Origin of the sequence: Brucella sp. IR068 (assembly GCF_049065885.1) — a bacterium.
Taxonomy (GTDB): Bacteria; Pseudomonadota; Alphaproteobacteria; order Rhizobiales; family Rhizobiaceae; genus Brucella; species Brucella intermedia.
The window spans coordinates 1-57,671 of record NZ_JBAKHE010000006.1 but is presented as its reverse complement, the minus strand read 5'-3'; the positions used below and the strand labels follow the sequence as shown (position 1 = coordinate 57,671).

The following is a 57,671-nucleotide window of genomic DNA, read 5'->3' as shown; positions in this document are numbered from 1 at the left end:
GGTCGCATCTACGGTCGTGGAGCAGACTATCCTCATATGGATGTCTCGTTTCCCGAACCCGGCAAACTCGATTGGAAAGGTCAGGAGTGGCTGAAAGCCGATAGCCTTCCTACAGAGCAAGTTCCAACGGAAATAGCCTCTCATCTGGGCAGATACGGGCCAGACTTTAACATCACATACCTGACTTATAGCCACGGCCAACTCAAATGCCTGATCGAGTATTTCTGCACGCATACTTGCGAACCTGTCGATGGCAACCGGTACCGCATGCGCGGGTTGCTTTATGAAGAAGAAATACTGGAGCTGGGCGCAACTGACGAGGCCGGGCGAACCGGTATACGGGTCGGACCGATGTTTCTGGAACGTCGGGAAGCCGGAAAGGCCGCCTGAAAGAGGGCTCGCGGCCAGCCAAGTTAGTCTCAGAATATTAACGCACCTTCGGGCGCACGTATGCGGATAAGGAGCGAAGTCATGAAAATATTCATAAGCGCGGATATCGAAGGTACGGCTGGTATCACCAACTGGGACGAGGCGCGAAAAGGGCATGCTGACTACGAAGAGTTTCGCGAATATATGACAGACGAACTGGTCGCCGCCTGCGAGGGTGCACGGGCAGCAGGTGCGAAGGAGATCGTGGTAAAAGATGCACACTCTACCGCGCGTAATCTGATCCTCTCGAAACTTCCCGACTATGTTCGCATCGTCCGGGGCTGGAGCGGGCACCCCGACGCCATGATGTTTGGTATTGACCGCAGTTTCAGTGCGGCGCTGTACACCGGTTATCACAACAAGGCTGGCACCGATACCAATCCGCTAGCTCACACGTTGACTGGCACTGTTTCGCGAATGCTGATCAACGGCGAAGTTGCTTCTGAATTCACGCTGAACGCCCTCTGTGCGGCACGCTATGGCGTACCTTCGACGTTTCTTTCGGGGGATTCGGGAATGTGTAGCGAAGCGCATGAATTCGTGTCTGGTATTCGCACGGTCGCCACCAGCGAAGGACATGGCCCCGCAACCTCCTCTTTGTCACCGCAGGCTGCCGTTAAAGCAATTCGCGACGGCGTTGAGCGGTCGTTATCGCGCGACCTGTCCAAATGCCTTCCAAAACTCGCAAACACGTTCGAGCTCATTGTGGAATACACAAACCCAATCGAAGCCTATCGAGGCAGTTGGTATCCGGGGATCGAACATCCGGCCCCCCGCACACTGCTTTTCAGAGCTAATGACTTTTTCGATATTCAGCGTGCAATTCGATTTGTCGTCTGATTATGCTGAAATTTTGCAACTGTGTCTGAGTTGGGCTTTGATGCGTCGATTTATTGAGGTTCGTGTTGAGATTGTAACGAGCGTCGCACATGGTCTTGACTGTAAAGAAGTATGGTACTCGCAATCGAGCGCCATAATTCGATCTATCAGGACCAACAGGGAAGGCGAACGACACAGTGACTGCCACATTGTGTGATCTTGCCCGCTGAAAAATGCCAAGCTGAAGCGTTTCGCTGCGATTTTACGAGAAGCCATTAAAACTCATTATACCAGATTGAGGCTTTTCATCACTTTGCGCAGGGTTGAAACGCTTTGATAGCCCGCTTCCACGCTCGCCATGGCCAATGGGACACCTTCAGCCTGACGACGCATGACATGGGAAGCACGCAGGCGCTGACGCCATTCAATAAAGCTCATCCCAGTTTCCTGGCGAAACTTGCGCGTCATCGTCCGGCGGCTCATGCCCACCTCTTCAGCCCAGTCATCGATGGTAAGGTCCAGACCCGGATTTCCAAGAAGATTCCTGCACAGCTTTCGGAGCTGCTTTTCTGTCGGAAGCGGTACCGTCAAAGGCTGCCTGCCCGCGCAGCGGATTTCGTCCAAGATGAGAGCGGAAAGATGCCTGCCACGTCCGTTTTCGTCATAGAGCAGGGGCTCCTTGGCAAGCGCCTGTATGCTGGCGTCGAGCAAGGCGGAAACTTTGAGGACCCGCGTCTCCTCCCATAAGTCGCGTGAAATGTTCTCTTCAACATAGACCGAATACATTTCCGTTTCGCCGAACGTTTCCACCGCATGCGGCAGATCTGGTCTCAATAACACCGCGTAACCGCTTGGAAGCATGAACGCGCCCTCTTCGGTCAGCGCCGTCATGTAACCGGTATTCCCGTAGAGCAATTGACCGCGCCGATGACTGTGCCAGCCAAAATTCATGCCGGTTTTATATTCACGCCGCATGACCGCCAGAGGCCGCGGTAAATTCTGATAGTCGATGGCGTGTTTCGGTCGCATGCAGATTTCCGTTTGGCCCAATTTGACTGAAATTGTCATATTTAGCGGAAATTGCAGAATTTTGACCCAATTGCAACGGAGTTTGGCCTGACTCCATCAAGGTTGCTGAAATATATTCAGCTGCGTAACGCGTTCATTGATAAGCACAAATTAGAATTATTCTGAAATTCGAGTTTGCGCAACGCCAAAATCATCGCATAACCCGCAGCCACGATCAGCTAGCGGGAGAAAGTGCCGTCGGCTGGCCGGGCGGCAAGGAGAGCCGAATTGAATACGAGTGGTGCTGCGCGCAAACAGGGCACAACGAACCCACGCCGGACGAGCGTCAAGTCTCTGCTGGAAACCGTAATTTTGGGTGGTGCGGCTTCCATCGCAATCGCATCGCCATCCGCAGCGCAGGAGACCGGAATCCTCAAGCTCGACACGATCGAGATACAGACGTCGGATGGGAAAGGTCCGCGTGCTCCTGTAGAAGGTTATGTTGCCGAGCATAGCCGTGCCGCAACCAAAAGTGACGTGCCGATCCGGGAAGTCCCCCAGTCTATTTCGGTTGTGACCCGTGACAACATGAACGACCGCGCGGTGCAGTCGGTCAGCGAAGCTATGCTCTATAGCGCCAATGTGAACGCACAGCGTTATGGTGCCGATGTTCGTTCGGACTATTTTACGGTGCGCGGCTTTCCGGCCGATCTTTATCTGGATGGCCTGCGCATTCCCCAGATTGCCAGCCAATCTGGCGGCTATTCCGGCTTCGTCGTCGAACCTTATTCTTTGGAAAGCGTGGAAATCCTGCGCGGCCCGAGTTCCGCCCTGTTCGGTCAGAGCAATGTGGGCGGCATCGTCAATATGGTCAGCAAGCAGCCGCAGGCCGAAGCTTCGCGCGAGATTTATCTGCGCGGTGGAAGCTTTGAACGTAAGGAATTCGGTGCCGATATTACAGGGCCTATCAACAACGATCCGCGCTTCACCTATCGTCTGAACGGAATTTTCCGCGATAGCAACACATCCTATGATCTGGGCAAGAATGATCGTATTGCAATCAACCCCAGTTTCGCCTGGCGGCCGGATGCTGATACCAGTCTCGTGGTTTCCGGCGGCTATCTGAAGGATGATATGGGACAGGCCGGCGTCATAATCCCGGCCTATGGCAGCGTGTTGCCAAACCCGACCCGACAGACGATCTCACGCGACTTTTCCGATGGAGATCCGCGCAATGCGATCTACAAGAAAGAGATCGGTTATGCGGGCTACGATTTCGAGCACCGTTTCAACGACACGTTCACTCTGCGCCAGAATTTTCGCTACTCGCATATGAAGACGGATTATCGCAATCTGTTCACAGGCGTCATCCCGACAAAGGGCTGGGACGGGCATACGATTCCCCGCACCAACTATCTGGCCCAGCCCGAACTGGATGCGATTGCCTTCGATACGCAACTGGAGTCGCGTTTCGATACGGGACTGGTGGCTCATACGCTTCTTGTGGGCTTCGATCAGCAATGGCAACGTCTCGACAATTATACTGCCTCGGCAAGCGGCCCCACGCAGGATCTTTTCAATCCGACCTATGGCCAGCCTCTCGCGGAGCTGTCGCCGACAACGCGGCTTTTGCAGAAGCAGTACCAGACCGGCATTTATGTTCAGGACCAGATCGAAGTCGGCAAATTGCGTGTCACGCTGGGCGGCCGCAAGGATTTCGTCAGCATCCGTTCCGAACAGACCGCACTCGCATCAGGGAAGACCACGGATTACGAACAGGATCCGGACAAGTTCACAGGCCGCGTGGGGGTGGCTTACCTGTTCGATTCAGGCCTCGTTCCATATGCCTTGTACTCGACTTCGTTCCTCCCGACATTGACACTCGCCGACACGCCGCTCAAACCTACTACCGGCACCTTGAAGGAAGTGGGCGTGAAATATGCACCGGAGGGAGAGGATTACACCGTCACACTTTCGGCTTTCGAGGCTGAGCAGCAGAATGTCGTGAACCGCATCTCCGGGGTTTATTACCAGACGGACGAAGTGCGGGTTCGCGGGATCGAGCTTGAAGGAACTGCACGTCTCTGGGACAGGCTGAACCTCACCGCTGCATTGAGCTTCCAGGACCCCGAAGTCAGCGAAAGCCAGAATCCTGACCAGATCGGCAAATTGCCTTATACCGTGCCGAAGAACCAGCAATCCTTGTTCCTGAGCTACGACATGCCGTTGCCGGGCAATATCGAAGGCAACCTTGTCGTCGGTGGCGGTGTGCGTCGCATCGGAAAGACGGCGGGCGACACGCTCAACACCTTCTATGTGCCGTCCTATACACTGGTGGACGCGTTTCTGCGTTACGACATCGGCAATTATCGTTTGCAGGTCAATGCTTTCAATCTCGGCGACAAGAAATATGTTGCCGGCTGCAATTCCACCAGCCAGTGCTATTATGGTCAGGGTCGTTCCATCGTCGCGACGACGAGCGTTCGATGGTAACAGTTTTTTCTCGGCGTGATATTCTTGTAGGGGCGGCCTTGGCTGCCCTTACATCTGTCGCCCGCGCAGAGTCCTCGAAAGTTGTAACGCTGGAATGGGCTGCAACTGAAACTCTCCTTTCGCTCGGCATTGTTCCTGTCGGGGCTGCCGATCTGGCTGGGTATCGCCAGTGGGTGAACATTGGGAACGATAAGCTTTCCAGTGCGGTCGATGTCGGCGGGCGTCAGCAGCCAAGCCTTGAGGCCTTGATGCGTCTCAAGCCCGATCTCATTGTCACATCCGCATTGCGCCATGGCGCCATTGCAGATCGCCTGAACGAAATTTCGCCAACCTTGCTGCTCGACGAAGGTTCCGAAAAGTCCGACTTCTACGACAACATCAAAGCCGGGCTTGTGGCTTCGGGCAAAGCGGTGGGGCGAGAGCCGGAAGCACGTGAGGAATGGGTCTCTTTTGAAGAGCGTCTTTCCTCAGCGCGGTCGAAGCGCTTGCCGCAGGAAACCAGGATTGTCATTGCGCAGCCACTGCCGGGCGTCGCCCGTCTGCGCATCTTTACATCCAATTCCGCCGCGATGACGACGCTGTCAAAAGCCGGATTTTCCACGGCTGTCGATCTTGGCAGCCAGTCCTTCGGTTTCACCACGCTGGGGCTGGAAGATCTCGCCGTGCTCGATGCTGACACGCATCTCTGTCTTCTTGGCGATGAGCCTTCGCGGGAACTGACGGAAAGCGCCCTTTGGCCGGTCCTGCCAATGGTGGCGAGCAATCAGGTGCACGCAATAGGTCCTGATATCTGGCCTTTCGGGTCCACACGGTCGATGTTGCGTCTGCTGGATCGCGTGGAAAGCGCGCTCCCCGCCTGACCCAAACGCGATGAGCATTATCTTACGCAAAACCATTCTTGCGGGCGATGGTCCGGCATTCCGGGCCGGATACAAGCAGAGGTTATCGCGATTCACGGCGCATCAGCAGAATGAATAACGGCGCTCCGATGAAGGCGGTGACAATCCCTGCGGGAATTTCCTGCGGCGCTATCAGGGTTCTTCCAAACATATCCGCGAAGGCGGTGAGGATTGCTCCGATAAGCGCCGTAACAGGCACGAGCTGGCGATAGCGGGCGCCGCTGCACAACCGCGCGGCATGCGGAGCGATCAATCCCACGAAGCCTATTGCGCCAACCGTCGCCACAGCACCCGCCACCGCGAGCGAGGCCAAAAGCATCGTCCATATTCGGGCGGACATTGTGTTGAGACCAATGGATTCCGCTTCGTCCCGCCCCATTGCCAGAATATCGAACCACCGTGCGAGTATCATCATCAAGGGGATGAGGACGAGCCAGGGAGCAAGTGCCGTGACATCCTGCCAGTTGCGGCCGTGCGTGGACCCCGCCAGCCAGGAAAGCGCCTCGGCGACCTGCAATTTGGCTTCAATGACGATGATTGTGCTGACCGCCGCGAGACTGGCGGCGACCGCAATGCCGGTCAGCGCGGTGCGCTCGGGCGACATCCGGATCGAAAGAAGCGAAATGCACAGGACGACCAGGCCTGCACCGAGCAAGGCGAGAAGCGCGAATAACGGGCTGCCGGGCACGACCCCGATCAAAAGTCCGGCAAGACCGGCAAGCGCAGTCCCTTGCGACAGGCCCAAGGTTTCCGGACCCGAAAGCGGATTGCGGGTGACGAGTTGAAGCAGCAGGCCAGCGCATGCAAGCAATGCTCCCGCCCCCATGGCGATCAACACGCGCGGCATGCGCAGGGCGTAGACGGTATTCCAATCGGTTTGCCAACCGGCCACTCCGTCACCGAAGAGCAGGCCGAGCAGGAAAGCCGCCACCATCAATCCGGCGAGAACGGGATAGAGCACTGTTTTCCGCTGAAACAAAACCTTATGCGAAACGACGTTTGCGCGCGTACGCGTCTCCCCTTTGATCCTGCGAAGAACCAGAATCAGGACGGGGGCAGCGAAACAGGCGACGAAAACTCCAGCGGGGATGATCGTGCCATGGCTGCTCAACAGCTGTGCCGCAACATCGGCAGCCAGAAGTGCGACAGCCCCCAAAAGCGCGGCTGCCGGCAGAAGAAGACCGTGTTTGTGAAAACCAACAGCCCGCAGGAAATTCGGGACGGCGAGGCCAATGAAGCCAATCGGTCCCGCGATGGAAACCGCCGCGCCGGAAAGGACGACCGTAGCCAGCAAACCGATGATGGCCGGCGCTTTCCCAAGGCCGAGACCCGAGGCCATGTCGTTACCGAGCGCCATAACATCGAATTGTCGCCCCAGGAGTGCAAGCAGCAATATTCCGGCTAGTATTGCTGGCGCCAGCGAAGCAACCCTGGTCCAGCCGGATTGCTCCAGAAGACCGGAAGACCACAAAAGAATGCCCGATGCCCGATCGTCGGCCATAAGCACAATCGCTGATGAAAGAGCCGAGAAGGCGAGGGAGATTGCCACCCCTGCAAGCGCAAGCCGAACCGGCTGCGCGCGCAATCCGCCTCCCACCAGAAGACAGAGACCTCCGCCGATAGCTCCGCCGAGGATCGTTGCGAGAAAGCCCGGAAATGCGAATGGAAGCAATAGACTGGCAATAATGAGGGCCAGCTGGGCACCGCTGGTGACAGCCAGTATGTCGGGTGCGGCCAAGGGGTTGCGCAGCACCGTCTGCATGATCACGCCCGTGGCTGCAAGGGCGGCCCCGACAAGAACAGCGGCAAGAGCCCGGGGCAGGCGGATGGTTTCAATGATGATCTGCGCCAGCGACTGGGGCCGCGACGGCGCTTGCAAAACGTCGGACAGCGTGACGTTACCACTGCCGACAAGGAGTTCGGCGATAATCAGCCCCAGCAGTAGCACCGACGCCAGTAAAAACAGGCCGAACACATGGGTTCGGGGCTTGGCAGCTTCCGCGACGGCGTCCCGTGACCTCATCTCGCGGCCTGATTTTGATCATCGACAATCCAGCGCGGCAGACAGAAGGAGATCGGCAGCACAGGGTGGGCGATAACGTCCATGTCGAATTCAAAGGCTTCCTTGAGATGCTGTCTCGTCAGGACGCTTTGCGGGTCGCCGGAAGCCATAAGCCGCCCCTTGCGCATTAGAATGACATCGTCAGCCAGCTCAATTACCTGATTGAGATCGTGAAGTACGGCTATGATGGTGAGATTACGCTCTCGGTTGAGCTTTTTCAGAAGAGTTAGAAGCTCGGACTGATGCCGTATATCGAGAAAGTTCGTCGGCTCATCAAGGAAGAGTACGGAAGGGTTCTGCGCAAGAGCAAGGGCAACCCAGGCCCGTTGCCGTTCGCCGCCCGACAATGAAGCGACCTGCCGGTGCCGAAGGTTTTCCAGTCCGACCTGTGTGATCGATTGTGCGATGATGGCCCGGTCGGCCTGCCCCAGGCGCGAGAGCAGCCCCCGATGAGGATGGCGACCATTTTCAACGAGTTCCTCGACCGTAAGGCCTGCCGGAACTTCAGGCATCTGCCCAAGTACTGCGACCTTTCTGGCAAGTTCGTGGCGGCGCATGCCACTGATGTTCCGTCCTTCGAAAAGCACGGTGCCCTGCGAGGCTTTTTGCAAGCGTGCCATGCAACGCAACAATGTGCTTTTGCCGGAACCATTGGCGCCGCATATCGCAGTTATCCGACCGGCGCTGACAGAGACATTAACGGATGTCAGCGCAGGCGAACCGTCATAGTCGACGGATAAATCGTTGACCTGAATGACTGCCGGCTTCGTCTCCATTCTCGAATTCTGTTCCGGCAAGGTTCACGCGGCTTTCATTGAAACTAGGACGATCTGAAATAATAACTTTTCTCAACAGAGGCAAGCGGGTTCCTGATCGCGCAGAAATGGTCAAGTCAAGCTATTAAACAATATCTCCTCGCAACCGCGCCTGGGCGAACGAACCCGCCGCGTAGAGACGGTTGCTAGGGCGGTTCCTGTTCTGACAGAATCGCCGGAACCGCTCTAACTATTTGTTTTATCGCATTATCCAACGCAAAACCGTTTCACACTTTTGCTGGAAATGCTCTATGGAAAGCGGTAGATTGTAGCCGCTAATTGGCCCAGCAATAGCCGAAAGCGCAGCCGGAAATGGTTACTTTCTGGGATACTGCGAAGGGGTTTTCATTCTCAAGCGCGATGCGGATCAACCGAGACCGGTCACGTGGACGGAACATGTTCTGGAACTCCGCGGGCAGGGCATCGGCAACGGTCAATATAGTTTCGATTTTACCCTTGGCAGACTGTGCTCCACCGGAAACATTCACCGTCATGCCTTTGCGGACATTGAACAGATATTCATCCGGCAGGTATGCGAGAATATAGGATTCTCCGCCATTGATCTGCATAAGCTCGTCACTGAACTTCACCACCTGGCCCGGGAGAGGCACCTTGGCGCCCACGGTTCCTGCCATGCTGGCACGCAGGAAACCCTGATCATAAATCCCATTCAGTTTGTCCATCGCCTGACGATAGATGGCACGCGATTGCTGAAGGAGCTTCAGTTCGTTTTCCGTAGCTGCCTTTTCGCTTTGCAGTTGGGCAACACGTTCAGCGGCTTGCAGGCTGTTGCGAAGCGCGTCGTCCTTGGCAAGCGAAGACACGATGCCTTTCCCTGAAACAGTATCGAACTGGCTCGAAGTGCCTTTCGTTTCGCGTGCGGTGCGCTCTGCCAGAGGAAATACAGCAGTGATGGAGCCGAGTTTGCCTTGAAGCTGCCCCTCACGGATAGCGAGATCGCTGTCCCGGAAGGCGATATTGGCGAGTTCCTGAATCATCTCGAATGACTCAATGCGCGCAAGCTGCGTACCGGCTTGCACTTCATCACCTTCCTTGACAAAAACCTCTGTCACCTTGCCTGGATAGTTGGCGCTAACCAGATAGCGCTCTTTCAGGACAGTGCCATCGATAGACAGGACGAACATGTTGCCGATGAGGTAATAAGCGAGCGAACCTAGAAAAACGAAGACCAGGCCGAGATAGATCATACGCCCGAGTTTTCCGGAGGACGAGCGCTTCTGAGCATCGAGAACATCGATGCGAGTTTGTTTGCGTAGACGTTTCACTTGATTTTCCGTTTTTACCAGGGACGTTGCATGCGGACTTTCACCGGTGTGTAATTGTCACGGTGAGAGCCGGAGAACACCCATTCGTCAATATAGGCAATGAGTCTGACGGGGCGCATGACATAAGTCATGAACAGGGAATAACCCGGCAGGAACAAGAGGTTGCGCAGGAAAACATGCCGACCCGTACACCAGGCGGAAGCAGCCAGAATGAGCACATCGATTGCCAGCAGACCGATCTGCATTGCGATCAGGATTGCTGGTGTGAAGGCTCCATACTGGATGAACAGCCAGACCAGATAGACCGGGAAGATAAAAGCTCCCACGACGTTGAAGAGCAGGAAATCCCACTGATGGACGGCCTCGGTGATCCGGAATGCGGGCGATAGCGGGTTCATCAGCTGAACGTGCTTGCGATAGCGAATCCAGATCGCGTCGCGTTCCCACCGCAGGCGTTGCCGTATGTACTGATAAACAGTCGTAGGCACATCGGTATAACACACCGCCTCGGGGGCGTATTCGATCCGCCAGCCCTTCAGGCGAAGTCTGATTGTCGTATCCAGGTCTTCCCCGCCGCCAACATCAAAGCCACGGATGTCGTCCAGAGCCTTGCGCCGGAAAGCACTGAAGGCGCCTGACGCGCAGACGACCTGATTGACCGCGCTGGCAATGCGCTTGCCGACTGCAATAGATTGCAGGTATTCGATTTCCTGAAACTGGCTGATAACACTCGCATCGCTGTTGCGAGGAGCGATATCCCCACAGACGGCGCCCACTGCAGGATCGGAAAACGGCCTCAGCAGATATTCGAATGCGTATCGGTCGAACGAACAGTCACAGTCGACATTGATTATGATATCGCCCGAAGCGTAGGCGCATGCTAGATTGATGCCGCTGGACTTGCCGCCGCGCAGACTGGTGGATAGCACTTTCGTTGCCAGTCCCTGTTTGACGAGGGATTGAGCGACCTCGACCATGCGGTCAGTAGAACCGTCGCTGACGATGACGATCTCAAAGTTCTGTATAGACTGCTCGTGCAGAGAGCGGACGCAAGCCTCAAGCGCATCTTCCTCGTTATGCCCCACGAGAATGACACTGACGCTGGGATGCTCGCTGGCCGTGCCGTCTTCTTCGATCAGCGCCTCGGCATCCGGCGAACGCATGACCATTCCCGCCACGAGAAATGGCAGGATGTAGCGTGGAAATTCGAAGATCAACGTGTACCAGAAGACCGACATGATACTAAGGGTCGTCTGGCTCAGCAGAAATGCGAAGCCCAGTTCCAGCGTGTTCACGGTCAGCCTCTTCCGAGACGTTGTTTCACCGTCAACACGGGAGACAGCTTGACACGTAGGACTTCCTCGCTGCTTCGCACGGTGTCCTGCAACTCCCGCTCAAGGACCGCATCAAAGCGTTCTGCCAGAAGATAGGCCATATCACCATCTACAAAGAGCGAAGCGGCAACGCCCAAACGGTTACGCAGATTCTCGAAAAAGAGATCCCGGGACTTGTCGAATGTGGGGCGGCCATTGACCGAGATTACCTGTTCGCCATCGGCGAACCGAATTTCTGCCAGGGCTGCATTCGCACCCGCGGATGCATTGATGCGGTCGATCTCTCTTTGCAGCGGAACTGGTAGAGAAGAGTCGGTCACGGAAAGCCTGCCCTCCAGAAATGCCGCACCGGCGTCCGTCAGGAGATAGCTGTGGAGATCCACTTGCTGGATTGCTTCACCATCCGTACGGGCATTGCAATCCAGACAGACGAACCCGACTTCGACTTCCGACGATGTAGCTTCACATGTGTTGCAAGTATACGCTTCGCCCGGGCGATCGTAGTCTTTCCCGTAGTTGCGAAGCTGGCGCTGGCATTTGGGGCAGACCAGCGACATTCCCTGCCGGAATTGCTCTTGCGGCAATATGGTCGCACAATGGAAATGATGAATGAGCGGACTTTCGCGCAGATCGGCCGAGCGGCAGGATGGGCATTCCTCGCGGACGGACAGACGACGCGAGTGGCAGTTTGGACACTCGTGCAGCCGATCGAAGAAACGCCGTTTCAGGAACCCGCGCAACACAAGGCTTTCGGCAAGCGGGACGATCTTCCCGGCCGAGTAGAATCCCGGATAGCAGACGGCTTCCGGTGCCAGCGGATAGCGCATTGCTCGCAGCTCTTTGTTCGAAACGTACATGTGCGCCAGCAATTGGATCTCGGGATCCACCGACTGACGGAACTGCAGGGTCAGTGCGTCCCCCTGCTGACGAAACTTGAGGATGCGCCGGGCGGTTTCTGTCCACGTCCGGGGCTCTTGCAGGTCGAAATGCGCGTCAGCAAAATCGCCGGCACGCCCCTTGAGGTCTATGAGCGGGGACTGAAGTGAGCCGACAAAATCGCGAATGTTGTGCAGAGGCGACGAACGCCGCTCGTCGGCGAACAGAATGGCATCGACATGCCCGTCTGCGTCCGTGTCAAATAGCAGGCCGAATATCTCGTCCAGATGTGCAGGCATACGTGGAAACCAACGGGCGGTAGGTTTCCACGTCAGGCCATTGTCCTGCCAGACGGCGCGGATCTGGTTGGCAAGTTGCTCGGGGGTGGCGAACCCGCCATGTGCCAGACGTTCGTGGCCATTCGTAGGAAGAGTCATTCTGAGCTCGTAGTGATTAACGTGATGCGATTGACCGGGCCTCAGAGAGGCTCCAGTTCTGTGACGGCTATTGGGACATCCAAGATGAACCGAGCCTGAACATGTTCCTGAAATGCGTTGTTCCCCCCTTTTAGGGGGAGAAATCGCAGACCTCATATAAACAGCAATCGGAAAAAGCAATGGGGTGAATGTGGCGATTATGCAACTTTTAGTGGACCGCGTTTATCCACGGTAACGATCCGCTTCAGATAACGTCCAAATTGAATGAGAACGTGAGATGAGAACGTCTCGATAGACAATTCTCTAAAGTCCCCGGGACCAACCGTCACCGGATTGGAACGACCGCGAAAACCTCATTGCCTTCACTGAACTCCTGCTCTCCTCAGAAACCTAGCGCCTTGCGTTCGTAATAAGAGTGATTGAACGGGCTGCCGCCGTCACAAGAGGCGCATATTTCTCTTCTGCTTCCTCTGGCGTATAGCGGCTGCGAGATACAGCAATATTGATTGCGCCATAGGGATGGCCCCGAGCGTCCAGAATAGGCGATGCGAAGGAAAGATCGCCGTGGAAATATTCCTCAAATGCAGTTGCATAGCCCTTGGCTGCGGCTTGCTTGAGCTTTGCATTCAACTCGTCGCGATTCCATGTGGTGTGGGGTGTGTAGGGATGCAAATGAGAGCGATCCAGCACTGCGTTCGCTTCATCTTCCGACAGGGCCGAGAGGATAGCAATGCCGGGTGCCGTGCAGTAAGCCGGTAGACGCATGCCGGTGACGACATCGTTGTTCAATACATGGCGGCTCATGAATCGCTGGACGAAAACGATGTCGGTCTCGTCCAGAACGGTCAGGTTTACCGTCTCTTCCGTGATTTTGCTCAGGTGAAGAAGATAAGGCGTACCCCGTTCGACGAGCACACTGGCGCGGCTGTAATGGTAGCCGAAGTCCAGCGTCTTTACGCCCAGTTCAAAACGCTTCGTTTCGCTGCTCTTGGTCAGATAGCCCAGTTTGGTGAGTGTATAAGTGAACCGCTGCGCCGCTGAAATATCCAGCCCGGTCTCTTCCGCGATCTGAGACAGGCTGAGAGTTGGCCTGCTGCCATCAAAGGCCCGCAAAACACGAAATGCTTTTTCGACGGATTGCACGAGCAGTGGATCGCGATCACTGCCCACGCTTTCATTGACTGATTTCACTGACTTTTCCGCTTTGCGTACCATCAAAAACTCGCCTGAGATAATCGTCGTTTAATAGCAGAATTATCAAGAATCTGAAAAGATGCTTGACATTATAATACAATAAAATCACCATAACATAATAGTTATTGCAATGCAATAAAAGATTTGTAAGCGCATAACCCCAAAGGGAGAACACAATGGATCGCTTTATCCTGACTGAGCGTCGAGGCGAGGTCGGCATCATCACGCTCAACCGTCCCCACATCCTCAATGCGTGGCACAGCGCGATGCGCCGCCAGCTCATCGAGGCTTTCGATGTGTTTGAAGGCGACGCCGATATCCGTGCGATCATTCTGACCGGGGGCGGCGACCGTGCGTTCAGCGCAGGTCAGGATCTCAATGAAACCCGGACGTTCGATGCCGAGCGCGGCAAGGAATGGGTTGGCGAATGGGAGCGTCTTTATGATCGCATGCGTTCGCTCTCCAAACCACTGATCGCGGCGCTCAACGGTGTCGCTGCCGGGTCTGCCTTTCAGGTAGCGCTTCTCTGTGATTTCCGTATCGGCCATCCGGCCGTCCGCATGGGCCAACCGGAGATCAATTCCGGCATCGCCAGCACCACCGGCCCGTGGATCATGCGCGAGATCATCGGTCTTGCCCGCACCATCGACCTCACGCTGAGCGGGCGCCTGATGGATTCCGAGGAATGCCACGCCATCGGAATCATAAATCGCATTGTCGATCAGTCCAAGGTCCTGGATGAAGCTGTCGCGCTCGGACGGGAACTCGGCGCCAAGCCGCCGGTAGCCATGCGTCTCAACAAGCAGCGTTTCCGCGAAATGACGGAAGCAGGCTTCCGCGACTGTCTGGCTGCGGGATCGCGCATTCAGAAGGAAGCCTATGCATCGGGTGAACCGGCTCGCATGATGGAGCAGTTTCTCGCCGAGCGTGCGGCCCGCAAAGCTTCCTGACCAACCAATGTCCGTCCGTCCCAAAAAGGGGCGGACGGTTTGATATCGCATACCGAATGACATGCCGGAGGGAAAACAATGAAAAATGGGAAGACGATTACAATTCATCGCCGGAATCTACTGAAGCTCGGAGGCGGGCTCGGCATAGCACTTGCTACCCCGGCCATTCTTACGCGTCGGGCTTCAGCCGCGGAGCCACTGACGGTAGCCGATCCGGGTGGACCTTACAGCCCCGGCTATCGCAAGGCATTCTATGATCCCTTTGAGAAGGCGACAGGGATCAAGGTGGTCAATGTAGCGCGCGATGCCGAACCTACGGCGCAATTTCGCGCCATGGTCGAGACCGGTTCCTATAGCTGGGATGTCTGCACGCTGACGCTATCAGCACGCGATATTCTCCAGAAGCGTAATCTGCTCGAGCCGATCGGTATTGTCGCCGCCGATGCTCCGGGCCTGATGCCGGATTCGCTGACCGAAGTCTGGCTCGGTGTAGATGTCTATTCAACGATCATGGCCTATCGCACCGACCGATTTGACGATGCGGCAGCGCCAAAATCCTGGGCGGACTTCTGGAACGTCGAAAAGTTTCCGGGCCGCCGGTCGTTGCGCAAGAACCCAATCGATACGCTGGAACAGGCATTGCTCGCCGATGGCGTTCCGCTCGACAAGCTCTACCCGCTCGATATTGAGCGCGCCTATGCCAGCCTCGAAAAGATCAAGCCGCATGTGGATGTATGGTGGACGGGCGGCGCCCAGTCGAGCCAGCTTATCCAGAGCGGCGAAGTGGACATGATCGCCTTGTGGAACGCACGTGCGCAAGCCGTCATCGATGGGGGCGCTCCGGTGAAAATCGGCTGGAACCAGGGCCTTTATTCCATCGAAGGTTGGGGTATCCCCAAAGGATCGCCGCGTGCCGATATCGCCCGTCAGTTCGTCAAGTTCTGCACCGATCCGAAACAGCAGGCGCTGTTCACGGAGTTTCTCGCTTACGGCCCGACCAACCTGAAGGCCTACGAGCATATTCCGGCGGAACGGGCATCGTCGTTGCCGACCTTCGAAGCCAATCTGAAACAGATGAGCATCGCCAGCGAAGACTGGTGGAGCGCCAATCGTTCGGAAATGACCGAGCGCTTCAATGCCTGGATACTTGGCTGAGCTGCACTTGAGCAAAGCTGAACCTGGGCGACCCATGCGGTCGGACTGACTACGCAATATGAAAAACAAAAGATGGAGCAGCGGCCGGCGAGGTCGCTGGCTCCGGGTTTAAGGGGAACGACATGCTTGCCAAACCCGAACACGCTCTTGAGCCGAAACTTCTCGTTGACGGACTATCCAAGCGCTATGGCGAAACCATCGCGCTCAAACCGACAAATATTGCGGTGAAGCCGGGCGAGTTCTTGACGCTTCTTGGACCCTCGGGGTCCGGTAAGACGACGCTCCTTCAGATGATCAGCGGTCTCGTTCTGCCGAGTGAAGGCCGACTCTTCATCGATGGCAGGGACGAAACGGATACGCCGGTGCATAAGCGCGATATCGGCCTTGTTTTCCAGCATTACGCGTTGTTTCCGCATCTTACTGTCGAGGAAAACATCGCCTTTCCGCTAAAGATGCGGGGTCAGAAGTCTGCTGACGTCAAGGCTCAGGTGCAGCGCACGCTGGATATGGTGCAGCTTGGTCATCTTGCCTCGCGATTCCCGCGTGAGCTTTCGGGCGGCCAGCAACAGCGCGTGGCTCTCGCCCGCTGCTTTGTCTACCAGCCGTCCATCATTCTCATGGATGAACCGCTGGGAGCGCTCGACAAGAAACTGCGCGAGCATATGCAATTCGAAATCAAGCAATTGCATCGCCAGACAGGTGCCACCATCGTTTATGTGACCCATGATCAGGAGGAGGCACTTGCTCTCTCGGATCGCATTTGCCTGATGAACCACGCAATGGTCGAACAGATTGCGCCGCCGCAAGAAATCTATTCCCGTCCCACGACAGCCTTTGCCGCAGACTTCATCGGGATCTCCAACATATTTCGCGGCAATATCGAAACCGGCAGTGACGGTCGCCCGCACCTTTCGACCAAAAATGCGAAGCTTCTTCTCGATAAGGCATGTGACATTCACGATGGCGAGATGGCGCTGGTGGTGCGGCCTGAACATATGGAACTCGGCGATGCCGGCGCAAATCGCGTTCGCGGCCGGGTAGCGGAAGTGGTCTATGCAGGTTCTGAAACGCGCGTATTGGTGGATGCAGCCGAAGCGCGCCTTCTGACTGTACGGGTGCTGCCGGGTCGGCCTATCCCAGCGCTCGGCGAAAATGTTACCCTGAGCTGGCAGCCGGAAGCGGCTGTTCTGGTGACGCCATGAGTGTTGCTGCAGTTTCTCAGGCGGGTACGACACGTGCTCGCTTCCGTTTCGGTCCGCTTTGGCTGGTCGCGCCGGGACTTGTCTTCCTGATCATTTTCTTTCTGGTGCCTGTCGCGCGGCTGATGGGCTTGAGCTTCGAAAACGCGGACACCGGTGCGATTACGGGAGCGCATTACACGCGAATTTTCGACACGGATGTATATTTTCGTGTTTTGCTTATCACGTTTCGCATTGCGGCCCTGACCACGATGTTCTCGCTTCTGTTCGGCTATCCGCTCGCCTATTGGCTGTCGCGCCTGCCGGAGCGCAAGCGCGGCATGATGATTTTGCTGGTGATGGTGCCGTTCTGGACGAGTTATCTCGTTAAGAGTTTTGCGTGGGTTATTCTTCTTGGACGCACCGGGGTTATCAATCAGCTTGGTCTCGGTTCGGGCGTGATAGGCTCGCCGTTGGAAATGTTACACAATGAGTTCGGCGTCATGATAGGCATGGTTCATGCCATGCTGCCGCTTGCCGTATTGACCATGCTGCCAGTCATGAGCGGGATCGACCGCAGGCTCACACAGGCTTCGGGCACGCTGGGGGCGGATTCGGCCAAGAGTTTCTGGCTGGTTTATTTCCCGTTGTCCCTGCCGGGCGCGGCTGCGGCCGGTCTCCTCACCTTTATTTCTTCCCTCGGCTTCTTCATTGTTCCCGCCCTTTTGGGCGGACGCCAGCAGACCATGCTCGCGCAGTTGATTATCGTCCAGGTGCAGGAAATCCTGAACTGGGCCTTCGCGGGGGCGCTGGCTGCCATGATGCTGGTCGCGGCCCTTGTCACATGCTGGGTCTATGATCGCGTCTTCGGCCTTTCAAGCCTTTCAGGTGATACGGGAGCTGCACACAAAGGCAAGAATGGTATTCTGCGAAATATCGGCTTGCGTATTCTGGAAATCAGTGCACTTGCGTCCAGCCGCATTGCCATGGCTGTCCGCACTTTGCTCGGACAAGCCATCACGAAGCGTCTATTGGGAATTTACTGCTTTCTGTCCTGCGCGTTTCTGATGCTGCCGACGCTGATCGTGATCCCGATTGCTTTCACCAGTTCGCAGTTTCTGGAATTTCCGCCTCCCGGTTTCAGTCTCGACTGGTTTCGAGCCTATTTCACCTCCGACCTCTGGTTATCCGCAACCGTGCGGTCGTTCGGTGTGGCTTTTGCAACGGCAATCCTCGCGACAGTCATCGGCGGCTTTGCTGCGCTGGCGCTGGCTCGCTCGCGGTCCCGTTGGGCCGGGCTGATATTCGCATTCTTCCTCGCTCCCATGATCGTTCCACGTATCGTTATCGCGGTCGGCCTGTTTTATCTGTTCGCCCAGATCGGCCTTGTGGCCACGAATACCGGTCTCGTGATCGGTCATACGGTACTGGCCTTGCCCTTTGCCTTCGTTGCGATTGCGGCAATCCTGAAAAATTATGACTGGCGTCTTGATCAGGCCGCGGCAACGCTCGGCGCGAACAAGGTACAGGCGTTGCGTTTCGTGACCGTTCCGCTCATCCGTAGCGGTCTGACCGCGGCATTTCTCTTCGCCTTCATTACCTCCTTCGATGAACTGACGGTGGCGATCTTTGTCAGCGGCGGCATAAAGACCACTCTGCCCAAACAGATGTGGGACGACATGATCCTCCAGCTCAATCCGACGCTCGCAGCGGTATCAGTCGTCGTATTCCTCATCGTCACAACACTTCTTCTGGCGGCGGAAAAACTCCGCCGCTCCTCCTGACCAAACAGAGTGCCTCCCATGACTATGAAATTTGAAGGCTTCCTTGGAAGCTTCCTGACCAAGGCTGCGCAAAAGCCGGACCAGAACTTTGCACTTTTCAATGGCCAGCCGATCACGTTTGCCGCCATTGACCGTCAATCGGCGGCGCTTGCATCGCATTTCAACGCTCGTGGACTGAAGCGCGGTGATCGGGCCGCCGTGATGATGCGTAACTCAGAACTTTCGTTGACAGTGTTGTTCGCCCTTGCCCGCGCAGGCATCGTGTGGGTGCCGGTTAATGCGCAGCAGCGCGGCGAGGGGCTGCGCTATATTCTGGAACATTGTGAACCTGGCGTGGTCATCTGCGACCCGGATGCGCAGGAAACGATCCGCGAATGCGGTGCGGAATTACCAGCGCATGCCTTTATCCTGACTTCCGGGGAAGGATCGTTACAGGATATTGTCGCTCAGGATGCGTGGGGCCCAGCCGAAGAATTGCCGGTGGCGGACGACCTCTTCGCAATCATGTATACGTCCGGCACTACCGGGCGGCCAAAGGGGGTACTTGTTACCCACGGCATGATGCGTCTTGCTGGAGAAGCGGTACGGCAACTGACTTTGGTGCGTCCGGGCGACGTATTTTTTGTCTGGGAGCCGCTTTATCACATCGGTGGTGCGCAGCTTATTGTTCTGCCGACGCTGGAAGACGTCACACTCGCGATGGTCGACCGGTTCAGCGCCAGCCGCTTTTGGGCACAGGTCCGCGAATATGGAGCAACGCATATCCATTATCTGGGCGGCATTCTGCAAATTTTGCTGAAGCAGCCGGAGCGCGCTTCTGATCGAGATCACCCCGTGCGCATCGCCTGGGGCGGCGGGTGCCCGAAAGAAGTCTGGCCGCTTTTCCGCGACCGCTTCGGGGTGGAAATGCGCGAATGCTACGGCATGACTGAAGCCTCCAGCATCACCACCTGCAACGATAACGGAACAGTCGGTGCTGTCGGCAAGCCAATGCCGTGGTTCACGGTCGAGCTTCTCGACGAAACAGGAAAGCCGGTGGCTGACGGTGAGAAAGGTGAGATCGTTGTGCGGTCTTCCATCGAAGGCGCGTTGTTCCAGGGATATCTGCACAACCCTGAAGCGACTGCAAAGACATTGCGCAACGGCGCGCTTCATACCGGCGATTCCGGTTCGTTCGATGCGGATGGCAATCTCTGGTTCCATGGTCGACTGACCGACAGCGTGCGCTGCAAGGGCGAGAACGTTTCGGCATGGGAAGTCGAACATGTCGCCGGAGCCTATCCATCGGTGGAGGATTGCGCGATTGTCGGCGTTGCCGCCGAAATCGGCGAGCAGGACATAAAGCTGTTCGTCAAGCCGAAATCCGGCTGCGAAGTTGATCCGGGGGCGCTTTCGGAATGGCTGACGAGCCGTCTCGCGGCCTATCAGAACCCTCGTTACATTGCGGTGGTCGAGGAGTTCGAACGCACACCGAGCCAACGCATCATGAAGCACAAATTGTCAAGGGACCTTGGCGATTGCTGGGACCGATATGCGGCCGCGGGTCGGTAGCCAAATCGCAAGCGGCTCATCATAAGAGCGGGAAAACGCTGAAAAGTTGGCTTTCGCGGATTTCGCGAAGGCCATGACATTTGATCATGGACGATCAAGAAGTCTTCGCAGCCTCGTGTTCGAGGGCTGCCGTTGTTGCAAAAGCAACACTGTGTTCCTTCCCCTGAGGCTGGTGCTTCGACCCAAACTCATCATACTGAAGCATAGCGCGTATGAAGAAAAACAAGGAGGCCCGCGTGAAGGGGAATAATGTATTTGCGATGCGCCATATCTGGTTGCACGCGTTTGTACTGGCAATCATCTGTATTTCCGAACTGATCGGTATACGGAAAATATCCATCGGCATCGGTGCCGTAATCTTTCTGCCGATGCTCTATGCCTTTGCTCTCGGTGTCATCCTGAATCCAAATATCTTGAAGGCGACGGGGAAAGTTCTGAAGTCTGACTCGGTCAAGCTGTCAGGCACAATGATCACCATTGCTATCATGCCGTTCATCGCCAAGTTCGGAACGACGGTCGGTCCTCAGATCGAGAATATTATTGCTGCCGGACCTGCTCTCGTTTTGCAGGAGATTGGCAATCTGGGAACGATTGCCGTCGCCTTTCCTATCGCCGTTTTCCTGCTGCGCATGGGACGGGAGACCATCGGCGCAACCTATTCGATTGACCGGGAGCCTAACTTGGCCCTGATTGCTGACAAATATGGTCTGGACAGTCCGGAAGGTGCGGGCGTGATGGGAGTCTACGCTACCGGAACTCTGATTGGCACGTTCGTTTTTGCCTTGATGCCGCCGCTCGTCAACAGTCTGGGGCTTTTTGATTTTCGTGCGCTGGCCATGTCGTGCGGTGTCGGTTCGGGCAGCATGCTTGCGGCCTGCACGGGCGGTCTGGTCAGCGTCTTGCCGGAACAGAAGGATCTCATTCTGGCGCTGGCTGCCGCCAGCAACATCCTCACCTATGCGACGGGACTATATGTCGGCCTGTTTGTGGCGCTGCCGCTCACGGAATGGCTCTATAAAAAGTGCCGCCCCGAAGAATATCGCGACGCGGCGTAAGGGAGAGACTGATGACTTCAAAATCAGTGAAAAATACGATCGACCATCTGACCCTGTCTGTCGAGACGACTGACGAACGCAAGATCGATATTGTAGAAAATGCCTTGCTTCTGGTTATTGCCTGCTTTCTCGGATTAGTCGCGAACTGGGTCGGCACGGGCGTGACACCTGCACAGGCGCTGCCGGGCATGGCGGTGCTTTACGCTGCATCCATCGGCGGCTTGATATTGGCCCGTTATATGCCTTTCTATCTGCCGAGCGTTGCCTGGGTTTCCCTCATTGCCATTGTCATCACCATTCCCGGCGTCCCCGGATCGGAGTTTGTTCTGGCGAAAGTGGGGGAACTGAACTTTCTCGCGCTGGCAACACCCGCGCTGGCCTATGGCGGTCTGGCGTTGACGCGCAACGAATTCGAGATTGCTCGCCGTTCCGGCTGGAAGATCGTCGTTGTCGCTATCTGCGTGATGATCGGCACTTACCTTGGTTCGGTAATCATCGCAGATCTGACGTTGCGCATTACGGGTTAAATGCATCATGGCAGGCTCGATCCGCGGGCCTGCCATGAATAATATAGGGGAATTGCTCGCATGGCTGTTTTTCTCAGTGAAGCCGATATAGCGGAAGCAACGGGATGGCGGCATGATCTGCACCGGCATCCCGAACTTGCTTTCGAGGAAAAACGCACAGCCGCCTTCATAGCGGAAAAGCTCCAACTCTGGGGGTTTAGCGTCCGGTCCGGCTTTGCGGGAACGGGCGTGATCGGCAGCCTGACGCGCGGTACGTCGAAACGCGCTATCGGCATCCGAGCGGATATGGATGCCTTGCCGATCATCGAAAAGAGCGGTGTCGGCTATGAATCGGAGAGACCCGGCAAAATGCATGCCTGTGGTCATGACGGACATGTAGCCATGGCTCTTGCTGCCGCAAAGGTGGTCAGCAAACTTGAATTTGACGGAACCGTACGCTTCATTTTCCAACCGGCCGAGGAAAACGAAGGCGGCGGTCGCGAAATGGTGCGTGGGGGACTGTTTACGGACTTTCCAGTCGATGCGGTTTACGGCTTGCACAACTGGCCGGCGCTCGATGTAGGGACCTGCGTAGCTCGTGACGATGCGATGATGGCAGCATTCGGGACGTTCGAGATCGAACTGATCGGCAAGGGAGCGCACGGGGCGATGCCGCATGAGGGCGCAGACCCGGTGGTCGCCGCCGCGCAATTGGTCACGGCATTGCAGACTATTGCCAGCCGCAATGTTTCGCCGCTGGAATCCGCGGTTGTTTCCGTCACGCAGATGCATGGCGGTGACGCCTGGAATGTCATTCCGGAAAGCATGGTGATCCGCGGAACCACCCGCTGGTTCTTGCCCGATGTCGGGGAGACGATTATCCGCCGGATGCAGGAGCTCGCTGCTTCAATCGCAAGTGGTTTTGGTTGTACGGCACGCGTCGATTACGAAAAACGTTATCCTTCAACGATCAATACAGCAGACAATGCCCGCAGAATCCGTGAACTCGCTGTGTCACCCGACCTTGGCCTCGAGGTTCTTGATGTGGCCCCGAGCATGGCAGCCGAAGATTTCGCTTTCATGCTGCAGGAGAAACCGGGTTGTTACTTCTGGCTCGGTAGCCGTCGTGACGGACGCAATCCGGGTCTGCATTCACCATATTATGATTTCAATGACGCCCTTCTGCCGATAGGTGCCAACTTCTGGATCAAACTGGTTGCAAGCGAACTGGCGTCAGGCTGATGGCTGCTCGGCCTCGTTCCCATCTTCCCTTGATCCCGGACACCAATCAAGCAACATAGTGCCATGGAAACGCTCGATGCGAAAGAATTGCGAATGTTCATGGCGGTTGTTCGGATCGGGTCGATTCGAGGTGCCGCCGAGCATGTGAACGTTGCGCCTTCTGTCGTGAGCCGTCAGATTGCCGAAACAGAGCGCAAGATCGGTTTGACCTTGTTTGAACGAAACGCACGCGGCATGGCTTTGACAGAAGCTGGCGAGCTGGTCCTGGAGCATAGCAGGCGTGTTCTGGAAGAACACAGTCTCCTGAGGGAGCAACTGGGCTTTCTTAAAGGTGTGCAGCAAAGGCGGGTCCGCATCCTGTGCGGCGAAGGGTTTCTCGCTGACATTCTGCAACATGGACTTGGTTCCTTTGTCAGGATCTATCCGGACGTGCAGTACGATCTACAGCTGGGCGGCACGGAAAGCGTGCTGGACGGGATTGCCAACGGAGACGCCGATATTGGCATCGCCTATAATCCGCTGACGGATGCCCGGGTTCGGTCGCTTGCCATTTCCAAACAGCCGCTCTGCGTGGTCGCACCGCCAGGCCATCCGGTATTGGCAAAGGACCGGCTGGAACTCGCTGACTGCGCAGGTTTGCCCAATGCGTTGCTAGGGCCAGGCCATGGCATTACACAACTTGTCACGCGGGTCGCAGCTGATCGTGGATTTGCAATTTCACCCCTGGTCGAAACGACATCGATCGATGTCTTGAGGCGGTTCGTGATTGCAGGGCTTGGCATATCTTTTCTGCCCCGGTTCGCCGTATCCACGGAACTGGCTCGCGAGGCCGTCGCCATACGCGAACTGTCCGACCCGCTTCTGGCTGAAGCGAGTGCACATCTGATGGTGCGTGCGCGGCGCCGACTGCCGCTATCGGTAGAACGGTTGAGCGGGTTTCTCGCCAACAACATGGCAGCGTTTCGATAGGTCTTGCGTGTTGCTGTTGCGCATGACGGGACGCAGCGTTGTCTGCAAACCGGCTATGCGACCGCGCGCTTTGGTGCGAGCTTTTCTCCATTCGAAACGCGATCTGCCGCACGGGGGTCGAGGAGCAATGGAGATTAGGAATGGCGCAACAGGAACTCCCGGTGATCGGTGTGGTCGGCCTCGGCAGCATGGGGCTCGGCATGGCGCAAACCCTGGCGGCAAAGGGGTTCGCTACGCTGGGATTCGATTTGTCGCCGGAGCGTAAGGCATTGGCCCAGAAGGTGAATGTGACGCCCGCAGATACGCTCGACAAACTGTTCGAGAACGCTGATTTTCTGGTTTTCTCACTTCCAACTGCGCGTGATGTCGAGACGGTTGTCAATGCGCATATCCACCAGTTGGGTGCTGGGCGCAGCCGCGTCGTCATTATCGATACATCAACATCCGAACCGGATGTCAGCCGCGCGCTTGCCCAGAAGCTCGATGCGCTTGGTCATGGCTTCCTCGACGCCCCTGTGAGCGGCGGCCCGGCCGGGGCTGCGTCGGGTAAACTGACAATGATGATCGGTGGCAGCGATGCGGATCTGGCACTGGCTCAGCCCGTTATCGAAACCATGGCCGCCAAGGCATTGCATGTGGGACCGAGCGGCGCGGGCAATGTTGCAAAACTCGTCAACAATCTGCTTGCAGCAGCCCACATGGTGACCACCAGCGAAGGCCTGAAGCTGGCGCTTGCCGCTGGAATAAGCCCCGAATCCGCACTCCGTGTTCTGAATGCAGCTTCAGGAAAATCCATGATCAGCGAGGTTCACTTTCCGACTTGGATAATGAACGACCGTTTCGACAGTGGTTTCACGATGGGCTTGATGCGCAAGGATGTGCGCTTGGCGCAGGAACTGGCCGAACGCACCGGGGCAGATATCCCCCTGACATCCGTCGTGGCGAAGCTCTGGGCTGGCTCGAACCATCTTGAGGATCGCGACGACTTCACCCGCATGGGTGCTTTCCAACCTGACTCGTCCAAGTAAAGGCCAGAATAATGACGCACCCAATTGACCCCAAAGCGCAAGCCGCGCGCATTGCCGAAATTTTCCAGAGCTTCTTCCCGAAGAGTGAGATCGGCAGCTTCGTGAATGGAGAAATCGTTGTCGGAAGCGGTGACGAACAGAAACTGACCGATCCGGCGACCGGCAAGGTATTCGCGTCCTTCAGGGATGCCGACCAGTCGATTGTCGATGCGGCAATGGACGCTGCCGCCCGCGCTCAAAAGGAATGGATGGCCCTGACAGCGTCCGCCCGGGGCCGCGTGATGAACGAGATTGCCCGGCGCATTCGCGAACATGCTCCTTTGATCGCTGAAATCGAAAGCCGTTCTGCCGGTCGCCCCATTCGCGATATTCGGGGTGAAGCAGTGCGTGTCGCCGAGATGTTCGAATATTACGCCGGCTGGTGCGACAAGCTCTATGGCGATGTCATCCCGGTGCCGAGCAGCCATCTCAACTATACGCGCCATGAACCCATCGGCGTCGTTACACAGATTACGCCGTGGAATGCGCCTCTGTTCACCGGCGGGTGGCAGATAGCACCGGCAATTTGTGCGGGGAACGGTGTCGTCATCAAGCCATCCGAGTTGACGCCGCTCTCCACGCTTATTCTCGGCCTCATGTGTGAACTGGGTGGCGCGCCGCGTGGTCTGGTGAATGTGATTGCCGGGCAGGGCCCGACCGCCGGACAGGCTGCGGTTTCCCATCCAACTACAGGCCTGGTCGTTTTCGTCGGTTCGGCACAGGCCGGTTCAGCGATCGCGGCAACGGCGGCGAAGAACGTTGTTCCGTGTATTCTCGAACTGGGCGGGAAATCCGGCAATATCGTCTTCGCGGACGCCAATATTGACCGTGCACTGATCGGTGCGCAATCGGCCATTTTCAGTGGGGCAGGCCAGAGTTGTGTCTCCGGTTCACGCTTGCTGGTTCACCGTTCCATTCATCAGGAATTTGTGGAGCGTTACGCCGCTGCCGCAAACCGTATCGTCGTAGGCGACCCTTATGACGACAATTCACATATCGGTCCGATCAACAATGCGCGGCAATGGTCGAAGATCGACCAGATGGTCCGGGACGGCGTGACGGATGGGGCGGTGCTCGCGGCGGGAGGCGGAAAGCCGACGGCCCTGGAGGAAACCGGAGGCTACTATTATGCGCCGACAATCCTCGATCATGTCGATCCGGCAATGACGATTGCCAGGGAGGAAGTGTTCGGTCCGGTTGTGGCCGTCATGTCTTTCGATGACGAAGCGGAAGCAATTGCGCTCACCAATGACAACGCCTACGGACTCGCAGGCGCTGTCTGGACGGAGAATGTCGCGCGAGCTCACCGTGTTGCAGCCAGTGTTCGGGCCGGAACCTTCTGGATCAACGGTTACAAGACCATTTCCGTCATGTCGCCGTTCGGCGGTTTCGGTCGCAGCGGCTACGGTCGCTCGAGCGGTAAGGATGCGTTGATGGCTTATACGCAGGCGAAGAGTATCTGGGTGGAAACAGCCGAAAACCCGGCTGCAACCTTCGGTTACTCGCCAGAAGCCTGAATTGGTCGAATGGCAGCAAGATGTTGCAAATCTTGCTGCCGCAACCTCCCGATCGAAACGAACCCGTGACGTTGTGATCAGCCCCAATTTCAGAATTCGCAAAGGCGGGTGCTTACCGCCGGATATCGGGCAACGAGGGCAGGTTTATAGGTTCACGAAAGGTGCGGTGCAGTTGCCCCCAGCCCGGGTCATGCATATGGCTTTGCAAGCCCGCTCTCGCCACCAGCGCAAGCGCTTCCGCTTCACCGAAGGCCAGCGCTTCATGCATATTGGCGGTGAGCACCTTGCCATCCTCCATGAGGATTTTTCCGTCCACGATCACGGTATCCACGTCGCTTCCCAGCGCCTGATGGATCAGACGGTGAACCGGCATCCAGTTGGGTGTCAGATGAGGCTTGCGCATATCGATAATGGCGATATCGGCCTTTTTGCCTTTTTCGAGAGACCCGATCTCGTGATCCATGCCGATTGCACGCGCCGCGTCGATGGTGATCATTTCGAAGACTTTGCCCGGCGGGAGGATATAGCGATCGTGATTGTGCAGGATATGCTGCGTCGACTGGGCGATGCGTGCGATTTGCAGCATGTCAAAATGGCGGCTGGGAGCCGCGCCGTCCGAAGTGATGGCGACAGGAACGCCTCGGGCCATCATCTGCATGATCGGTGTCGAACGGCCAGGCGGAGCGTGGGTGACATGCGTGCCTGTCTCGGCAAGGATGTCAATCTCTTCATATGAAATACCCCAGCAATGCTGGAGGTGCACGTCGGGGCCGAGAAGCCCATTCTCCTTGTCCTGCCAGGCCATGCGGATTTGTCCGGCAAAAGCGTCGGAATGGATACGCACACCCCATTTGCGCGCGGTTTCACGAATGCGCCTTGCCTGCATCCGGTCATCCTTGGTCAATGTTACGGCGAAATCCGGCGTCGACGCGTTCGACGGTTCAACCGACGGGACGATGGTGAAGGGCGTCAGAAAGACCTTTATGCGTCCATCGGCGGTTCCGTTCAGGCTTTCGATCACGGCCTCGGCACCATCCATCATTTCCTCGAAAGAAACGCTGTGTCGCTCCGGTTCGCCTCTATCCCAACGTGTAACCGATTGCGGCCATGGCAGGCCCCCGGGGCCGACGCAGATGATCTCCCGTAAACCGAGTTCTGAATAGGCGCGAGCATGATTGATTGCGAAGGCCGGATCATCGCTGCGCGGCATGGAGGTGATGACGCTGGCGGATGTCGTTACACCGGCGCACAATCTTTCGAGGCCAGAGACCAGACCATCAGCGTACCAATAATCGCGCGTGACATAGTGATAGTAGGTTGGAGTGACGATCCGCATCCACAGCGAGTTGGTGTCAGCACCGATGCTGCGGATCAAGGCATGCCCAGCATGCCCGTGAGCGTCGACCAGTCCGGGGATGATCAGTTTGCCGGTGCAGTCCATTATTTTTTTACTGGCATGCCGGACATGGAGTTCTTCTGCCGTGCCGATATCGACGATCCTGTCCTTTTCGATCGCCAGACCACCGTCCTCAATGATCCGCCGCGTGCTGTCGACCGTTACGATTGTCCCGTGGAGCAGCAGAAATCCATCCATTCACTTTCCCCTCGTTGTCCGTTTCCCTGCGCGTTTGCCGCATTGAAAACCGCTTTTTAGTGTCGATGTTCTAAAGCATAATTGGCAACAATATCGTTGACAATAATGAAACGGATTATGATACTGCTTAAAAATTCGGACGAACGAATTTGATCGTTACTCATGAAGGGAAGAGCATGACGCGTCTAAACAGATTTCTCATATCGGCGCTGACCGCAGCGGCTGTCGCTGCTCCACTCGCGGTTTCATCGGCGGGTGCGGCTACATTGCGCTGGGGCAGCCGCGCGGACATCTACTCCCTTGATCCGGATTCAGTTCCTTCGACTTCCAATCTCGCGTTCTTGAACCATATTTACGAAGGACTGATCCGCTACGGTCCGAATTTCGAGATTGAACCGGCGCTTGCGACGGAATGGAAGCTCGTCGACAACAAGTACTGGCGCTTTACCTTGCGCAAGGGCGTGAAGTTTCACAACGGTGCGGACTTCACGGCTGACGATGTTGTCGCATCGATGAACCGTGTTTCAGATCCGACCTCGCCGCTGCGTGGAAATATTCCGCTCTATGTCGGCGTGAAGAAAGTGGACGACTTCACAGTAGATATCGAAGTTTCGTCGCCAACCGCATTGTTCCTGAACGACATGACCAACGTCTTCATGTTCAATGCAAAATGGCTCAAGGACAACAATGCCGAAAAGCCGACCGATATCGCCTCCAAAACCGAAAATTATGCCACCCACAATACCAATGGCACCGGTCCATTCAAGCTGGACAGCCGCGTTCCGGATTCGAAAACGGTTCTCGTGGTCAACGATCAGTGGTGGGATGAGAAAAAGCATAATCTCGACCGCATCGAGTATGTCCCGATCTCCTCTGCTGCGACCCGCGTTGCTGCATTGCTTTCCAACGAAATAGATCTGGTTGACTCCGCTCCTATTCAGGATCTTCCAAGGCTGGAATCTTCACCGGGTATCAAGGTGAGCAAGCGTACCGAACTGCGCACGGTCTTCATAGGTTTCAACGGCAAGGAAAAACTTGAGGATGGGCGTCCAAACCCGTTCCTCGACGTTCGCGTCCGCCAGGCAGTCGAAGCGAGCATCGACCGCGATCTTATCAACAAGAAGATCATGCGCGGTCTGGCGCGGCCTTCCGGTTCGCTCATAGCACCGGAAATCGCGGGTTATGCCAAATCCCTCGACGTCTATCAGCCCGCAGATCCCAAGCTTGCACAAAAGCTGCTGGAAGAAGCAGGCCAGAAGGGGTTGACCTTCACCTATCTGTGCATGAATGACGAGAGCATCAACGAGGAAGATATTTGCTCTGGCATTGCAAACATGCTGAAGCGTTCCGGCTTCGAGCCGACCATCGATATGGGTCCGCGTGCCGTGCAACAGCCCAAGCGTACGAACGGCAAAGCTGATATGTTCAATCTGAGTTGGGCCAACGAGCCGACCCTCGATGCCTATTCGTTGCTTTCCCAGGTTCTCTCGACACGCAGCGGTTCCACCGGTGTTTCCAATTATGGTGGATGGTCCTATCCAGAACTTGACGAACTGGTGAAAAAGGCGGCTCAGGAGCCGGACACCGCCAAACGTCTGGCGCTGGAGGAGGAAGCGCTGAAGTTCGCCAAGGAGAAGGCCATCCTGATCCCGCTTCACCAGCAGCCTATCGCCTGGGGAATGCTCGACAAGGTCCAAAACGTGGATTTCCGTGCCGACAACAAGCCGCGTCACTGGCACACCATGATGGCTGAGTAAGGTTAGTCACCAGATAATTGGAAAAATGGAGCGTTTCATCTCGATGAGACGCTCTTTTAGTATCCGGACGACCGTGACATCGGAAGATGCAGGCGAGCAGAAGCGTCAACATCGCTGCCTTTCGTCCCGACACATTTATATGACGCCCAGCATCGGCCCGGCTACGGCATTTGGTGGTAGGCGGTTCTGATAAAGACAGCTTGGAACGCTGCCCCCATCGGCGATCTTTGTCGACATATCAGCCGCGCAAATATAATTATATTGTCAACAATCACGTTGACAACTTTTGACTAATAGCCATACTGTCCCTCGTGGCCAAGAAGCAAGCCGGAAAGGCAGGCCCGTGTTGGAGGGAGGAAAATCACAATCAATGCGAAGCGTGCCATAGGGGTGCGAAGTCACCATGCGAGCCATGGTTGCGGCTATCCATGAAAATAGACCTCGAAAAGAGGCGCAAATTTCCAGAAGCGGAGCAAATCAATGTTGAAAAAACTGGGCCTTGCGGCGACCGTGCTGGCGAGCCTGACCCTGTCAGGCCACGCGGAGACGCTGAAATGGGGGGCATCGCGCGATATCTACTCGCTCGATCCATACTCCTATGGTGACAGCTATACCTTGTCTTTCCTCAATCATGTTTATGAAGGTTTGGTGCGTTACGATGCCGAACTGAAAATCGAGCCTGCACTTGCCGAATCCTGGGAAAATGTTTCGGATACGGTGTGGCGTTTTCACCTGCGCAAAGGCGTAAAGTTTCATGACGGTGCCGAGTTCAACGCAGATGACGTCCTCGCTTCATTGAAACGCGTGAGTGATCCAGTCTCGCCATTGCGTGGAAATCTTCCTGCCTACAAGTCCTCCAAGAAGGTAGACGACCATACGGTCGATATCGAGTTGAGCGGGCCTTACCCGCTGCTGCTCAACGACCTTACCAACATTCATATCTTCGATGCCGGCTGGTTGAAGAACAACAATTCGGAAAAGCCGACGGATGTCGGCGCGAAAATTGAAGGATATGCCACCTACAACACCAATGGCACCGGCCCGTTCAAGCTTGAAAGCCGCGTGCCGGATTCCAAAACCATCCTTGTGAAGAACGCGGACTGGTGGGACAAGTCGCAGTCGAACATCGATCGGATTGAGTTCACACCCATTACCTCGGCGGCGACCCGTGTGGCGGCCCTTCTCTCTGGTGAAATCAACTTTACGGAGAACGCGCCGTCGCAGGATCTTCCGCGTTTGCAGGCCCAGCCGGACCTCAATGTGCTCGAGCGTACGGACTTGCGCACGGTGATGGTTGGCTTCAATCGAAAATCGAAGCTTGCCAATGGTTCGGAGAACAAGTTCAACGATCTGCGTGTGCGCCAGGCTTTTGCCCATGCGCTTGACCGTGACCTGATCCAGAAGCGCATCATGCGGGGCAAGTCGCGCACGGCAGGTGCCGTAGTCGCGCCGGAAATTCCGGGCTATACGCCGGAATTGGACACCACGCTCAAATATGACCCAGAGCTCTCGAAGAAGCTTCTGGCAGAGGCCGACGCCACTGAATATCCATTCACGCTGGTGTGCACGACGGATGCTTATGTGAATGAGGAGGAGCTGTGTCAGGGCCTGGTGAATATGCTGAGCAGGGGCGGATTCAAGCCCCAGCTCGACATCGCCCCGACCGCAGCGCAGGCGCCCAAACGCACAGGCGGCAAGGCCGACGTCTATCTAATCGGCTGGGCGACTGAGCCGATGCTCGACAGTTATTCCATTCTTCTACAGATGATCGAGACCAAGACAGCCAATGCCGGTGTCTTCAACTGGGGTGGCTGGAGCTATCCGGATATCGACAAGCTTATCGTGCAGGCATCGACCGAGATGGATCGAACCAAGCGTCTGGCATTGCAGACCGAAGCCTTAAAGATGGTGAAGGAGGAAATCGTAATGCTGCCTTTGCACCAGCAACCGATGGCATGGGTCATGTCGAAGAAGATCGACAAGATCGTGCAACTGCCGGACAACAAACCGCGTCATTGGCTGACGCACTTTGCAAAATAATACAATCATGAGGCCGCAGGGGACCGGCGTCCCCCGCGGCGCCCTGTTCTTACCGAGGGAATTCCATGCTGGTTTTTATCATTAAGCGCCTGGCAAACGCTGTCATGGTGATGTTGGCCGTCGCTTTGCTTGCCTTTTTGATTTTTCGGCTGGCTGGCGACCCTGTCGAGATGATGGCTAACGAGCAGATGACGCAGGCCGATCGTGATAATCTGCGCGAGCGACTTGGCCTTAACGATGGTCTTATGACGCAATACACCCGTTTTGTGGTCAATGCGGCGCAGGGCAATTTCGGCATTTCCTATCGAAATGGGCAGGATGTATTGAACCTCATTGGTGAACGCTTTCCTGCAACACTTGAGCTTGTGCTCGTTGCCACCCTGATCTCGCTGCTGGTCGGCCTGCCCCTGGGTGTGCTGACCGCGATCAAACGAGGCAAATGGTATACGGAGGGCCTCCAATTTCTCTCCATTGTCGGCGTTTCGCTGCCGAGCTTCGTGGTCGGTATTCTGCTGATCCTCGTTTTTTCAGTGTCGCTTGGATGGCTTCCGGCATTTGGGCGCGGTGATGTGGTTCAGCTCGGCTGGTGGTCTACAGGGCTGCTGTATCCTTCGGGCCGCGCCGCTATCCTGCTGCCATCCATTGCGCTTTCGCTTTATCAAGTGACTCTCGTCATGCGGCTTGTGCGTGCCGAAATGCTGGAAGTGCTGCGTTCTGATTATGTGAAATTCGCCCGCGCTCGCGGCATTCCACGTTGGCGCATCTATTTCAGGCATGCGCTGCGCAATTGTCTCATGCCGGTGGTGACGATGACCGCCATGAATGTCGGGTCGTTGATTGCCTTCGCCCTCATCACCGAGACAGTGTTCCAGTGGCCGGGCATGGGCATGTTGTTCATTCAGGCCGTCACCTTCCTCGATATTCCGGTGATGGCGGCGTATCTCTGCATCATTTCCTTCATCTTCGTCGTGCTCAACACGCTGGTGGATATTGCCTACGCGGTAATCGATCCCCGCTTGCGCACTGCTCGCTGATTAACGGGAGTCCATATCCATGAGCACCCAAACGTCACAAATTACTCCCGTCATGCGACAGTCGCTTTTCCAGCGTATCCGTAAAAGCGATCTTTGGTGGTCTTTTACGCGTAGCAAGACGGCCATGTTCAGCGCCGCTCTTCTGGCAATCCTGATCCTCACGGCTCTTTTCGCACCGCTGATTGCGCCGCAGAACCCCTATGATGGCGCCGCGCTTGATATGTGGAAGGCCGAATTGCCACCGGTATGGGAGGAGGGCGGCGAATGGCCATATCTTCTCGGCACCGATACCCAGGGTCGAGATATGCTGTCTGCCATTCTTTACGGCACGCGCATTTCCATCGTCATAGGCATCGCTTCGGTGGTTCTCTCGCTCTTGATCGGTATGAGTGCGGGGCTGGTCTCGGGGTATTTCGGCGGCTTTATCGACAATCTGCTAATGCGGTTCGGCGATATCACCCTGTCGATCCCGACCATCCTTGTCGCCATTCTGGTATCCACGGTCGTGCGTCAGATGCTGCCGGTCGACCTGCGTGAAATTGGCGCTTCTGGGGTTCTTATTCTGGCGATCGCCCTTTCGGCGTGGGTTCAATATGCCCGCACAGTGCGCGCGCAGGCCATTGTCGAGACCGGCAAGGATTACGTATCGGCGGCGCGATTGATCGGCGTTCCGGCACGGCGCATCATGGCCAAGCACATTCTTCCCAACACACTTACGCCGATAATGGTTGCGGCGACGCTCAATTTCGGCATGGCAATCCTTACAGAAGCAACGCTTTCGTTCCTCGGCATCGGCATGCCGCCCAGCCAGCCGTCGCTCGGAACGCTGATCCGTATCGGCAATCAGTTCCTGTTTTCCGGCTCCTGGTGGATCGTGCTCTTCCCCGTCATTCAGCTCTGTCTGCTGGTGGTCGCTGTCAACATGCTCGGCGACTGGCTGCGTGATGCTCTTAATCCGAAATTGAGGTAAGTCTTATGAACAATCTTTTGCTCCGCAACGTCCGGCCGATGGCAGGCGAAACCTGCGATATCCTCATCAGGGACGGAAAGATTGCCGGTTTCGGGCGGTTCGAGGCTGAACCAGGAATGGCTGTGGAAGACGGCGGCAGTGCTATCGTCGCGCCGGGGCTGATCGATGCACATACGCATCTCGACAAGACTACATGGGGCATGCCCTGGCATGTCAACAATCGTGCAGCTATTCTGCGCGAGCGTATTGATTTTGAACGCGAGCATCGGCTGGAAATCGGCCTTGATCCGCATCGCCAGTCAATGCGCCACGCCATTGGGCTTGTTGCCCACGGCAGCACGCATATTCGCAGTCACGTCGACATCGATCCGACACATGGCCTGTCATTGGTCGAAGGTGTCTGGGAAACGCGGGAAAAGCTCAAGGGCATTATCGATATCGAAATCGTCGCCTTCCCCCAGTCGGGGCTGATGGTCATGCCCGGCACGAAAGAACTGCTAGATGAGGCCCTCCGCCAGGGTTGCGAAGTCCTCGGCGGGATCGATCCGTGCGGCATCGACCGCGACCCGAAGGGTCAGCTCGATATTTTGTTTGCTCTCGCAACCAGGCATGGGGTGCCTATCGACATCCATCTCCACGAAACGGGGGACCTAGGCGCCTTCACGATGGAACTCATTTTCGAGCGTATTCGCGCCAACGGCATGGAAGGCAGGGTTGCGATCAGCCACGCTTTTGCGCTCGGCATGAACGACTATCTGCGTGTGAATCAGTTGATCGAACAGCTCGCTATCCTCGATGTTGCCATCCTGACCACGGGTGCGCCTTCGGCCACTGTGCCCTCAATCAAGCGGCTCAAGGAAGCAGGAGTGCGCATTGGCGGCGGTTGCGACGGTATCCGTGACACCTGGGGTCCTTGGGGGCAGCCCGACATGCTTGATCGCGCGAAGATCATCGGCATGAAAAATGGTGTGCGTTCGGATCACGATCTGGAGCATGTCCTGCATATCGTCTCTCAGGGCGGTGCAGATGTCATGCGTCTTGAGAACTACGGACTGGATGTTGGCTGCAACGCCGACCTTACCCTTCTGACCGGTGAGACGCTGGCTCATGCGGTGGTAGATGTTGCTCCGCGTCCGCTGGTCGTCAAGGGAGGTCGCGTGACGGCCCGTCAGGGTGTGGCCCTGGTGGAGATGCCGTAATGGACAAGACACTGGAGACCCTTCCGCTTGGCCGGAGACCGGAAGGACGCACGCTTATAACCGCCAGCTGGGTGGTCGGACACAAGGACGGCGGCCACCGGCTTCTGAAGAACGGCGAAGTCGTCTTCGAGAACGGCGAGATTCTATTCGTCGGACATGACTTTGAGGGCGAAGTGGCCCGTCGCATCGACTTCGGCAACGCATTGATCAGCCCTGGATTGATCGATCTTGATGCGCTTTCAGATCTCGACACGACCATCCTAGGCATCGACCACCATCCTGGCTGGGCGAAGGGTCGCGTTTGGCCGCGCTCCTATGTCGAAGCAGGTCCGTACGAAATGTACACGCAGGAGGAACTGGCCTTCCAGAAGCGGTTCGCTTTCGGCCAGCTATTGTTGAACGGTATCACCACTGCCGCTCCGATTGCCTCGCTGTTTTACCGCGAATGGGGAGAAACGGTCGCCGAGTTCGATGCTGCTGCCGACGCTGCAGGTGAGCTCGGCCTGCGTGTCTATCTCAGTCCTGCCTACCGTTCAGGCGGGATGGTGCTGGAAGCACCGGGCCATATGGTACCTGTCTTCGACGAGGAGCGCGGCTTCCAAGGGTTGAGGGACGCGATTGCCTATATCGAGCGCCAGAATGGTCGCTACGGCGATCTGGTGCGCGGCATGCTGGCCCCGGATCGTGTGGAGACTTCGACACTCGGGCTTATCCAGCGTACCGACGCTGCAGCACGCGACCTTGGCTGCAAATTCCGTCTGCATATGGCGCAGGGCGCGATGGAGGTCGATACGGTGCGTATGCTGCACGGTTCGACTGCCCCGGTCTGGCTCGCCAGGAATGGCCTGCTGAGTGATCGTCTGATCGCGCCACATGCCACCAATGCCACCGATGAAGACCTTGGTCTCTATGCCGAATACGGTGTTTCCATCGTCCATTGCCCGCTGGTCTCCGGCCGCGGCGGGTCAATTCTTAGATCGTTCTCCGATTGCCGCAGGCGCGGGATCAACATCGCCATGGGCACCGATACGACGCCTCCGGACATGTTGATGAATTTGCTGGCCGGCCTCATCACGGGTCGCATTGCCGATGGCGCGCCGGATTGCTTGCGCGCAGCCGATCTGTACGACGCCGCGACGATCGGGGGCGCACGGGCGCTCGGTCGTGGGGATCTTGGTCATCTCTCGCCGGGTGCGCGGGCAGATATAGCCGTCTTCCGTCTCGACGATACGTTCATGGCACCATCCATCGATCCGATTACGACAATCGTTACCGGTGGTTCAGGCAAGATCACACAGGCCGTCTTTGTCGATGGGCGGGTCTCCATGGTCGACCGCCGACTGGCCGGGTTCGACATGCAGAAGGCGCGGGATCAGGCGCAAGTCCAGTACGATGGCCTTGTCGATAAATATCCACAGCGGAGCTGGAACAACCCTCCGGTCGCCAAGATATTCCCGCCTAGCTATCCGATAGAAGGGCCGACAGAGGGAAAAGCAAATGGGTGACACACAAGAGCCTGTCATTGACGTCCGCAACCTCCGCGTGGATTTTCCGGGCCGTCGCGGTACTGTAACCGCGCTGTCGGATGTCAGCCTGTCGATCCGTCCAGGTGAGATTCTGGGCGTGGTAGGCGAATCCGGTGCGGGAAAGTCCATGACCGGTCTCGCCATACAGGGACTGCTTGAACGACCCGGTCACATCGCTGGCGGTGAGGTCTGGCTCGGCAAGCGGCGCATCGATACGCTCGATGATCGCGCCATGGAAAAAATTCGCGGACGTGAAATCGGCGCGATCTTTCAGGACCCACTCACGTCGCTCAATCCGCTGTTCACCGTAGGCGCGCAGCTCGTGGAAACCATTCGACGGCATCTCGGTCTCGGCAAGGCCGAAGCGCGTGCCCGCGCTGTGCAACTGTTGCGCGATGTGGGTATTCCGTCACCCGAAGAACGGGTTAACCAGTATCCTCACCAGTTTTCGGGCGGCATGCGGCAGCGAGTGGTGATCGCGCTCGCGCTCGCGGCATCGCCGAAACTGGTCATCGCTGATGAGCCCACAACCGCATTGGATGTGTCGATCCAGGCGCAGATCATTTCGCTCCTGCGCAAGCTGTGCAAGGAAAAACAGACCGCCGTCATGCTCGTAACCCACGATATGGGTGTGATTGCGGAAGCTGCGGACCGAATTGCAGTGATGTACGCTGGACGGTTGATTGAAATCGGGCCGGTGGAGCAGGTTTTGCACCAGCCGCGTCATCCCTACACGCAAGGACTGATGGCTTCGATCCCTTCGCTTGGCGCGCGGGTCGAGAAGCTCAACCAGATCGATGGCTCCATGCCGCGCCTCGATGCGATCCCCGATGGCTGTGCCTTCAATCCGCGCTGCAAGGCAGCGGGACCGCGCTGTCTGCGTGAGCGCCCGGACCTCATTTTTTCCGATCAGACCGCTAGTGCATGCTGGCTAAATGCAGGAGGCACCGCATGACGAAACCCTTGGAGAGAACTCCGGCCCTGACTGTCGATCGGCTCGTCAAAACTTTTGATGTGTCCGCTCCCTGGCTGAACCGTGTGGTGGAGCGCAAGCCCAAACAATATCTGCAGGCCGTGAATGATATCAGCTTTACGGTGCCGGCGGGCGGTTGTCTCAGTATTGTAGGCGAAAGCGGCTGCGGGAAGTCCACGGTGGCGCGGCTGGTCACTGGTCTGCACCATGCGACGAGCGGTGAGATGCGCTTTGCGCCGGGCAAAAGCGGTACCCCCTTGTCAGCCCAGATGATTTTCCAGGACCCATACGCCTCACTCAATCCACGCTGGCGAGTGAAGAACATCATTGCAGAACCGCTGCGCGAGCTGAAGTTGCGCAACAGCGCTGCCGAAGTGACAGAACGTGTGGAAGAACTTCTTCGTATTGTGGGGCTCTCTCCATCGGATGGGGAGAAGTTCCCGCACGAATTTTCGGGTGGACAGCGCCAGCGTATTTCAATTGCCCGCGCCCTGGCGAGCGAGCCGGAGTTTCTTGTCTGCGACGAACCCACCTCGGCGCTCGACGTATCGGTTCAGGCACAGGTTTTGAACCTGATGCGCCGACTGCAGGACGAACTGGGCCTGACTTATCTGTTCATCAGCCATGACATGAGCGTCGTTCGCCATATGTCAGATCGTATCGCGGTGATGTATCTGGGACGTATAGTCGAAGAAGGGGATACAGAAGAGCTTTTTGCCTACCCGCGTCATCCCTACACGCAGCTTCTGCTGCAAACGATCCCCAATATCGAAGCGCCCAATCGCAATCGCGAACCGGCAAGTGGCGAAGTGCCGAGCCCGCTCAAGCCGCCCTCCGGCTGCACCTTTCATCCGCGCTGCCCATTCGCAATCGAGCGTTGTTCCAAGGAAGTACCGGCGATGCAGCTATTGCCAAATCGTACTCGCGTCGCCTGTCACCTGGTCGAGATAGAGGATTGAGAAGCCGACATCCGGCTTCCATCGCTTCAAGCCAAGGCTGCTCGCAGATCATGGGAAAGATCCCGTATCTCGCTCAAGTCCAGTTCGGATTCCACATGTTCCAGATGATGCGCCATAAGATGCACGGCCTTCTGCGCTTCCTTTGCCGAAATCGCTTCAACGATCTCGGCATGCTCATCAGGCCCGCAATTGAACCGGGCAGTATTTCGATAGACCGCTGTGATGAGCGAACTGCGCGCAATAAGGTCCCGCATCGTTGTGAACAGGAAATCGGAGCCGGTCAGTTCCGCCAGCAAAAGGTGGAAGCCGCCCGAAAGTTTAATAATGTCCGTGGTGCTGTCTTTCGCGTTTGCAACACGCTCCAGATTCACGTGCTCGCGAAGCCTTTTCACGCTGTCCTTCGGGGTCAATGTGCAGAGCCGCTCCACGATGCAACGCTCGACGGCTTGCCGAACAAAGAAAACGTCCCGCGCCTCTTCTACAGACGGCTTGCTGACGAAGGCCCCGCGATTGGGAATGATGGTCACAAGGCCATCGCGTTCAAGGACTGTCAGCGCCTGGCGGACACGGGCGCGACTGACGTGAAAGATCGAGGCCAATTGTTCTTCTTTGAGCTGTACGCCAGGACGCAATCGCCGTTCAGCGATCGAAAGCCAAACCCTTTCAACTATCTGCTCGACCGGCATTGCGGCTGGTGCGTTCATCTGTGGTTCTCCTTGTTGACGCAGACAAGCGCCAAACGCGTGAAAAAGTCAACTCGGGCATTTAATTGCTTGCAGTATTGTCGACAATATGAAAGATGATTGTAGATGATAGTATCACCTTTTGGGTCACCAATGGAATTTGATTTCGAAGCCATCGAACCGCAAAGCCGCTATAGGCTGCTGACGAATTTCATCGGCCCCCGTCCTATTGCGCTGGTGACGACCCGATCTGAGGCGGGACATAACAACGCTGCGCCGATGAGTTTTTTCAACGTGTTTTCACACGACCCGGCTATCGTTGTACTGGGTATTCAACCCCGTCTGACGGGCGAGCAGAAGGACACAATGGTCAACATACGTCGTTCCGGCGCGTTCGCCATCAGCATGGTCGACATGGCCCTTTCCCGGCAAATGTTGATTTGCGGACTTGGCTTCGACAGCGAGGTCGACGAACTTGACGTTGCAGGATTGACCCCCGTTGAGTGCCGCAAGATTGATGTCGCTTACCCTCAGGAGGCGCCATGCGTCTTTGAATGTCGGGTCGAACGCCTGATCGATTATCCGCGACGCACTCTGGTCCTGGGCGAGGTGGTGCAGATGCACGTCCGTCGCAATTGTCTTGATGCCGAGGGCCATTATGTGGACCCGGAGTTCTATCAACCCATAGCCCGGCTTCACGCGGACAACTATGTGACTTCAGATCGCCAGTCCGTTTTGAAAGCCCCGCCTATCGGCGATTTCAAGAAGCCGAAACAGTAGGTTAAAAAGCTTAGGCAACGAGAATACCATTATGCATATTCGTCTCATCAATCCTAACTCCACAGATTCCATGACAGCGCAAGCGCTCGAAAGCGCCTTGCTGGTCAAGCATGATCGTACCCTTATTTCCTCCGCAAATCCGACGGATACACCGGTAAGTATCGAAGGTTATGCGGATGAGGCGATGGCCATACCCGGAATGCTGGCGGAAATCCGAAAGGGTGAAGCTCTGGGGGTGGACGCTTATGTTATAGCTTGCTTTGACGATCCCGGTTTGCATGCCGCGCGGGAAGTGGCGAAGGGGCCTGTCATCGGCATTTGTCAGGCTGCCGTTCAGGTGGCGATGACCATCAGCCGCCGTTTTTCCGTGATAACGACGCTTCCGCGGTCGGTGGCTATCATCGAGGATCTAGTGAGTGAATACGGCGCCGACCGTCACTGCCGGAAGGTGCGAGCAATCGATCTTCCGGTGCTGGCTCTGGAGGACGACTCGTATAAAGCTGAACAGTTGCTGCTGAAAGAAATTGAGCGCGCCAAGGCAGAGGACGGTGCAGAAGCGATCGTGCTGGGTTGCGCAGGAATGTCGTCATTGTGCGAACGCCTCAAGGAGGCGAGCGGTATACCTGTTATTGATGGCGTGACGGCTGCCGTCAAAATGGCCGAAGCGCTGGTGGGTGCCAGATTCGCAACCTCCAAGGCGAACAGCTACGACTATCCCCGTGTCAAAAACGAGCGCGGGTGCAGGGTTTCGGCTCAAAAGGGGTGAGCCTCAATAATTGTTGACAATATTGTCCTCTTTGCTTGCTGTGATGGTTGACTTTCTGCTTTGCATCAAGCTTCGTGAACAGAAGAGGGAGCAAAGTCATGGCTGAGTGGAGGGGGGTGTCGACGCAGCAGATTGTCGAGAAAGTCTGGTTGTCCATAGCGGAGCGGCGTCTTCGTCCCGGCGTGCAGCTCAAGGAAGAGAAGATGGCGGAGATTTTCGATGTCAGCCGCGCTCGTATCCGGCAAGCGCTTGCTTCACTCAAACGGGAGGGCCTTGTTGATATTCTGCCTAATCGCGGCGCGTTCGTCTGCAAGCCTACTGTCGGGGAAGCCCGGGATGTTTTCTTTGTAAGGCGCACGGTCGAACGTTGCGTCGTGGAGCGGCTGTGCCGGTCAGCAACGCAAACCGATTTCGGGCGCCTCAGCGATCACGTTGACAAGGAGCGGATCGCCAATGCGGGAAATATCACGACCGACATCATCAAGCTCTCCGGTGGCTTTCATCTTCTTCTGGCCGAACTGGCATCTTCGGATTTCCTGTTCACTATGATGCGTGACCTTGTGTCCCGCACATCGCTTATCACTGCGGTCTATCGCAAAGCTGATTATTTCAATTGCGGACCAGACGAACACGCCGAGATCGTTGATGCGATATTGCAGAAGAATGTGGCGAGAGCCGTTCGTCTGATGGCGCATCACCTCGATCATGTGGAACGCCAACTCGATCTTCGCGAAGTCAATGACTATTCGGATGATTTAAGTTCCGTCTTTGCCTAGGTGACCTCTGAAGCCGGAGAACCCGGCCGGGCATCTGCCGGATTACCGATGATAACGCGTTCATAATCTGGATGACGTAAAGAAACTCACATCAGATATTGTTTGTGCCTGCGTGACTGACGATTTTTTGCCGCTACGAGCAGTCAGATCATGCCGACCCCCGCCTGCATTTCGTCGGCGTGGATATGATCTGGCCACCGATCCGCCGGTACAGCTCGAAATCGACTGCAACTATTTTCGGTTCATCGAATTCACATGGAGCAGTGGAATGCGCGACGCGGTATATTGGTGCAAATACTGATTGGCTAGGGTGTGGAGATAGTCTTCGGGGTGCCCGGTGATACGAACGTACGTTGAAGACGATCAAGGACATTTGTCGCGCCACGCGGCTTGTGCCCTAGGCTGTAGTGACGATTTAACTATCGCAGCCATATGGCTATGGCTGCGATGTGACGAAGCCCCTGAAGTTGGCCAGCAGCTTGTCGTAACGAGTGGCAACGCGACGGAACTGCTTGAGCTTTGCAAAGAAGCGTTCGACGAGGTTTCGTTCTTTATAAATGCGCCAGTTGCATGGGTGTGGTCGCCGCCGCTCGGGCCGTGGCGGGATGACTGGAATAGCGCCGGCATCCAGAATGGTGTCGTGGAAATGCTCGGCATCATAGGCCCTGTCGGCGATGACATAGCCGGGGTTGAGACCAGCGAGCAATTCTTTGCCATAGATCACGTCACCGCGGTGTCCTGGCGCAAGCACAAAGCGCACCGGCAAGCCTAAAGCATCGACGGCAGCATGGATCTTGGTGCCTAACCCGCCGCGTGAGCGGCCAAGGCCTTGGGCGTCCGCTCCCCCCTTTTTCGCCTCGCGCCAGCGGCTTGAGGTTGGGCACGGATGGACGTGGAATCGATAGAGACCCAATCAAGGTCCGCTTCTCGCGCCAGCGCCTCGAACAAGCTTTCCAGAACACCCATCTCGATCCAGCGGTAATAGCGTCGCTTGACGGTCTGGTGATCGCCATAATGCTCAGGCAGATCGCGCCAGCGCCCGCCGGAGCGGGCCATCCAGATCAGCGCTTCGATAAATCGGCGGTTGTTGGAACGCGGACCCCGCCGCCCTTTGCGTCCTCCTGGAACGAACGGCTCGATTCGAGACCATTGTTCGGCACTCAGCCTATCAATATCCATGACCAACCTCCAAAAGTCAGCCTTGAATCTGATTTGCTCCCAGTTGGGAATCCCAAATCCTTAAATCGTCACTACAGCCTAGAGCGTTTCATCTTTTGACGGAATCATACCCGGCACTTTCGAGATAGTTTTGGCATTCGGCGGGCTGAATGGTTTCGACCAGCCTGCCGATATGACGCCATGTGTCGTCGATGGTGCGCTTTTGTGCATTTCTCATCCAGTGTTTAATCTTGGAGAAGGCCTGTTCGATCGGATTAAGGTCCGGCGAATAGGGTGGCAGGAACCAGAGCCTCGCACCGGCTGCTTTGATCAATTGTCGGATGGCTGCCGATTTGTGGCTGCCGAGATTATCCATGACGACAATGTCGCCTGGCTTGAGCACCGGCACCAACTGTTGCTCGACATAGGCGCAGAAGCACTGGCCGTTCATCGGTCCGTCGAAGACACAGGTGCTGTAAGCCGATCGTTTCTCAAGGCACCCAGGAATGTCAGCGTGCGCCAGTGGCCATGCGGCGCGAATGCCCGCAGTCGCTTGCCTTTTGGACCCCAGCCCCTGATCGGCGACATGTTGGTCTTGATCCAGGTCTCGTCAATGAAGACCAGCCGTTTCGGGATCGAGATGATTTTGCAGGGCCTTCCATCGCTGTCTTCTGTGAGCAACGTCGGCACGCGCCTGCTCAAGGGCGAACAGCGTTTTTTTTGAAGCGCAGCCCTTCGCTGCGAATGAATTCCCAGATCGTATTGTGCGAGACGGAAATACCGCGCTCGGACAGCTCCGCCTTCAGGCCATGCAACGTCAGGTGCGGGTTCTCGGCGAGCCGTTGCACAATGATATCACGATGCGGTTCGAGTATCCGCTTGCGATGGCCGCCCATCTTGCCGGGATGAACCGATCCGGTCGCACGATGGCGCTGCGACCATTTCACGACTGAAGACGGGGCAATTTCAAACCGCGCCGCCACGCAACGAACGCTTTCGCCGTCCAGGACGGCGGCAACAACACGTTCGCGAAGGTCATTCGATATCGGTGCGGTCATCGGATGCTGGCCTCCATCCAGCCAGCATCAATGAATCAGAACAAAACTGATTTGGGAACCGCTCTCGATTCAGAAAAAAACATAAATGCTCTAGGGAGCGGACGCGTCTGTACAGAACAACCGCTGCCGACCGAGATAAGCGGCCTTAGGGCCTGACCAAGGATGGCGCGGGCACGACGGTGTTTGCCGGCATGTTCTCATGCGGGTAACTTGCAGCTTGAAAGGCGCCGACGGACCAATAAGTTACGAAACGTCACCAGCTCAGCATCAGAGTATAGATCACAAAGCGGCCAGTATGGCCGATGGCAATTTGTTGCGCTCCGGTGCTGGGGTACCCAAAGTACACTTCGCTTCGGTACTCGAAAATGGTCATTCTCGCAAATACATATCGTTTTTTTGATTCAGGCTCTAAATGGTTATCCGTGGTGGTTATGTTCTCACTGTCGTTGGTGCTAGCATACCTAAGGAAAGCCAAGTCGATTGCCTTAGCGAACGATATCGCCACAGCAAATCTATCCGGTCCGCTCACCAGAATGGGCAGACCGGACGCTATTCAGGGCTCAGCTGACCAGCCCCGCGACCGCCAGGAGAGTGGTGAGCGACGAAGGCTCGGACGAGAACACGTCGTAGACACACGGCGCTGCGAAGGTTGCAATCGTCAGAAAGCCGACAATGAGGATACGCATTGGATGCTCCTGTGGTGAGTGCACTGTTCAGGCGACCTTCAGTTCAACATTGATATTGCCGCGAGTTGCCTTGGAGTAAGGGCAATTCTGGTGGGCGTCGGTGACGAGTTCGCGAGCCAGTTCCCGATCCAGACCCGGCAGGCTGATGGTCAGGCGGGCCTGTAGGAAATACGCCCCGTCCGTGGTTCCGAGATCGACTTCCGCATCAACGGTCGTTTCAGCGGGCAGCTTCAGTTTCCGCTTACCGGCAGCCAGACCCATCGCCCCGATGAAGCAAGCCGACCAGGCAGCTGCAAAGAGTTGCTCCGGATTGGTGCCTGGCTGTGGCGTACCGGGAGGCGAGAGCTTCACGTCGAGCTGGGCGTCGTCGCTGCGTGCGAAACCGTCACGTCCACCTGTGGTGCGGGTCTTGCCGGTGTAGAGAACCTTGTCAATCTGTGCCATCGAACACTCCTTTGGTTTGTCGCTGCTGCGACGTTGTTGATGGAGAGATGTTTGAAGGATCGACGTCTCCGGAATGTTTCAGAATTTGCCCGAAATGTATCGCAATGTAATCGCGCGCTCGGGCGACATGTTTTCATACACAGTTTTACGTCCGGGAGGGCAGGACTACTTCCGCCACCAGTCCTCCCTCCGGTCGGTTGCGCAGCGCAATCGAACCGCCGATCGTGGCGACAAGTTGCTGAGCGATCGCGAGCCCAAGACCCGTGCCCCCGGTTTCCCGGTTGCGAGATTGCTCCAGCCGGAAGAAGGGTTGCATGGCAGCTTCCAGCTTGTCGTCTGGTATTCCCGGACCGTGGTCGAGAACCGAAATGACAATCCCGCCATCTCTCCATTCGACGCTCAATTCAGCCTCTCCTCCATATTTCAGTGCGTTGTCGATCAGATTGGTCAGGATGCGGCGCAGCGCATGCGGTTTTGTCGATGCTGTTCCCCGAACGATACCCAGAACGGTAACCGGCTTTCCGGTGTCCTGATAATCGTAGGCAATGCTATCGATAAAAGAGGATAGGTCGATACGGGAAGTCTTCTCACCATTGCTATGCGAGCTGCGGGCATAGGCAATGCCATCCTGGACCAGCCTTTCGATCTCAGCAAGGTCATTGGCCAGCTTGTCCTTCTCTGGTGAATCATCCGTCATATCGGCGCGCAGCCGCATCCGCGTGATAGGCGTTTGAAGGTCGTGAGAAATTGCCGCCAGGATTTGCACCCGCTCCTCCAGATAGTGGACAATACGCTCGCGCATAGCATTGAAGGCCCGCGCTGCATGGGCAACCTCGCGTGGGCCGGCTTCGCTAATCGCTGGCCCCGCCTTGTTTGGATCAAGCGTATCGGCGGCAGCGGCGAGGTAGGCCAGTGGCCGGGTCGTTTGTCGGACCGCGTAAAAGGCACACAGAAGGAGTAGGAGCATTTGCAAGGCGAAGACGTAGGGCAGCCATTTTGCTAAGGGCATGATCGGGCGGGGGGTCACGTCTATGGTGAGCGGGTCTCCGTCGCTGAGTGTCAGATGGATCTGAAGCCGCCTCACATCACCAGGGATAGATTCAACCCGTAACGGAACCCGATGCCCGGCCGCTTCCTCGACACGTGCAGCGATTTCAGCTCCTGTGGGCGAATTATCGGGGACGCCTTTCAATCCTTCGCCCAACACAAATCTGTAATTGCCCCGGCTCAGCCAGTCGGTAAAATTTGCCCTTTCGTTTGCCGGAAGGCGATCGAGGACGGCGATGGAAGTGGCGACATCGCTCTCGAGCGTGCCGAGCATCACTGCCTTCGCAGACATATAGCGTTCCGCATAAAGGAGGCTGAACGAAAGGCCGTAGGCGACCGCGAGCCCGAGGAGAAGAATGACGAAGATACGGGCGCGCAGCGTGCTTGGCCACGGCACTATGCGGGCAATGCTGCCGAACGTCATGGCCGTGGCTCCGATATCTCTATCGGGACTGAAAACACGTAGCCTTCACTGCGTACTGTTTTGATATAGGTGGCGTCACGTGCATGGTCGCCCAGCCGCTGGCGCAGCCGGCTGACCAGAAGATCAATTGATCGGTCGAACAGTTCCGCATCGCGCCCCTGAGTAAGGTTCAGCAGCTGATCGCGGTTGAGCACGCGCTGGGGATGATCGATGAAGACATGTAACAGACGATATTCCGCGCCGCTGAGCGCAATTTCCGTGCCTTGCTCGTCGATAAGATGACGGCCGACGGTGTCCAGCCGCCAGCTTCCGAACCTCAGCACTTGTCCCGCCTCGCTGATCTGTAGGTTTGGCGGCAGCATGCGGGTGCGCCGCAGCACAGCCTTGATGCGTGCGAGAAGTTCACGCGCCGCGAAAGGCTTCACGATATAGTCGTCTGCACCCATTTCGAGACCGATGATCCGATCCATTTCGTCGCTGCGCGCTGTCAGCAGGAGAACCGGGACGCTTCTGTGTTTGCCGGAGCGCAGTTCGCGGCACAACACCAGTCCGTCATCGCCCGGCATCATTACGTCGAGAACAATCAGGTCGACAGCATTCGCCTCAAGGAATGTACGCATTTGGCGGCCATCGGCGGCAACCGACGTCCGCAGCCCGTTCTTCTTCAGATAAGACGACACCAGTTCTCGAATTTCACGATCATCGTCAACGATCAGAATGTGATCGACATGCTCCATGGACATCCCTCGAATCCTCGCGTGTTATCGCGGCGCGGTTTACTCTGTTTAAGCTTGGAACCGGCTGCCGAAAAGCGGTCATGCGTTTTCCGGCAACCAAAATGCTTCAGAATTTGGCAACGTCCAAAATCGCCTGAGCAAATGCTTGTGGCGCCTCCTGGGGCAGGTTGTGACCTATTCCGCCGCCAATGGTGCGATGTTCATATTTTCCAGTGAACTTCCTGGCATAAGCTGCCGGATCAGGATGCGGCGCGCCGTTGGCATCCCCCTCCATCGTGATCGTCGGCACGGAGATGAGAGGCGCGTTGGCGAGCTTTTGTTCGTAAGGGTCAAATTTCTTCTCGCCATCGGCAAGGCCCAACCGCCAGCGATAATTATGGATGGTGATCGCCACATGATCCGGATTGTCGAAGGCGGCTGCCGATCGCTCGAATGTCGCATCATCAAATTTCCAGGTTGGAGAGGCGGTTTGCCAGATCAAACGGGCGAACTCGCGCGTATTCGCCTGATAACCAAGACGGCCACGCTCGGTCGCGAAGTAAAACTGGTACCACCAGGAAAGTTCTGCCTTCGGCGGCAGCGGTTTCATGTTTGCTTCCTGGCTGCCGATCAGATAGCCGCTCACCGACACCATTGCCTGGCACCGTTCCGGCCAGAGCGCGGCCATGATGTTGACGGTGCGCGCGCCCCAGTCGTAGCCAGCGACAATCGCCTTGTCGATCTCGAGTGCATCCATCAGTGCTATCATGTCTACGGCGAGTGATGATTGCTGGCCGTTGCGTGGGGTTTCGCTCGACAGGAAATGCGTGGTTCCGTAGCCGCGAAGGTAAGGCACGATTACGCGATAACCGGCAGACGCCAATAAGGGCGCGACATCCACATAACTGTAAATGTCGTAAGGCCAGCCGTGGACTAGCAGAACAGCCGGACCGTCCTTAGGCCCCGCTTCCGCGTAGCCGATATTCAGGACGCCCGCCTTGACCTGCTTCAGCGTTTTGAAGGACATATGCCTGCCGGCCCCAGCGACCGGTTGCGGCGAGGCCCCGGCCGGTCGCGCGCTGGCCAGCGAGGTGATGCCGAATTCGACAGCAGCGACTGTCATGGCGGCGATGCCGAAGAAACGGCGGCGCTGATGATTGATTTCGTTGGACATGGCGTGGTTCCGATCCTTGTTGATTGCGATCGAAAATTGCCGCCCGCTTGTATCCCCGTTGTGTCCTGGCGACGGGCTATTGAATGCAAATGTAGCATCCTGTGGTCTGGATACATTTTGATACAATTCGATTTCCCGTCCGCAGGGCCCCTGCATGCAGTCTCGTGCCGGGCGTTTTCTACACTTCGATACACTTTGCCATGTTCCCGGAAATACAGGGGATACGTCGCCTTGATCAGTTTGGCGCCGTTACTGGCCGTGCCTCATCGACGTCCAGATCCCCAAATTTCGGTTTTCGAGGTGACGATTATGACGCTTCTTGTTATTGCCTATCTCGGAGGAGCGCTGACTATCCTCAGCCCCTGCATCCTCCCCATCCTTCCCTTCGTCTTTGCCCGAGCCGGGCACCCCTTCATTCGCAGCACCTTGCCGATGCTGGGAGGCATGGCCGTCACGTTTGCGCTTGTGGCGACACTTGCCGCAGTAGGGGGCAGCTGGGCGATCCACGCCAATGATTATGGTCGCGCCGCCGCACTGCTGCTCCTTGCCGTCTTTGGCATAAGCCTGCTTTCGCCGCGTGTTGCGAGCGCGATCACCCGGCCGATCGTCGATTTTGGCAACCGGATTCTGAATGCTTCCGGCAAGTCCGGTTCCGCACCGACCCTTGCAAGCTCGCTGATACTCGGGATTGCGACCGGCCTGCTTTGGGCGCCATGCGCTGGCCCGATACTCGGCCTTGTGCTGACGGGTGCTGCGTTACAGGGCGCCAACCTTCAGACCACTTTCCTGCTTGCTGCCTATGCAGCAGGAGCGGCGACCTCGCTTGCTGTTGCCTTGCTCGTTGGCGGAAAGGTCTTTGCGGGAATGAAGCGTTCGCTCGGCGTCAGTGAGAAGATCCGCCAGATGCTCGGCCTTGCGGTGCTGGCCGGCGTCACCGTCATCGCGCTGGGGCTCGATACCGGCCTTCTGGCGCGGGTCTCCTATGCTAAAACCAGCGCCTTCGAACAGGTCGTGCTCGACCGCCTGATTTCGAAATCAAACGCCGGTAGGACATCGGGTTTCACCAGCAATGGTATGGCGACAACTGCCGCAGATACCGCAGGACCGTTCCGCAGCGACCTGCCGGTCGAAGGTCGTGCTCCCTCTCTGGATGGTGCTGTCGAGTGGCTAAATTCACCCCCGCTCACGAATGAACAACTGCGCGGCAAGGTCGTACTGGTGGATTTCTGGACCTATTCCTGCATCAATTGCATCCGCACTCTGCCCTACGTTCGCGCCTGGGCGGAAAAATACAAGGATCAGGGACTGGTCGTAATCGGTGTGCACGCTCCGGAATTTGCGTTCGAAAAGAAGATCGATAATGTCAAAAAGGCTGTCGCTGACTTCAAGATCGGCTATCCGGTTGCAATCGACAACAATTACAGGATCTGGCGTGCCTTCGAAAACAGCTATTGGCCCGCTCACTATCTGATTGATGCCAAAGGCCAGATTCGCCATCATCATTTCGGAGAAGGCAATTATAGCGGAACCGAGCAGGCGATTCAGGAGCTGTTGCGCGAAGCTGGCAGCGACAGGGCGGCGACAACTGCAGTAAAACCGACCGTCAAAGGCGCGGAAGCCAGCCCCGACCTGAAGAACATCCGCTCTGGCGAAACCTATCTTGGTTACGAGCGCGCCACCAATTTTGCGTCGCGGGAAAACCTGCGTGCCGATACTGGAGTCGCCTATTCGATCTCCAGACCGGGCCTCAACGAATGGGGCCTGTCCGGGAGCTGGACCGTCGGTGCGGAGCAAGCGAAGCTGGACCAGAAGGGCGGCAGCATCGTCTACCGTTTCAGCGCCCGTGACCTGCATCTGGTCCTCGGTCCGGATGCTTCCGAAAAAGCAGTTCGTTTTCAGGTGACAATCGACGGCCAGGCGCCTGGAGTCGATCACGGCGCCGATACGAACGCAGACGGCAACGGTGTTGTGACGTCGACCAGGCTTTATCAGCTCGTCCGGCAACCCGGTCAGGTGGAGCCCCGCGAGTTCGAAATCCGTTTCCTCGATGCCGGTGTTGAAGCCTATGCCTTTACCTTTGGCTGAAGCGAGCGGTGTGGTCAAACACCGGAAGAAGAATGTCATCGTAGACGCTGGAGGACACTGTGCAGGAAGAACCTGCACCGGGCAGACGGCAACGGCGTGCGCGCCGCGCAGGCGCCATTGTACAATACTCTACAAAACTGCCCGTATGCGGACATATTCAGGATACCTTGGACGACAATAAACCCAGCATCGCTCCTGCCAAAACGGCAAATGCAGGAATTCACGGAGGAGAACCAGCTTGACAAACAATTCAACAGCAAACGCGCGAACAGCTCAACGCACCGTCTTTGTCAACGAACTGACAAATGGCTTGCTCGATCCTGCAGCGCCCATGCTCGGCCCGGTCGCGGACGGAGGCGTGATCATCGCCAACACATCGCCGGGTTGCTGGGGGCCAATGATCACGCCTGAAATCCGCGGTGGTCATGAAGTCACCAGACCTGTCGCCGTGGAGGGGGCTGAGGTCGGAGACGCGATAGCAATCAGAATCCGGTCCCTCGTCGTCACATCCGCCGCCACGGCATCCGGGAACGACAAGGTCATGGAGGGTCGTTTCAACGGCGATCCCTTCTGTGCTGCCGTGTGCCCTGGCTGTGGAACACAATGGCCAGCGACACGTATCGAAGGCATTGGTCAAACCGCTGTCCGCTGCGAGACATGTGGAGCCGACGCTGCGCCATTCACTTCCACCCATGGCTACACGATTGCGTTCGACGATGAGCGCAGCGTGGGTCTCACCCTTGGTCGCGCTGAAGCAGAGAAAATGGCTGCTGACGCTGCCCGGCTCATGGCCCTGCCGGATGCCTCGATCCAGAATCCCATCCTGACCTTCGCGCCAGCCGATCTCGTTGCCGTCGCGACGCGACTGCGGCCTTTTCTTGGCCAACTCGGAACGACGCCCGGCAAGGCTATGCCCGACTCGCACAATGCAGGCGATTTCGGGTCGTTTCTGCTCAACGCTCCCCACGCTTATTCATTGACCGAGGAAGAGCTGATCGCAAACAAGACCGACGGCCATCTCGACGTCAACACGGTTCGCGAAGGCGCCGTCCTCATCTGCCCAGTCAAAGTTCCCGGCGGCGGCATCTATCTGGGAGATATGCACGCATTCCAGGGTGACGGGGAAATCGCCGGTCATACCGCAGACGTGGCAGGCACGGCCACTCTGGAAGTTCACGTTATCAAGGGACTGAGGCTTGACGGCCCGATTCTTTTCCCGGTCGCCGAGGATCTGCCCTATCTTGCACGTCCGCTCACTTCGAGTGAAAAACATGCGGTCAAGGCTCTGGCCGCCAGACACGGGGTCACGACGGTGGAAGAGGATGCGCCGGTCACCTTTATCGGAACCGGAGCCAACCTCAATCTCGCGACGGAGAACGGTTTGCAGCGTGCTGCCGAGGTCCTCGAGATGAGCGTGCCGGAAGTCATGAATCGCGCGACAGTGGCCGGAGCAATCGAGATCGGCCGCAATCCGGGGGTCGTTCGTGTGACCTTACGGGCTCCCCTCCATCTACTCGAAGCAAAAGGTCTGTGCGCCTTCCCGCGCAGCCTTTACGGCCTCTAGCCTACTTCCACTTACTCGCCGCGCCTTTCGCGCTGACATCCAATTCCCCCGATCCACCCTGTGCATCGGGCGGATTCCTGCGCGCCCTGGCCCGCCGGAAAGCTGGTACAAACAAGGAGATTTATCCGTGACAACATTGAAACGACCCGCCGCTTGGAAGTTGGCCGCCTCGGCAGCATTTCTGATCGCAGCCGGGCTTCCGATCGGCGCGCAGGCCGATATTGCGAAGCCCGTGAGGGTAGCTGAAACCCAGCTTCCGGCAGACACCTCCATCAGGCCATTTCATTTTCGCGCGTCCGATGAGGCTCTGGCCGATCTGCGTCGCCGCATCTCCGCCACCAAATGGCCGAGTCAGGAGCTTGTTGGCGACGACACGCAGGGCGGGCAGCTGGAAACGATGCGCAAGCTCGCGCAATATTGGTCGACCGATTACGACTGGCGGCGCGTCGAGGCGAGGCTCGAAAGCCTTCCCCAGTTCGTGACCAATATCGACGGCGTGGATATTCACTTCATCCATGTACGCTCCCGGCACAGGAATGCTCTGCCGATCATCGTCACGCATGGCTGGCCGGGTTCCATAGTCGAGCAGCTCAAGATCATCGATCCACTGACGAACCCCACCGCGCACGGCGGCACCGATGCAGACGCCTTCGACATCGTCATCCCGTCACTGCCGGGCTACGGCTTCTCCGGCAAGCCTACCGAACTGGGATGGGAACCGGCACGCATCGCCCGCGCCTGGACGGAACTGATGAAACGGCTCGGCTACACCAGTTATGTCGCTCAGGGCGGCGATTGGGGGGACGCTGTAACCGAACAAATGGCCGTGCAGGCACCGAAGGGCCTGCTGGGGATACACACCAATATGCCCGGTGCCGTTCCGGACGATATCCAGAAGTCGCTGGATGCGAACCGGCCGGCACCCGCCGGACTATCCGCGGAGGAAAAGCGCGCCTATGGGCAGCTGGATTTCTTCTACAAACACGGCCTTGCCTACGCGCAGGAAATGACGGCCCGTCCCCAGACGCTCTATGGCGTGGAGGATTCCCCAATTGGCCTCGCCTCGTGGATGCTCGATCACGACGCAAAAAGCTACCAGCTGATCGCACGCGTATTTGACGGACAGGAAGAAGGCCTGACGCGCGATGATGTGCTCGACAACATTACGCTCTACTGGCTGACCAACACCGCTGTGTCTTCGGCACGGCTCTATTGGGAAAACAAGTTCGCTTTCTTTGCACCGAAGGGGATCAAGATCCCGGTCGCCGTCAGCGCCTTCCCGGACGAGCTTTATCAGGCACCGGAAAGCTGGGCAAAACAGGCCTTTCCAAGTCTGATCTATTACAATCGCCCGGCAAAGGGTGGCCATTTCGCGGCCTGGGAACAGCCGCAACTCTTTTCCGAGGAGCTCCGGGCAGCGTTCAAAGGTCTCCGGTGAGCGAGCCGTTATAGAAATCGCACGCGTAGTATCCGTCAGGGGCACTCCTCCGGGGATGACCCCGATGGAAAATGTGACGACGGAGACTTTGAACGAAAAGAAAGGGCGCGGAGAATGTTCCGCGCCTTTTCTTGCCGATACGTAGAACGTTCCCGGAAGCCGATCGATCCACTTGCGGTTTCACGCTGTTGACGACCCCCCAATCACGCTCTGGCAAATATATGAAGATCACCTTGCAGCGGCCGCTTCTTCGATCAGGTCCACCACCATGTCGGGATGGGAAACCATCACGACATGCGATCCGCCATTGATAACGACCGTCTTGCGGGATGCGGCTCTCTCGGCCATCCAGCCCATTGCTTGCGGGGGAATGTTCTTGTCCGCATCCCCATAGATGAACCAGGATGGCCTGGATTTCCAGGCGGCTTCCGTGGCCTGTTCCGTCAAGCCTGCCTCGCTGAGCGGTCGTTGCGCAGCTGCCATGAGCAGGGCCTCTTCTTCCGGAACATCGGCAGCGAACTGCTGATGGAATTTATCCTGTTGAATGTAGAGATCCTTGCCGCCATTTTCGATCTCGACCGGCACCGCCAGGGCTGCTCCAAGCGTGCTGCCGGGGAACTTAACCGAGAGACCTGTCAGATTTTCACCCTTTTCAGGGGCAAAAGCGGCGACAAATACAAGCGACTTCACATTGTCGGATTGCGCAGCAGCCTGACTGATAACTGCGCCGCCATAGGAATGGCCAACCAGAACAACAGACGTCTTGAGACTGGCAAGGGTGCGCTTGACATAGTCCGCATCTGTCAAGAGGCTGCGCAGCGGATTGGCGATGGCGATAACCGGGTAGCCGTCCTTTTCAAGGCGGGCGACAACTCCGTTCCAGCTTGACGAGTCCGCAAACGCACCATGCACCAGCACGACAGTAGGTTTGTCCTCCTGGGCGATAGCATTTCCCGAAACGAGTGTGGCGGCTGCAATTGAAGCTGCGATGATCAGCTTACGCATTGTTGTTTCCTTAATGGCCTATGTGTTGTTTGGAGCTGAAGCTTGTAGAAATGGCGTTCGCCACCGGATGCGGCTGAAAGTCATGTCCAGCCGCATTCGGTGAAAGGTTGTCTGGCGCGCTTATTCGTAGCTGGACGGAGAGGCATCACCAAAACGATGCGCGGAGCCGTCATGATAAACGGCGGCATCCTTGCCGATGGAGGCAGGCGCACGGAAGTCCAGCTTTACCGAGACCGGGCTGTTGCCGGGAGCGCGTGCCGCCTTATCCTGAAAGGCAAGCGCCTCTGGCTGGCCAACATAAGGGTTCTCAGCAAATGATGCGCTGCTGCTCAGGGCGATGATGGCGGTGGCGGCTGCAAAAACGATCTTGTTCATGGCGATATCCTTCTTTGTTCTACCTAGCGAAATCTGCTGCCCTGCGTCATTGCGGGGCTCTGCGTCGCTTGATGACGAGAAGATGCATCGACCGATTATCCGGGATGTGTCCGCCAGCCCCCCATTTTGTATCGTTGTGTAAAAAGGGGCGCTCACCGTTTCGTGCTGTGGTGGCGAGCACCTTATGGTGGCTTCGAGGACCCGAGGTAGTTGGCGGGATTCGCTCAGGCTTAGCCCTGCGCGCGACCTATCAAGGAACTTAAATTACCACGTCGCGTTACTCAAAGGACGGAGATGCCAGTTTCCTGCCTTGCGCACCGTTGCGCGAACACTAGTTGGCGGGAATTTCACGGCGAGCCAGGCTTCAAATGTCTATCCGACACTATGAGGAAACGAACTATGGGAAAGGAAAAGCCCCGCGAAGACCTGTTCCGCGATGCGCACAAGGACATCTCCTACGAGCGCAGGCCAGCGCAGGCAGTCGGGAACGACGAGATCGCTCGCTCCGGCACCTTGAAGCGATGGGCGAAAGAACGCGGCTTGAACCATGCACAAAATCTGCTTGATCAGACGCTTCAGGAAAAACCCAGGACCGACTGCAATCTGATGAAGCTTGCGGGCGGTTCAGTCAACCAGCGTCCCACGGCAGCGTAATTATGGAAGGGTGCTGTTCGGCACCTTTTTCATGTGAACAGAGATCACGTAAAAGGAGGAGCCAGCCATGTCAGCCAGCGACAAAGCCGCATCTAAACGGAAGCCACGCCAGATTCATGACCAGACGCTTGAGGCTGGTCAGGGTGGTGAGCTTCATCAGGTTGCCGACGACAAGACACCGGTCATGACCACGGCCCAGGGCGGACCGATTTCAGATGACCTCAATACGCTCAAGATCGGTGCACGCGGTCCGACGCTTATCGAGGATTTCCATTTTCGGGAAAAGATATTTCACTTCGACCACGAACGTATTCCCGAGCGCGTCGTCCATGCCCGAGGCTATGGCGCGCATGGCTATTTCGAGACGACAGCATCACTTAGCGAATATACGCGCGCAGACATTTTCCAACGGGTTGGCGAGAAGACGCCGGTCTTTGTCCGTTTCTCCACGGTCGCCGGATCGAAGGGTTCGTTCGACCTCGCCCGGGACGTCCGGGGCTTCGCCGTCAAGATTTACACCAAGGAAGGCAACTGGGATATTGTCGGCAATAACATTCCAGTCTTCTTCATTCAGGACGCCATCCGATTCCCTGATATGGTACACGCCGTCAAGGAGGAGCCGGATCGGGCATTCCCGCAGGCCCAGTCGGCACATGACAATTTTTGGGACTTCATCAGCCTGACACCAGAATCCATGCACATGATCATGTGGATCATGTCGGACCGCGCCATACCGCGCTCGTTCCGTTTCATGGAAGGATTTGGCGTCCATACTTTCCGCTTCGTGAATGACAGGGATCAGTCGACCTTTGTCAAATTCATCTGGAAGCCGAAACTTGGCCTCCAATCCATCGTATGGAACGAAGCGGTCAAGATCAATGGCGCCGACCCCGATTTCCATCGGCGCGATCTCTGGAATGCCATCCAGGCGGGTGACTTTCCGGAATGGGAACTGTGCGTGCAACTCTTTGATCAGGATTTTGCCGACAGCTTCGACTTCGATGTGCTGGACCCGACCAAGCTGATCCCGGAAGAAATCATAAAGCCCATGCCGGTTGGGCGGCTGGTCCTCAACCGCATGCCGGACAATTTCTTCGCCGAGACTGAACAGGTCGCGTTCATGACGCAGAACGTTCCCCCCGGCATCGACTTCTCGAATGATCCGCTGCTTCAGGGGCGCAATTTCTCCTATCTCGACACGCAATTGAAACGGCTGGGTAGTCCCAATTTCACCCACATCCCCATCAATGCACCCAAGTGTCCATTTCACCATTTTCAGCAGGACGGACATATGGCGATGCGCAACCCTGTGGGGCGGGCAAACTATCAGCCAAATTCGTGGGGGGAGGGACCGAGGCCCGATCAAAAGCTCGGATTCCGATCATTTGCGGCGCAGGAAGATGGGCAGAAGGTTCGCCTTCGGGCGGAAAGCTTTGCCGATCATTACAGCCAGGCGCGCCAGTTCTACCTGAGCCAGACCGAGACGGAGCAGAAGCATATAGCGATGGCGCTGACCTTCGAACTGTCGAAGGTGGAAACGCCCAGGATCCGCGAGCGTATTGTGTCCCACCTGCTCAACATCGATGCCACCCTTGCGGAAACGGTCGCCGGCAAGCTTGGCATCCGCACGATGCCGCAGGCGGCAGATGTGATGGTGCCGGTGCGCGACGATCTTGCTCCGTCTCCGGCGCTGAGCATCATTGCAAACGGGCCCGGCAGCTTCAAGGGCCGGAAGATTGGTGTACTTGCCGCCAACGGCTCGAATGCCCAGGTGCTGGACGCAATCCGGCAGGCCACTGAACAGGAGGGCGCAACGTTGGAACTGGTCGCGCCTACGGTCGGAGGTTTCGAGGCGTCCAGCGGCGACTGGATGGAGGCCGATCATATGATCGATGGCGGTCCATCCGTCTTGTTCGACGCTGTCGCACTTGTACTGTCCGAGGAGGCAGCGGATCGATTGACCAGAGAAGCCGCGGCGCGGGATTTCGTTGCCGACGCCTTTGCCCATTGCAAGTTTATCGGGTTTACCGCAGGCGCGATGCCGCTACTGGCAAAGGCGGGCATTGAACCCGATATGGATGAGGGACTAATCTCGCTGGACAATGAAAAGGGAGCGTCGGAATTTGTTACATCCTGCCGCAAGCTCCGGTTGTGGGCGCG

At 56.9% G+C, this 57,671-nt stretch carries 47 protein-coding genes and 2 pseudogenes (1 of these 49 running past the window's edge); 31 read left to right on the top strand and 18 right to left on the bottom strand.

Annotated elements, in window-relative coordinates:
• Nucleotides 1-390, top strand: partial view of a serine hydrolase domain-containing protein gene (locus ACOWVS_RS11805; protein WP_006470750.1) — the end only. The gene continues 1,281 nt to the left of window position 1, outside the view; the window shows 390 of its 1,671 coding nt (coding positions 1,282-1,671); the start codon falls outside the window, past its left edge; it ends in the stop codon at nucleotides 388-390.
• A gap of 81 nt (nucleotides 391-471) precedes the next feature.
• Complete coding sequence (locus ACOWVS_RS11800) at nucleotides 472-1,269, top strand: M55 family metallopeptidase (RefSeq protein ID WP_006470748.1); 798 nt, start codon at nucleotides 472-474, stop codon at nucleotides 1,267-1,269.
• Between the two features lie 264 nt (nucleotides 1,270-1,533).
• Here ACOWVS_RS11800 and ACOWVS_RS11795 read toward each other — a convergent pair whose 3' ends face one another.
• A complete protein-coding gene (locus tag ACOWVS_RS11795) occupies nucleotides 1,534-2,316 on the bottom strand; it encodes an AraC family transcriptional regulator (RefSeq protein WP_006469639.1) in 783 nt (260 codons plus the stop codon).
• A 228-nt stretch (nucleotides 2,317-2,544) separates the two neighbouring features.
• Between ACOWVS_RS11795 and ACOWVS_RS11790 the strand changes: the two genes are divergently transcribed.
• Entirely contained in the window at nucleotides 2,545-4,749 is a 2,205-nt protein-coding gene (locus tag ACOWVS_RS11790; protein ID WP_006470744.1) for a TonB-dependent siderophore receptor, read from the top strand.
• Entirely contained in the window at nucleotides 4,743-5,609 is an 867-nt protein-coding gene (locus ACOWVS_RS11785; protein WP_050791032.1) for an iron-siderophore ABC transporter substrate-binding protein, read from the top strand. Before ACOWVS_RS11790 ends, ACOWVS_RS11785 begins: the two co-directional genes overlap by 7 nt.
• An 82-nt stretch (nucleotides 5,610-5,691) precedes the next feature.
• On the opposite strand, the gene ACOWVS_RS11780 is transcribed toward ACOWVS_RS11785, so the two are convergent.
• The 6 genes from ACOWVS_RS11780 to ACOWVS_RS11755 all read right to left on the bottom strand — a co-directional run bounded on the left by ACOWVS_RS11780 (nucleotide 5,692) and on the right by ACOWVS_RS11755 (nucleotide 13,673).
• The gene (locus tag ACOWVS_RS11780; protein ID WP_006469642.1) at nucleotides 5,692-7,671 is read right to left on the bottom strand and encodes an iron ABC transporter permease; all 1,980 of its coding nucleotides are present in this window, start codon (nucleotides 7,669-7,671) and stop codon (nucleotides 5,692-5,694) included.
• The gene (locus ACOWVS_RS11775) at nucleotides 7,668-8,486 is read right to left on the bottom strand and encodes an ABC transporter ATP-binding protein (RefSeq protein WP_006470742.1); all 819 of its coding nucleotides are present in this window, start codon (nucleotides 8,484-8,486) and stop codon (nucleotides 7,668-7,670) included. The genes ACOWVS_RS11780 and ACOWVS_RS11775 overlap by 4 nt, the downstream gene beginning before the upstream one ends.
• A 314-nt stretch (nucleotides 8,487-8,800) precedes the next feature.
• Nucleotides 8,801-9,811 (bottom strand): HlyD family secretion protein, encoded by a 1,011-nt coding sequence (locus ACOWVS_RS11770; protein WP_006469644.1) that lies wholly within the window; start codon nucleotides 9,809-9,811, stop codon nucleotides 8,801-8,803.
• A 14-nt stretch (nucleotides 9,812-9,825) separates the two neighbouring features.
• Nucleotides 9,826-11,106: a glycosyltransferase gene (locus ACOWVS_RS11765; RefSeq protein ID WP_006469645.1), complete on the bottom strand. Its 1,281-nt coding sequence runs from the start codon at nucleotides 11,104-11,106 to the stop codon at nucleotides 9,826-9,828.
• Between the two features lie 2 nt (nucleotides 11,107-11,108).
• Nucleotides 11,109-12,458: a hypothetical protein gene (locus ACOWVS_RS11760; protein ID WP_006470740.1), complete on the bottom strand. Its 1,350-nt coding sequence runs from the start codon at nucleotides 12,456-12,458 to the stop codon at nucleotides 11,109-11,111.
• 390 nt (nucleotides 12,459-12,848) lie between these two features.
• The gene (locus ACOWVS_RS11755; protein WP_075041747.1) at nucleotides 12,849-13,673 is read right to left on the bottom strand and encodes an IclR family transcriptional regulator; all 825 of its coding nucleotides are present in this window, start codon (nucleotides 13,671-13,673) and stop codon (nucleotides 12,849-12,851) included.
• Between the two features lie 155 nt (nucleotides 13,674-13,828).
• On the opposite strand from ACOWVS_RS11755, the gene ACOWVS_RS11750 reads away from it, so the two are divergent.
• The 11 genes from ACOWVS_RS11750 to ACOWVS_RS11700 all read left to right on the top strand — a co-directional run bounded on the left by ACOWVS_RS11750 (nucleotide 13,829) and on the right by ACOWVS_RS11700 (nucleotide 26,626).
• Nucleotides 13,829-14,602, top strand: coding sequence for an enoyl-CoA hydratase/isomerase family protein (locus tag ACOWVS_RS11750; protein ID WP_006469648.1), 774 nt, complete (start codon nucleotides 13,829-13,831; stop codon nucleotides 14,600-14,602).
• Nucleotides 14,603-14,680: 78 nt separating this feature from the next.
• A complete protein-coding gene (locus ACOWVS_RS11745; RefSeq protein WP_006469649.1) occupies nucleotides 14,681-15,757 on the top strand; it encodes an ABC transporter substrate-binding protein in 1,077 nt (358 codons plus the stop codon).
• Between the two features lie 122 nt (nucleotides 15,758-15,879).
• Nucleotides 15,880-16,959: an ABC transporter ATP-binding protein gene (locus ACOWVS_RS11740; protein ID WP_006469650.1), complete on the top strand. Its 1,080-nt coding sequence runs from the start codon at nucleotides 15,880-15,882 to the stop codon at nucleotides 16,957-16,959.
• A complete protein-coding gene (locus ACOWVS_RS11735) occupies nucleotides 16,956-18,719 on the top strand; it encodes an ABC transporter permease subunit (protein ID WP_006469651.1) in 1,764 nt (587 codons plus the stop codon). The genes ACOWVS_RS11740 and ACOWVS_RS11735 overlap by 4 nt, the downstream gene beginning before the upstream one ends.
• Nucleotides 18,720-18,737: 18 nt before the next feature.
• Complete coding sequence (locus ACOWVS_RS11730) at nucleotides 18,738-20,270, top strand: AMP-binding protein (RefSeq protein ID WP_036564777.1); 1,533 nt, start codon at nucleotides 18,738-18,740, stop codon at nucleotides 20,268-20,270.
• 212 nt (nucleotides 20,271-20,482) lie between these two features.
• Complete coding sequence (locus ACOWVS_RS11725; protein ID WP_006469653.1) at nucleotides 20,483-21,325, top strand: DUF3100 domain-containing protein; 843 nt, start codon at nucleotides 20,483-20,485, stop codon at nucleotides 21,323-21,325.
• Between the two features lie 11 nt (nucleotides 21,326-21,336).
• Nucleotides 21,337-21,852 carry a hypothetical protein gene (locus ACOWVS_RS11720; protein WP_006470737.1) on the top strand — a complete coding sequence of 172 codons (516 nt, stop codon included), beginning with the start codon at nucleotides 21,337-21,339 and terminating at the stop codon, nucleotides 21,850-21,852.
• 60 nt (nucleotides 21,853-21,912) lie between these two features.
• Nucleotides 21,913-23,073, top strand: coding sequence for a M20 aminoacylase family protein (locus ACOWVS_RS11715; protein WP_006470736.1), 1,161 nt, complete (start codon nucleotides 21,913-21,915; stop codon nucleotides 23,071-23,073).
• Between the two features lie 63 nt (nucleotides 23,074-23,136).
• Entirely contained in the window at nucleotides 23,137-24,042 is a 906-nt protein-coding gene (locus tag ACOWVS_RS11710; protein ID WP_006469654.1) for a LysR family transcriptional regulator, read from the top strand.
• Nucleotides 24,043-24,182: 140 nt separating this feature from the next.
• On the top strand, nucleotides 24,183-25,070 hold the full coding sequence (locus ACOWVS_RS11705) for an NAD(P)-dependent oxidoreductase (RefSeq protein WP_006470735.1): 888 nt from the start codon (nucleotides 24,183-24,185) through the stop codon (nucleotides 25,068-25,070).
• An 11-nt stretch (nucleotides 25,071-25,081) separates the two neighbouring features.
• Nucleotides 25,082-26,626, top strand: a complete 1,545-nt coding sequence (locus ACOWVS_RS11700) for an aldehyde dehydrogenase family protein (protein WP_006469656.1) — start codon at nucleotides 25,082-25,084, stop codon at nucleotides 26,624-26,626.
• Between the two features lie 112 nt (nucleotides 26,627-26,738).
• On the opposite strand, the gene ACOWVS_RS11695 is transcribed toward ACOWVS_RS11700, so the two are convergent.
• Nucleotides 26,739-28,220, bottom strand: a complete 1,482-nt coding sequence (locus tag ACOWVS_RS11695; RefSeq protein WP_006469657.1) for an amidohydrolase family protein — start codon at nucleotides 28,218-28,220, stop codon at nucleotides 26,739-26,741.
• A gap of 176 nt (nucleotides 28,221-28,396) precedes the next feature.
• Here ACOWVS_RS11695 and ACOWVS_RS11690 point away from each other — a divergent pair, with 176 nt between their 5' ends.
• From ACOWVS_RS11690 to ACOWVS_RS11655, 8 genes are all read left to right on the top strand, one after another.
• The gene (locus ACOWVS_RS11690) at nucleotides 28,397-29,977 is read left to right on the top strand and encodes an ABC transporter substrate-binding protein (protein WP_039853406.1); all 1,581 of its coding nucleotides are present in this window, start codon (nucleotides 28,397-28,399) and stop codon (nucleotides 29,975-29,977) included.
• A 480-nt stretch (nucleotides 29,978-30,457) separates the two neighbouring features.
• Nucleotides 30,458-32,017, top strand: coding sequence for an ABC transporter substrate-binding protein (locus ACOWVS_RS11685; RefSeq protein ID WP_006469659.1), 1,560 nt, complete (start codon nucleotides 30,458-30,460; stop codon nucleotides 32,015-32,017).
• Nucleotides 32,018-32,082: 65 nt separating this feature from the next.
• The gene (locus ACOWVS_RS11680) at nucleotides 32,083-33,051 is read left to right on the top strand and encodes an ABC transporter permease (RefSeq protein WP_006469660.1); all 969 of its coding nucleotides are present in this window, start codon (nucleotides 32,083-32,085) and stop codon (nucleotides 33,049-33,051) included.
• Nucleotides 33,052-33,070: 19 nt separating this feature from the next.
• Nucleotides 33,071-34,021 (top strand): ABC transporter permease, encoded by a 951-nt coding sequence (locus tag ACOWVS_RS11675; RefSeq protein ID WP_075041746.1) that lies wholly within the window; start codon nucleotides 33,071-33,073, stop codon nucleotides 34,019-34,021.
• A gap of 5 nt (nucleotides 34,022-34,026) precedes the next feature.
• Nucleotides 34,027-35,220, top strand: coding sequence for an amidohydrolase family protein (locus ACOWVS_RS11670; protein ID WP_006469662.1), 1,194 nt, complete (start codon nucleotides 34,027-34,029; stop codon nucleotides 35,218-35,220).
• A complete protein-coding gene (locus ACOWVS_RS11665) occupies nucleotides 35,220-36,725 on the top strand; it encodes an amidohydrolase family protein (protein ID WP_006469663.1) in 1,506 nt (501 codons plus the stop codon). Before ACOWVS_RS11670 ends, ACOWVS_RS11665 begins: the two co-directional genes overlap by 1 nt.
• Nucleotides 36,718-37,701: an ABC transporter ATP-binding protein gene (locus ACOWVS_RS11660; protein ID WP_006469664.1), complete on the top strand. Its 984-nt coding sequence runs from the start codon at nucleotides 36,718-36,720 to the stop codon at nucleotides 37,699-37,701. The genes ACOWVS_RS11665 and ACOWVS_RS11660 overlap by 8 nt, the downstream gene beginning before the upstream one ends.
• Nucleotides 37,698-38,678 (top strand): ABC transporter ATP-binding protein, encoded by a 981-nt coding sequence (locus tag ACOWVS_RS11655; RefSeq protein ID WP_006470732.1) that lies wholly within the window; start codon nucleotides 37,698-37,700, stop codon nucleotides 38,676-38,678. Before ACOWVS_RS11660 ends, ACOWVS_RS11655 begins: the two co-directional genes overlap by 4 nt.
• A gap of 26 nt (nucleotides 38,679-38,704) precedes the next feature.
• Here the strand turns inward: ACOWVS_RS11655 and ACOWVS_RS11650 are convergent, their stop codons facing one another.
• Complete coding sequence (locus ACOWVS_RS11650) at nucleotides 38,705-39,382, bottom strand: GntR family transcriptional regulator (protein WP_006469666.1); 678 nt, start codon at nucleotides 39,380-39,382, stop codon at nucleotides 38,705-38,707.
• A gap of 132 nt (nucleotides 39,383-39,514) precedes the next feature.
• Here ACOWVS_RS11650 and ACOWVS_RS11645 point away from each other — a divergent pair, with 132 nt between their 5' ends.
• The 3 genes from ACOWVS_RS11645 to ACOWVS_RS11635 all read left to right on the top strand — a co-directional run bounded on the left by ACOWVS_RS11645 (nucleotide 39,515) and on the right by ACOWVS_RS11635 (nucleotide 41,683).
• A complete protein-coding gene (locus ACOWVS_RS11645; RefSeq protein ID WP_006470731.1) occupies nucleotides 39,515-40,141 on the top strand; it encodes a flavin reductase family protein in 627 nt (208 codons plus the stop codon).
• A gap of 31 nt (nucleotides 40,142-40,172) precedes the next feature.
• Nucleotides 40,173-40,907 (top strand): aspartate/glutamate racemase family protein, encoded by a 735-nt coding sequence (locus ACOWVS_RS11640; RefSeq protein ID WP_006469668.1) that lies wholly within the window; start codon nucleotides 40,173-40,175, stop codon nucleotides 40,905-40,907.
• Nucleotides 40,908-41,005: 98 nt separating this feature from the next.
• Nucleotides 41,006-41,683 (top strand): GntR family transcriptional regulator, encoded by a 678-nt coding sequence (locus tag ACOWVS_RS11635; RefSeq protein ID WP_039853409.1) that lies wholly within the window; start codon nucleotides 41,006-41,008, stop codon nucleotides 41,681-41,683.
• A 419-nt stretch (nucleotides 41,684-42,102) separates the two neighbouring features.
• On the opposite strand, the pseudogene ACOWVS_RS11630 reads toward ACOWVS_RS11635, so the two are convergent.
• From ACOWVS_RS11630 to ACOWVS_RS11600, 7 genes and pseudogenes are all read right to left on the bottom strand, one after another.
• A pseudogene (locus ACOWVS_RS11630) lies at nucleotides 42,103-42,862 on the bottom strand (IS5 family transposase).
• Nucleotides 42,863-42,950: 88 nt separating this feature from the next.
• Nucleotides 42,951-43,899 (bottom strand): annotated as a pseudogene (locus ACOWVS_RS11625) (IS630 family transposase).
• A 560-nt stretch (nucleotides 43,900-44,459) separates the two neighbouring features.
• Nucleotides 44,460-44,585 carry a hypothetical protein gene (locus ACOWVS_RS11620; RefSeq protein ID WP_006470728.1) on the bottom strand — a complete coding sequence of 42 codons (126 nt, stop codon included), beginning with the start codon at nucleotides 44,583-44,585 and terminating at the stop codon, nucleotides 44,460-44,462.
• A 27-nt stretch (nucleotides 44,586-44,612) separates the two neighbouring features.
• Nucleotides 44,613-45,029, bottom strand: coding sequence for an organic hydroperoxide resistance protein (locus ACOWVS_RS11615; protein WP_006469676.1), 417 nt, complete (start codon nucleotides 45,027-45,029; stop codon nucleotides 44,613-44,615).
• 145 nt (nucleotides 45,030-45,174) lie between these two features.
• On the bottom strand, nucleotides 45,175-46,500 hold the full coding sequence (locus ACOWVS_RS11610; RefSeq protein ID WP_063621190.1) for an ATP-binding protein: 1,326 nt from the start codon (nucleotides 46,498-46,500) through the stop codon (nucleotides 45,175-45,177).
• Entirely contained in the window at nucleotides 46,497-47,237 is a 741-nt protein-coding gene (locus tag ACOWVS_RS11605) for a response regulator (protein WP_075041762.1), read from the bottom strand. Before ACOWVS_RS11605 ends, ACOWVS_RS11610 begins: the two co-directional genes overlap by 4 nt.
• Nucleotides 47,238-47,343: 106 nt before the next feature.
• Complete coding sequence (locus ACOWVS_RS11600; RefSeq protein WP_006470726.1) at nucleotides 47,344-48,390, bottom strand: alpha/beta fold hydrolase; 1,047 nt, start codon at nucleotides 48,388-48,390, stop codon at nucleotides 47,344-47,346.
• 309 nt (nucleotides 48,391-48,699) lie between these two features.
• Here ACOWVS_RS11600 and ACOWVS_RS11595 point away from each other — a divergent pair, with 309 nt between their 5' ends.
• From ACOWVS_RS11595 to ACOWVS_RS11585, 3 genes are all read left to right on the top strand, one after another.
• A complete protein-coding gene (locus ACOWVS_RS11595) occupies nucleotides 48,700-50,475 on the top strand; it encodes a cytochrome c biogenesis protein DipZ (RefSeq protein WP_006470725.1) in 1,776 nt (591 codons plus the stop codon).
• Between the two features lie 238 nt (nucleotides 50,476-50,713).
• Nucleotides 50,714-52,039, top strand: a complete 1,326-nt coding sequence (locus ACOWVS_RS11590; protein ID WP_006469681.1) for an acetamidase/formamidase family protein — start codon at nucleotides 50,714-50,716, stop codon at nucleotides 52,037-52,039.
• Nucleotides 52,040-52,259: 220 nt separating this feature from the next.
• A complete protein-coding gene (locus ACOWVS_RS11585; protein ID WP_235691715.1) occupies nucleotides 52,260-53,477 on the top strand; it encodes an epoxide hydrolase family protein in 1,218 nt (405 codons plus the stop codon).
• Between the two features lie 228 nt (nucleotides 53,478-53,705).
• Here ACOWVS_RS11585 and ACOWVS_RS11580 read toward each other — a convergent pair whose 3' ends face one another.
• Nucleotides 53,706-54,482 carry an alpha/beta fold hydrolase gene (locus ACOWVS_RS11580; protein ID WP_006469683.1) on the bottom strand — a complete coding sequence of 259 codons (777 nt, stop codon included), beginning with the start codon at nucleotides 54,480-54,482 and terminating at the stop codon, nucleotides 53,706-53,708.
• A gap of 120 nt (nucleotides 54,483-54,602) precedes the next feature.
• Nucleotides 54,603-54,857, bottom strand: coding sequence for a hypothetical protein (locus ACOWVS_RS11575; protein WP_006470722.1), 255 nt, complete (start codon nucleotides 54,855-54,857; stop codon nucleotides 54,603-54,605).
• A gap of 399 nt (nucleotides 54,858-55,256) precedes the next feature.
• Here ACOWVS_RS11575 and ACOWVS_RS11570 point away from each other — a divergent pair, with 399 nt between their 5' ends.
• Both ACOWVS_RS11570 and ACOWVS_RS11565 read left to right on the top strand, forming a co-directional pair.
• Nucleotides 55,257-55,511, top strand: coding sequence for a DUF892 family protein (locus tag ACOWVS_RS11570; protein ID WP_006470721.1), 255 nt, complete (start codon nucleotides 55,257-55,259; stop codon nucleotides 55,509-55,511).
• 67 nt (nucleotides 55,512-55,578) lie between these two features.
• On the top strand, nucleotides 55,579-57,671 hold a 2,093-nt coding region (locus ACOWVS_RS11565; RefSeq protein WP_420973036.1), incomplete at its 3' end, for a catalase.

What these genes read in the sequence shown, in the direction of transcription:
- ACOWVS_RS11670 (WP_006469662.1), top strand. Translation starts at nt 34,027, where the DNA reads ATGAACAATCTTTTGCTCCGCAACGTCCGGCCGATGGCAGGCGAAACC.
- ACOWVS_RS11610 (WP_063621190.1), bottom strand. Translation starts at nt 46,500, where the DNA reads ATGACGTTCGGCAGCATTGCCCGCATAGTGCCGTGGCCAAGCACGCTG.
- ACOWVS_RS11600 (WP_006470726.1), bottom strand. Translation starts at nt 48,390, where the DNA reads ATGTCCAACGAAATCAATCATCAGCGCCGCCGTTTCTTCGGCATCGCC.
- ACOWVS_RS11700 (WP_006469656.1), top strand. Translation starts at nt 25,082, where the DNA reads ATGACGCACCCAATTGACCCCAAAGCGCAAGCCGCGCGCATTGCCGAA.
- ACOWVS_RS11640 (WP_006469668.1), top strand. Translation starts at nt 40,173, where the DNA reads ATGCATATTCGTCTCATCAATCCTAACTCCACAGATTCCATGACAGCG.
- ACOWVS_RS11800 (WP_006470748.1), top strand. Translation starts at nt 472, where the DNA reads ATGAAAATATTCATAAGCGCGGATATCGAAGGTACGGCTGGTATCACC.
- ACOWVS_RS11705 (WP_006470735.1), top strand. Translation starts at nt 24,183, where the DNA reads ATGGCGCAACAGGAACTCCCGGTGATCGGTGTGGTCGGCCTCGGCAGC.
- ACOWVS_RS11680 (WP_006469660.1), top strand. Translation starts at nt 32,083, where the DNA reads ATGCTGGTTTTTATCATTAAGCGCCTGGCAAACGCTGTCATGGTGATG.
- ACOWVS_RS11660 (WP_006469664.1), top strand. Translation starts at nt 36,718, where the DNA reads ATGGGTGACACACAAGAGCCTGTCATTGACGTCCGCAACCTCCGCGTG.
- ACOWVS_RS11645 (WP_006470731.1), top strand. Translation starts at nt 39,515, where the DNA reads ATGGAATTTGATTTCGAAGCCATCGAACCGCAAAGCCGCTATAGGCTG.
- ACOWVS_RS11685 (WP_006469659.1), top strand. Translation starts at nt 30,458, where the DNA reads ATGTTGAAAAAACTGGGCCTTGCGGCGACCGTGCTGGCGAGCCTGACC.
- ACOWVS_RS11710 (WP_006469654.1), top strand. Translation starts at nt 23,137, where the DNA reads ATGGAAACGCTCGATGCGAAAGAATTGCGAATGTTCATGGCGGTTGTT.
- ACOWVS_RS11615 (WP_006469676.1), bottom strand. Translation starts at nt 45,029, where the DNA reads ATGGCACAGATTGACAAGGTTCTCTACACCGGCAAGACCCGCACCACA.
- ACOWVS_RS11735 (WP_006469651.1), top strand. Translation starts at nt 16,956, where the DNA reads ATGAGTGTTGCTGCAGTTTCTCAGGCGGGTACGACACGTGCTCGCTTC.
- ACOWVS_RS11675 (WP_075041746.1), top strand. Translation starts at nt 33,071, where the DNA reads ATGAGCACCCAAACGTCACAAATTACTCCCGTCATGCGACAGTCGCTT.
- ACOWVS_RS11620 (WP_006470728.1), bottom strand. Translation starts at nt 44,585, where the DNA reads ATGCGTATCCTCATTGTCGGCTTTCTGACGATTGCAACCTTCGCAGCG.
- ACOWVS_RS11745 (WP_006469649.1), top strand. Translation starts at nt 14,681, where the DNA reads ATGAAAAATGGGAAGACGATTACAATTCATCGCCGGAATCTACTGAAG.
- ACOWVS_RS11785 (WP_050791032.1), top strand. Translation starts at nt 4,743, where the DNA reads ATGGTAACAGTTTTTTCTCGGCGTGATATTCTTGTAGGGGCGGCCTTG.
- ACOWVS_RS11755 (WP_075041747.1), bottom strand. Translation starts at nt 13,673, where the DNA reads ATGGTACGCAAAGCGGAAAAGTCAGTGAAATCAGTCAATGAAAGCGTG.
- ACOWVS_RS11655 (WP_006470732.1), top strand. Translation starts at nt 37,698, where the DNA reads ATGACGAAACCCTTGGAGAGAACTCCGGCCCTGACTGTCGATCGGCTC.
- ACOWVS_RS11570 (WP_006470721.1), top strand. Translation starts at nt 55,257, where the DNA reads ATGGGAAAGGAAAAGCCCCGCGAAGACCTGTTCCGCGATGCGCACAAG.
- ACOWVS_RS11605 (WP_075041762.1), bottom strand. Translation starts at nt 47,237, where the DNA reads ATGGAGCATGTCGATCACATTCTGATCGTTGACGATGATCGTGAAATT.
- ACOWVS_RS11715 (WP_006470736.1), top strand. Translation starts at nt 21,913, where the DNA reads ATGGCTGTTTTTCTCAGTGAAGCCGATATAGCGGAAGCAACGGGATGG.
- ACOWVS_RS11795 (WP_006469639.1), bottom strand. Translation starts at nt 2,316, where the DNA reads ATGACAATTTCAGTCAAATTGGGCCAAACGGAAATCTGCATGCGACCG.
- ACOWVS_RS11725 (WP_006469653.1), top strand. Translation starts at nt 20,483, where the DNA reads ATGAAGAAAAACAAGGAGGCCCGCGTGAAGGGGAATAATGTATTTGCG.
- ACOWVS_RS11690 (WP_039853406.1), top strand. Translation starts at nt 28,397, where the DNA reads ATGACGCGTCTAAACAGATTTCTCATATCGGCGCTGACCGCAGCGGCT.
- ACOWVS_RS11635 (WP_039853409.1), top strand. Translation starts at nt 41,006, where the DNA reads ATGGCTGAGTGGAGGGGGGTGTCGACGCAGCAGATTGTCGAGAAAGTC.
- ACOWVS_RS11775 (WP_006470742.1), bottom strand. Translation starts at nt 8,486, where the DNA reads ATGGAGACGAAGCCGGCAGTCATTCAGGTCAACGATTTATCCGTCGAC.
- ACOWVS_RS11740 (WP_006469650.1), top strand. Translation starts at nt 15,880, where the DNA reads ATGCTTGCCAAACCCGAACACGCTCTTGAGCCGAAACTTCTCGTTGAC.
- ACOWVS_RS11650 (WP_006469666.1), bottom strand. Translation starts at nt 39,382, where the DNA reads ATGAACGCACCAGCCGCAATGCCGGTCGAGCAGATAGTTGAAAGGGTT.
- ACOWVS_RS11730 (WP_036564777.1), top strand. Translation starts at nt 18,738, where the DNA reads ATGACTATGAAATTTGAAGGCTTCCTTGGAAGCTTCCTGACCAAGGCT.
- ACOWVS_RS11665 (WP_006469663.1), top strand. Translation starts at nt 35,220, where the DNA reads ATGGACAAGACACTGGAGACCCTTCCGCTTGGCCGGAGACCGGAAGGA.
- ACOWVS_RS11595 (WP_006470725.1), top strand. Translation starts at nt 48,700, where the DNA reads ATGACGCTTCTTGTTATTGCCTATCTCGGAGGAGCGCTGACTATCCTC.
- ACOWVS_RS11780 (WP_006469642.1), bottom strand. Translation starts at nt 7,671, where the DNA reads ATGAGGTCACGGGACGCCGTCGCGGAAGCTGCCAAGCCCCGAACCCAT.
- ACOWVS_RS11760 (WP_006470740.1), bottom strand. Translation starts at nt 12,458, where the DNA reads ATGACTCTTCCTACGAATGGCCACGAACGTCTGGCACATGGCGGGTTC.
- ACOWVS_RS11580 (WP_006469683.1), bottom strand. Translation starts at nt 54,482, where the DNA reads ATGCGTAAGCTGATCATCGCAGCTTCAATTGCAGCCGCCACACTCGTT.
- ACOWVS_RS11575 (WP_006470722.1), bottom strand. Translation starts at nt 54,857, where the DNA reads ATGAACAAGATCGTTTTTGCAGCCGCCACCGCCATCATCGCCCTGAGC.
- ACOWVS_RS11720 (WP_006470737.1), top strand. Translation starts at nt 21,337, where the DNA reads ATGACTTCAAAATCAGTGAAAAATACGATCGACCATCTGACCCTGTCT.
- ACOWVS_RS11750 (WP_006469648.1), top strand. Translation starts at nt 13,829, where the DNA reads ATGGATCGCTTTATCCTGACTGAGCGTCGAGGCGAGGTCGGCATCATC.
- ACOWVS_RS11695 (WP_006469657.1), bottom strand. Translation starts at nt 28,220, where the DNA reads ATGGATGGATTTCTGCTGCTCCACGGGACAATCGTAACGGTCGACAGC.